The following is a 54,085-nucleotide window of genomic DNA, read 5'->3' as shown; positions in this document are numbered from 1 at the left end:
GGCCGCGCCCAGCACGCCATCGGCCTCTACACCCGGACCGCCATCGAGCTGGAGGACGCACGCCGCGAACTCCGGACCGCCACGGCCTCCATCCAGCGGGCCCGGAAGCTCGCCACCCAGTGGGCCATCCTCCGCACCCACGGCGGCGCGGCGACCGAGCTACGCGAAGCCCTTGACGGCCCGTCACAGCCCATCAACGCAGGCCAGACGGGCACCGAGCCCTACCGCTTCACCGACGCCGAGGGCGACTACCTGCACATCGGCATCCCCATGGCCCCGGCCAACGGTGGCCCGGCCGTCAGCTTCAACACCGGCCTCGAGCCCGTGCACGTCCCGGTCGAGGAGATCGAGCGCCTGATCGCGGCCGTGCAGCGGCTGTCCACCTCCCAGTAGGCGCATCCGGCTGGCCGCGCCGCAACCGCGGGCGGCTCGCACCACGCGACTGCTATCAGGTGCCGGCCCAGAGCACGGCTCCACCTATTTTCAGCCAGCCGGGCCCCACTGCGAGAGAGTCGGATCCAAAAAACCTCTGGACAGCAACGATCTGAACTGCCGCCCTAGCACCTAGGGTTGGCCGAATCATTACCCGATCACCCCTGCGTATGCTCATTGCAGCGAATCTCCGCCGCTCCAAACGGAGAGCCCCGCTGCTGCACCAAAGCTTTGACGGGCGTGGTGCAACAGGGGGCTCACCTGTAGGCGTGGCGGTCTCGTGTCCTAGAGAGAACGAGGATTCATGGAGCATGAATGCCCACACCTGAGAACGAAGGTACCTCCTCGTCAAGTTTTACGTGTCACGCGGAGGACCAGCAGCAGCCGGGAGACGAGCCCGGCCCCCTCCTTACGGTGCACGCCGCCCTGGTGGTTGTCGCCGCTGCGTTGATTGCTGCCACGGTGGGAGGGTTGACGTACCTCAGCGCTGGCAACACGGCCGGGGCTGTGTTGGCCGGCCTGGTGGCAGGAGCGACCAGCACGCCCGTGCTTCACAAGATCATCGGTCGCTGACGCAGATCACGGAGGATAGATCCGACGAGGGCCCCGGCGCGCGCCGGGGCCCTCATGGCGTTCAGTCGCTAGGCAACCGCTGGACCAGGCGCCCAAAGGACATAGTGGCTCGCCCTGAGCGCCCGCCCGCCGTCCCACCGGACGGTGGTGGCCCCTCCTGGCGTCCTACTCCCATTTCTCTGGTGTGGCTGTTGCCTTCGGCTCAGCGCCGCCGCGTACTCGGCGAGCCCCCTGCTCCGTTGGATCCGTGCCACACCGTCACCGTCCACGGAGCAGCCGATGAGCCAGCCAGCCGCACCCGTCCCCGCCCGCGCCCGCGCGCACATCAAGGACCTGATCGAAGAGGCAAAGCACCAGGCCGAGACCGCACCCGAGCCCGCCCATATGTTCTTCTCCGGCATGCTCTCCGGGCTCGCGGCCTCCGTAGAGATCCTCGACGGCGGCACGGCCGAGAAGTCGCTGGAGTTGATGGCGCAGCGCCTGGCGGCCGCGATCGGGCAGGCGTACATCGACGGCAAGCTCCCGCCCCACCCGCCCGCAGGCCCGGCCGACGCGAAGGCGGCAGCCACCCCGCCCGTCGTGAAGGCTCCCGCGACCTGGCAGGCCGCGGACCACGTCGGCCACGGCGGCCCGTGCGAGGAACAGCCGGACGGCAGCTGCCCCGGGCCAGGCCGCAGCACGCCCACCGACCCGTCATGACGGGCGCCACCTGGCAGTTCGCGACGCTCGGTGATGACGGCGAGTGGCACGAGGTACCCGGCATCACCGAGGTCCGCTTCGACCAGGAGCAGCCGGATGACGACCCGCGAGACGTGGCGTACCGCCGGCACGACGCCTTCGACGCCATGGTCTACGCCCGCGACCTCGCTGGCGCCGTGCAAGCAGTCGCGCTCCATCTCGGCCGCCTCCGGAAGACGTGTGCTCGGGCCGAGGCATCCCTGCGGCCGCGCTGCGACCGGCCCGCCTGGCAATCCCCGTACGGACCAGCACGAAGGACGCACTGACCATGGCAGACCGCTCCGCAGTCGCCAGCCCGCGCCCCCTCCTGGTCGTCCTGGCCCTCAACTACGACGAGTTCCGCCGCTGGTGCCGCGAGAGCGGCCTCTCCACCGAGGACCGCGACGTCGTGTACACGAACGCCCCCGACCGACTGCACGGGATCTCCAACGCGAAGGTCATCCGCTGCCCTCGCTGGCACCAGCACCACCGCGCCGGGGACTTCGACCGGCAAGCCCGACGCATCGAGCAAAGGAGCCGCTGACCATGGGATTCGGCAGCGCAGGACTCACGTTCTTCGACCCCGTCGCCCGCGCCCTCATCGAGGCCGGCGCCTCGGACGAGGTGAAGGAGAAGACGCTCACCAAGCTGATCGCCGACCTCCAGGCGGAGGACTGGGACACCGAGCTCGACTCGCTCCAGTCGTTCCTCGACGACCCCGCGATCGTCAAGGCGTTCGCCAACAACGGCATCACCTGGGAGGACTGACCCCGTGACGATCGCAGTGGACTTCGACGGCGTGATCCACACCTACAGCCGCGGCTGGTGCGACGGCTCGATCTACGACCCGCCCATGCCCGGCGCCCTCGCCGGCCTCCGAGCCCTCATGGCCCAGGACTCCGTGTTCATTCACACCACCCGGGAGCCCGCCCAGGTCGCCCGTTGGATGAGCCTGCACGGCTTCATCTGCCGGACCGAGCACGACGGCCCATTCTGGAACCAGCGCGGCCAGCTGCTGGTCACAAACCGGAAGCTGGCCGCTACGGCGTACCTCGACGACCGAGCCGTGCGCTTCACCGACTGGAATCGGGCCCTCGCCAAGCTGCTACCGGACCGCGGCTGAACATGCGGAAGGGGCGCGCTCGCGACCTCCCCAGGCCAGCGCGCCCCCGGCAGCGATCACCGTACCGCCCACGCCCGACACAGGAGCAGCACCGTGACCACCGCCGACCACCTCCACACCGTCATCAACCACTGGCCCGACCTCCAGCAAGCCCTCGGCACCAGCCAGGCCGACACCTGGCCCCCCGTCATGGGCATCGCCCGCCTCGCCGAACACCTCGGCGCCGACGACGACCGCCAGGCCCTCCGCGCCCTCGAACGCTCCCCGGACCAGATCGGCACCACCGCCGCGCCCCTCCGCATCGCCGTCCTCGACGTCATGACGGCCGTCGACGGGCAGCTGGTCGACATCGCCGACCAGCTTGCCTCAGCGATCCAGCGCCCCCGCATGACCATGGAGGTCCGGTCGGCCGGCCCCGGTGACGACATCAGCCTCCAGCTGAAGACGCTGATCCTGAAGGACCAGGTCGACGCGCGCCGCTGGTCGTGGACGGATCCCCGGCTGCGTACGGCGCCGTACGCCGCGGCTTGGCTCCTCGCCCGTCATGACGGGGCACCCGGGCCGTTCCGGAAGCTGACCGGCATGCAGCACGACCAGATCGCCGGCGCCGCCCGGCACGCGGCCGCGCAGGTGGAGCAGGCGTTGGAGATGGCGCGCCGGACGCAGGTCCTGGACCGGCCGTGCCCACACTGCCGCGGCGTGCTGCACATCGAGGGCGGCGACGGCCAGGTCCCCGCCGTCCGCTGCTGCGGCTGCGGACGGAAGTGGACCGGTGCTGTGCCGCTTTGATGACCTCGGACTGTCAGTACCCGCCGATACGCTCACAGACTGGAGTAGACCCAAACATCCGAGTCGCGATGGAGGAACGATGGCCCAACCCCAGACAGACGAAGTCGAGCCGGTCCGCGAACCAGTGCTCGTTGAGCCGATCTACGACTTCTACCTCTTGGTCCTGGCCAAGATGCTGGAAAAGGTGGATGACACCAGCAGCGTCGGAATCAGCTTCAACGTGAGTGGTGGCCTGGTCTACGGCCAACTGATCACCCGAGAGGTGTGGGAAAAGCTCTGGGTCAGCCAGGTCAGCGCGGCCAGCGACTTCGCCGGGGAAGTGCTTTCCGGGGTCGTGCAGGCCCGTGACGAGGACATCGACAATGACGAAAGCGTTCCCATCCGATTCGTCCACCTGAAGGACGCGACGTACGTGAGCGGTAGTACCCGTTACCGGCTGGGTCTCTGGAGGGCACCACTGGCCCAGATCTCGGGTTGGTCGAACGGTACGCCGAACGACTGAAGCTATAGCTCGCCGTAGGTTTGCGTGCCGACAGTAGCCGCCCGTCGAGAGAACTCGCGGGCGGCTTCGTCATACTGGCGCGCTCCCTGGCATCGAGCTCGGCGTCGACGTGGCGTGAGCCCGCCGTCGGGCACGCCACGATGCCCGGATCGGCCAAGACGGCCCACTTTTGATACGCGCAGCCGCTATGCCCCTTCCGCCCGCGGCCTGTTCTGACCTGACCCCTTGTAGCCGCGCAACAGGTCTTGCACCGTGCTGGGCGTCACCCCCAGGCGCCTCGCGATCCCGCGAACCGACTCGCCATCAGCCTTCATCTGATGAGCCAAGTCGGCGCGCTCCGCAGCCCACCGGGCTGCTCGTTCTTTTGTCGCCGCCGTGACCTGGGCCTGCGCACGCGATCGCGCCTCCGGGTCGGCGATGCGTTCAACGGCGTCGAGAGCGTCGAACACTCGCTGTACCTCCTGGTCGTCTGCCACGCCCGCGCCTTCCTGAATACGGCGGGCCTTTCCCCAGAGGCTGTATGGTGACCACACATCTGGTGTATGGTCACCATACAGGCCCGAGCGAGAGCCCGCGCCACTACGCACAAAGGCCCCCGTCCCGCTGAGTTGGCGCTCCGGGTCGGGGGCTGGACCCACCCACAACCTTCACGAAGGAGCAGGTCCGAATGCAGGTTACCGACCAGCCCCGCCAGACGCACGAGCCGCGTGCGTGGAGCGACGACGACAACAAGCCCGTCATCCCGCGGTTCCCCCTCCCGCGCAAGCCCCAGGCCAGCATCTGATGGCCCGCCGCATGGCCGTCATCGGCATCACCCGCCACACCCCGGGCCGTACGACGACGCTGACCGTCACCGCGGCCGGCGTCACCGGCCGCATCACCCCCACCGCCTCCAACCCGCCGGTGCGCCACGACCGCACCAGCGACACCTCCGGCGGTGCCCGATGAACGAGCAGCCCACCAGGGCCCTGCCGCCCGTCTCCGCGATCTTCCATGCCCTGGCCGACTACCTCGACCTCCAGCCCAGCCGCCCCGCCGACATCAGCCGGATCCGTGTCCGGGCCCGCATGTTCGGCCTCACCACCGACTGGATCAGCCTCCTGCCCACCCCGGGCGACACCCACCAGTCCGCGTACGCCCACCGGCTCCGTGCCATCGCCAGCCCGGAGGTCAGCCGATGAGCGAGCCGACCCCCGTCACCGAGGACGCGAACGTCACCGCCGCGCAGCTCCAGCAGCGCGCCACTGACGACTACGCCGCCGCACAGGCCCGCCGCGAACAGCTCTCCCACGAGGACCGCATCCACGGCCAGCAGATCGGCGGTCGCCGGTGAGCTTCCTCGACCGTCTCCTCGGCGACGACCACAAGCGCGCCGCCCGGTACGAGGGCCGCGAGTCCGCCAGCGACGAGGCTGCGCGCCTACGTCGTGAGCGTCACCGCGCCCGCGTCCTCCGCGACGGCGACGCCGCTGGCCGCAGCTTCCCCCGCCGCCACTTCCCCCGTGACGGGAGGAGCTGATGGAACGGCTGCTCTACGGCCTCAGCGTCATCGCAGGATTCGCCGCCCTCGCGTTCGCCATCTACCGCGGTACTGCCTGACCTGCCACCCACCGGCCGACCCCCGCGATATCCCCCAGCGGGGGTCGGCCTCCCCATTTGCCTCACCAGGAGCACCTGTGGAAACCCCGTCCACCAGCCCCCGCCGCGGCCTCGGCGGCCCCGTCCGCGGCGCCTGGGCCATCGTCCTCGTGATGATGCTCGCCGCCGCCGCATGGTCCATCAGCGCCAAGCTCACCGCCTGGGGCATGGACTCCGACCTCGCCCTCGGCCTGTCCCTGATGTTCGACCTCGCTGGCCTCCTCTGCGCCACGTACGCCCGCCGCGCCATCGAGCGCGGCACCCCGGCCGGCCTCGCCCGGGCCGCCGTCCTCGCCTTCGTCGCCGTGTCCGGACTGCTGAACTGGTCGCACGGCCGGGAAGTCGGCGGGACCGTCGGCGGCATCGGCCTCGCCAGCATCAGCCTTGCCGTCGAGCTGCTCTTTGAACTGCACCGCCGCGACGTCCGCGACGAACAGCGCGTCGCCCGCGGCCTGGTCGCCGAGCGAATGCCGTACATCCCCGTCCTCGCCTGGGTCATGTTCCCGGGCCAGGCTTGGAAGACCCTGCGGAACGCCGTCCGTACCCGCCTGGACGGCCTGGACTCCACGGCGCCCGTCATGACGGCCGTGACCAGCGTCGACAGGGTGACCGAGCCGCCCGTGACGCCCCCCGTCACGCCGCCCACCCCGCCGAAGATGCCCGTACCCGCGGCCCCGCCCGCGCCCGCGCTGCCCGCTGCTCGCGCACCGCAGCCGGTCGTTCCGGCGGGGGCCCATGTCCTCCCGATCGTCCAGGCCCCGGCCGCCCCGCAGGCACCCGCGCCGATCCAGTACAGCGACCCCCGCTGCGCCGTGATCCGCGCGCTGTACGACACCGTCCCGCCGTCCCGCCCGGGCACCGCGGCCATGCGCCGCGCCCTGGTCGCCGCTGGCTACGAGGCTCCATCCGACGGCGCGATCCGCGGCACCCTCCGCACCGAGGTCGAGGCCCGCGAGCCGCACCTCGCGCAGCTGCCGCCCGCGCCCTTCGCCATCGGCGCCTAGGCCGCACCCGTGACCGGCCTGCTCTGCACGACCCGCGCCCTGAGCGCCGCCTCCCGGACCGCCTGATGGGTGCGCAGCCGCCGCCCGGCGGTGACGAGCTGCGTACTCGCCACTACCTCCGCCGCCACGGGGTGCGCCCCGTCGGCCACCAGGAGACCTCAATGCCCAGCCAGCCGTCGAAGAAGCCGATCCTCCCAACTCGCATCATTCCCGCGGGTGCGCCGCTCCCGCCCGGCACTCCGGCGCCGGGTGCGGTCCCGCCCTGGCGGACACCGCCGCCGCCTCCGGCCCCGCCGGCCAGCCCTCCCGCACCCCTACCCCCGCCGCCCCCGGCCGTTGTGGTCGTCCGCCACACCCACGAGGTCCTGGTCATCACCCCGGACCCCGAGCCGGAGCCCCGCCCGCCTCTCTGGGCGCGGCTGTGGGACGCGCTGGTCACCTGGCGGAACCTCGTCGCGATTCTCCTCGCCCTGCTGCCCTGGGCGGGCGGGCGCAGCCCCGTCGGAGTCTGGGCCCACACCCTCCACCAGGCACGTACGGAGGCCGGCATCCCCGCCGCCTACGTCATCGCCGCCGTGGCCCTGACCGCAGCCTGGGCGCTCGACAAGCGGACCGGGCGCGCCGTACCGCGGTTCCTCCTCGTCACCGCCGCGCTGGGCTCCGTCGGTGCCCTCGGCTGGCTCGACGCGATCACCCTCATGACCGGAGTCCACCACCCGTGAACGGCACCACCACCCTCACCCTCGGCGGCCTCCTCGCCGCCCTCCTCGTCCTCGTCGCAAACCTCCGCCCCTGGTGGACCGGCGGCAGGGAGATGAACAAACTCGCCGCGTTCGGGAAAGGCTTCGGCGCCGCAGCCTGCGCCGCAGCCTGCCCCGGCGGCCTCCTCGGCTGGGCCCACACCCACACCGGCGGCCTCGCCAACGGAGTCGGAGAACGAGGCGGGTCCGCCGCAACCGGCACCCAGCCGACCAGCAGCCTGACCAGCGGGCAGCTCACCGGGCTGTCCATGACGGGCGCCGTCGTGGTCGTCGTCGCCGTCTACCTCGTCGTCCTCGCCTACAAAGCCGCCAGTAAGCCCGACAAGCGGCGCATCGCCGGAGGGTTCTTCGTCGGCGGCACCTTCCTCCTCACCGCTGGTGTCGCCGGAGCCCTCGCCTGGCTGCCCGGCGCCCTCAACGCCGCTGGTGACGGGGTCGTCGCTGCCGTGCAGGGATCGGGGCTGCTGTGAACCGCCTCGCCCGCATCGCCGGGCGTCTCGCCGACGGCAGCGCCGTGACCGCCCGCCGTCTCGGGGCGCGCCTGACCGCCTGGGTCGCGCGAGGCCGACGCGACGACCTCACCGGCTGGCGCGCCGCCCTCGGCTGCTGGGCCCGCCTCATCGCCCTCATCCTCGGCCTGTACCTGCTGTGGCGCCTCGTCCGAGCCGTCCCCGCCCTCATGTGGCCGATCACCGGCGCCTGGACCATCGCCGCCTGGCGCGCCGGGAAACCCACCCCCGAGGCCGAGAGACAGCCCGCCGAAGAGACCCCCGTGGAACCGACCGAAACGGTCCCCGGAGAGGCCATGCGGGCCCTCCTCCTCGACCTCATGGGGACCGGCTCCGCCGTGCACCTCTCCACCGTCCTGGACCACCTCCAGCAGCAGCCCGACACCGCGGCCCTCACCGCGTCCTGGGAGATCTCAGATCTGCGCTCCCAGCTGGGGGCCCTGAGCATCCCCGTCCACCCCAAGGTGAAGGCCGCCGGGCGGGGTCCGACGAGGGGCGTCCGACGGGAAGACCTGGCCCCTTCCCCGGCTGTCGCCGAGGAGACGTCTACCGCCCCGTCTACCGCCGTCTGACCTGCACGTCTACCGCTCCATCTGCCGCCATCTACCACCTGATCTACCCGCCATCTACCGCACGGAGGAGCACCCGGCATGGACAAGAAGCAGGCCGTCAAAGAGGCCGCCCGCGAACTCCTGGCACACGGTGGGCCGGCCTGCCGGACCGACCCGCACACCGCGCTCGACGCGATGCGCACGGCCCTGGCCGCCGGGGCCACGCAGGACGACATCGCCGCCGAGATGCGCCGCCAGCGCAGCGCCTGACCCACCCCAGCCCCGGGGCGGCCAGCAGCCGCCAAGCATCCCGACCGCCCCGGTCCCATCCCACCGAGGAGACAGGAACAGACAGCATGGCACCCAACACCAATGGCCCCGAGACCCGAGCGCTGCGCTCGCTCGTCAGTGAGCTGCCCGACCGCGTGGAGACGTGGACCTCGGAGCAGCGCCAGCAGTTCGCCGCCCAATCGGACCGGTCGATGCACGAGCAAGCCGGCACCTCCCAGCCGGACTAACCGACCTGTCCCAGCCACACGCCAACCGGCGGGACGCAACACGATCGAGTGAATCCCGCCGATTGGCAGCAACCGCACGCCGTCTCTGCAAGTCACACGTCTCGCATTCAACGAAGAGCGCTCCGGGGAGACCATGACCGATCACACGCCACCGCCCATGCCCGACTCCCCGCCGTCGCCTGCGGCCGCGTCGAAGAAGCCGCGCACCAACCTCGTCATCATCGGCTCGGCAGTCGCCGTCATCGCCGCAATCATCGGCACGGGTGTGGTGGTCGTGCAGTCCAACGGCGACGACAGCAAGCCGGCCGCGGCCGCCAGGTCGAGCGCCCCGGACAAGGACGTCGTAACCGCCACCACAGCAGACCCCACGCCGACATACGACGAGGTCACCGCCAACAGCTTCACGATCAAGCTACGCACCACCAAGCGGCAGTGCTTCGGTTCAGCGGGCTGCAACATGACGGTCGAACCGGATCTGACCTACCTCGGCGACAGCGAGGGCATCGATCCGGACGCCGTGTACGAGATCACTTACGAGATCCACGGCGATGAGTCCGGCCCGGTCATCGAGACGGGCGAGCTGACGAACAAGACGAGCCTGAACTACACGCCGTCTCTGATCAGCACCACCTCGGCGAGCACGAAGGTGTCCGTGGAGATCACTGACGTCACTCCCCAGGGGCAATAAGGCCGTATGACGGCAGTCTCAAGGACAGTTGAGCAGGCAATACCGGGCCCCGCAGCGAACGTCTCTCGCTGCGCGGCTTTCCTGCGCCATCCTGTCCCCATGCCGACCGTCATCCGGGCCACCGGGGAAGCCAAGGACATGACCCTCGACGAGCTTGCCCAGTTCGTCGAGGACGCGCGCAAGGCCGGCGTCCCCGGCGACCGCAACGTCCGCGCCGAGGTGTCGTACAGCGGGAAGATCAAGGAAGTTGAGATCGCCCTCAGCGAGGACGACGAGTGACCGCCCGGGTCCTCCACATACCGCTCGGCGGACCTGCCTCGTTGTACCGGCAGCGAGCCAACTTGAACTGATCTTGGAGCGAGCTTGAGCACGGAACTGGTCAAGTGGATCAGAGAACAGCTCGACGAGGACGAGCGGATCGCACGCGGTTGCAGCGGTACGGACTGGTGGGAGCACCCGAAGAACTGGGTGAGCGCTCCGCAGCTGAACCGCGTCGCCCTGGCGGTGCATGACGGCGATCGTGCTCACATCCTCCGTCATGATCCGGCGCGGGTCCTGCGCGACATCGACGCCGACCGTGCTCTGATCGCCGAGTACCTCGCCGCGCAGGAAACCGTAGACGCGACCGCACACCCCGACATGTACGACGTTGGCCGCGCCCAAGGGTTGGAGGAAGCCGTCCGGTACCGGGCCCTGCGCTTCGACGCGCGCACCGGGTACCGCGAGGAGTGGCGGCCGTGACTCCTTCCATGGACGACCTTCGTGTGGCTGGCGTCGAGGCCCACGTTCGGCGCTTGGTCGCCGATTTCGAAGAGCAGGTGTGCCGCACGTGGCACGGCCGTCTCGCCTGGCGTTTGGCGCGCTGGTACGCGCGGCGGCCACGGTGGCGATCGTGAGGTGGTGCGGCCGCGCATCCGGGCTCGCCCGCCCTCGCGCGAACCAGACCACGATCGGCGTCCTGGAGCACAACCTCCTCGGCATCCCGCCCGAGCCCGGCACCGCGGCCGCGCTCGTCGTCGCCTTCCGCAGGGCTGGAACCTGCCTCACCCATCGTCCGCTCGACGTCACCACAGCATCCGACGCCCAGCGCATCGCGAGGTGCGCCTCCTGTGGCAACCGGATGCACCTTGGCGACGCTGGGGAATGGGTCGTCACTGCCGCGTCATGACGGGGAACAGGCTGTTTGACACAGCCGGGATGATGGGACAATGAGCGACCGTTTCAAGTACCGCGGCCCGGCCGTTATCGACGGCGTGCAGTTCACCGTCGTCCTGCTCCAGGAGGACGACGGCCCTGGCGAGAGCCTCCGTTCCTGGAACGGTATGTCGTCCTTCCTCGCAGGCAGTGCACCCCAGGGTTTCACCGGGAACCTCGGTGGCAACGGTCCCGTGAAGGTCGAACTCCCCGAAGGACGGACCGGCCTAGTGCTCGTCACGGACGTCCAGTTCGACGGCCGGGCTTGGACGGTGCGTCTCGAAGGTACTGGGCCAGCCCCCGCCTGACGGCACCAGCCGCGCTCACTTACCCGTCGTGACGGCCCTGACGTCCGTCACCACGCGTCGTTGCCAGAGACCTCTTGCAGATCAGCCTTCGTGTCGAGGGACCACCGGAGACCGTTGACGTCCGTGAAGTGGAGGACTGGGCGGTTGTTGTGGACGGATGCGGGCGGCCACTGCTGAGACACGAACAGCAGCGCCCGTCCCGCGCCCAGGAGTGACAGAGGCGCCATCGTCCGCTCACCCGGCGAGCTCGTGAGATCGAGCCGATGGGCATTCCACTCATAGACCTCGGCCGCCAAGTACACAGTGTTGAAACGGACTTCAACCTGGTGAATGGGTGCATCACTCTCGTTGATGACAGCGACCCGCCAGTGATCATGCGGTGTCGTCTCGTCCTCGTCATCGGTGCTGCCGCCGGCCTTCACATGGTTCATCCGTACGCGCCGTGCCTGTGCCCACCGTCGATCCTCGGCAGCAGCATGCAGCTCGACCCGCTCCATCTCCAGGTTCTGACGCTGCTCGTCCATGAACCGTGTCTGCTCGGCGATGAACTCCTGCTGCTCACCGATCTGTTCGCGCTGGCTCCTGATCGTCTGGTACGCGAACACTGCGGCCGCACCTGCAAACACCGACGCCACCCAAGTCGGCACGTCCCCCCACTGCAACGGGCCCACGTCCCACCCCTAACTGACGATCTGTTATGCCCTGAAAAACGCTGGGCCAGCCCCCTTGGTTCCTCCCGCCCGCGCTCGTCATGACGGGGGTTGACGGGCGTCACGTTCGAACGCAGCGTCACAGCTCCGCGACAGCCCCACGACGGCCACACCTGGACCGCGACGATGCCACTCGACAACCGATCCCCCGGGGGAACCATGGGCATCCGCCACACCATCGCCGCCGTCACCATCGCGGCCGCCGCGCTCACCGCCTGCACCAGCACCACCGAGCACAGCACGACCACCTCAAAGTCGAAGGCCACCGCGAGCGATCTCACCCAGAAGCAGAAGGACGACGCCCTCGCGGCTGCCGGCATCCCGAAGGAACCGACCGGAGCCGACCGGCAGCAGCTCCTCGACGCCCTTGCCACGGCCGCCCCGGACGTCGTCCGGTACGAGGACAAGGCGATCGATGCCGCGCGGAATCAGTGCTCAGCGATCAACGGGGGTGGCAGCAGGCTGGACTACTTCGCTGCCCAGAGGTTCTCGTACAAGGACGTGACAACGTCGGAGGCACAGGGCGCGAAGATCAACGCCGCACTCAAGTCGTCCGGCTTCTGCAAGGTGTGATCGTTTCCGTCGACGCCCGCCTGTTCAGTGTGACCTAGTTGCTTTCCGTGTCGCCGTGATCCATCCTGGGCGCAAGTCCGGCGTGCCCGGACGACAACACTGACTCAGCATTCGCGCCCCGCGCGCACCACAGGAGGCCCGCCACCGCGCGGGCCTCCGCCATGTCCAGGGGGGTGACGCCCATGGGCGCCGCCCGCCCCGTCACCGACAAAGACCGCCGGCGCGTCCGTGAACTGCACGCCGCAGGCAAGGGCCGCAACGAGATCGCCACCGAGCTGGGAAGGTCTGGCCGGACGATCAGCGAGATCGCCAAGGGTCTCGGGCTGTCCTTCTCCCGAGCCGCCGAAGTCCGGCAGGCCACCGAGATCCGGCAGGCCGACCTCGCCGACCGCCGTGCCGCCCTCGCACAACGCCTCCAGGACGTCGCCGAGCGCGAGCTGGAGAAGGTCAACCAGCCACACCTGTACTGGGACTGGGGCGGCAAGGAACACGACTTCGACACCTACGAGGCGTCCGAACCCACCCCGGCCGACAAGCGCGCCCTCCTGGGCGTCGTCGCCACCGCCATCGACCGCTCCCTGAAACTGGCTCCGGCCGAGCAGGACACCGAGGGCCTGGCCGCCGTCGACGCCTGGCTGAAGGGGATGATGGGCGGCTGAGGGGGATCCTGTGGTTCAGCCCCTCGTCGGCAAGCAGCTGCGCGCCACCGCCCTCGCGACCGCCCGCGGGAACCTCTGGGAAGGCGCGGTCCGATCCTCGAAGACCGTCAGCAGCATCCTGGTCTGGCTGAAGTACGTCCGTACCGGCCCGCCCGGCGCGCTCCTCATGGTCGGCAAGACCGAGCGCACCTTGAAGCGCAACATCATCGACCCCATCATCGAGATGGTCGGCGTGAAGCGCTGCAAGTACAAGGCCGGCGCGGGTGAGGTCATCATCTTCGGCCGGACCATCTATGTGGCCGGCGCAGCCGACGAGCGGGCTGCCGACAAAATCAAGGGCATGACCCTCGCAGGCGCGTACTGCGACGAGGTCACCACATTCCCCGAGTCGTTCTTCTCGATGCTCGGCACCCGCCTGTCCGTCGAGGGCGCCCAGTGGTTCGGGACGACCAACCCCGAGGGCCCGAACCACTGGCTGAAGAAGAAGTTCCTGGACCGCGCACGCCTGCACCTGCGACGGGACGGCACGGTCGTCGAGTCGAGCGACCCGAAGGCCCTGGACCTCCACCGGTTCAGCTTCAGCCTGGACGACAACCCGTACCTCCCGCCGGCCTACGTCGCCAACCTCAAGCTCGAGTACCAGGGCCTCTTCTACCGGCGGTTCGTCCTCGGCGAGTGGTGCCTGGCTGAAGGCGTCGTCTACGACATGTTCGACGAGGTGAAGCACGTCGTCGATGTGATCCCCGAGGTCCGGCACTGGATGTGCGTGGGCATCGACTACGGCACGATCAACCCGTTCGCCGCGCTGCTGGTCGGTGTGGGCACGGACGACCGGCTGTATGTGGCCTCCGAGTACCGGCACGATTCCCGGGCCGAGCGGCGGCAGCTGACGGACGCCCAGTACAGCGTCGCGGTGCGGGAGTGGCTGGGCACCTACCGGCACAAGGGCGTCGAGGGTGTCACGCCTCAATGGATCTTCGTCGACCCGAGCGCCGCCTCGTTCATGACGCAGCTCTGGTCCGACGGTGTGCAGGGCCTGGCGAAGGCCAACAACGAGGTGAAGGACGGCATCCGCTCGGTGAGCGTGGCGCTCGGCTCGAACCTCCTGCACGTCCACCGTTCCTGCGCTGACCTCCTCGCCGAGCTGCCGTCGTACGCCTGGGACGAGAAGGCCGCGAAGGTCGGAGAAGACGCACCGATGAAGGTCGACGACCACAGCGTCGACGCACTGCGGTACGCCCTGCACTCCACGGCACACGAGTGGCGGCACCTGGTCCGCGCGAACCTGGAGGTGGCAGCGTGAACGCCTGGTGGTCATGGGTCCTCACCGCAGTCGGCGTGACCGGTCTCCATTTCGCCGGACGCCGCCGCGCACTCGGATGGGCCATCGGACTCGGCGCCCAAGTGCTTTGGATCGCCTACGCGCTGGCGACCAAGCAGTACGGATTCCTTGTCTCTGCGGGCGCCTACGGATGGGTGTACGCACGGAACTTTCGCGACTGGACGAAGCGCGACCATGACGCGGAGGTGTCCGATGCCGCTCCCTGAGAAGGGCGTCCGGTGGCCGCCGGTCCACCCCGCAATCCAAGCCGACATGGCCGACTGGAGCGCGTGGTTCTCGGCGAACCCTGACCGGCTGGCCTACCGGTACCAGAACCGGAACCGTGACAACTCCCGCTTCGGGACCCCGCAGAACCGGCCCAGCCAGTACCGCGGCGGCGTCGTCGGCACCATCGCCCGCTGGTTCTGGGGTGAGCCCACCCCGCTCGGCGAGAAGCGCGCCAACCTCCACATGCCGCTCGCCCGGGACATCGCCCGCACGAGCAGCGACCTCCTCTACTCCGAGCCGCCCACCCTGAAGGCCGAGAACCCGGCCACCCAGGAGCGCCTTGAAGCGCTCATGGACCTCGGAATGAAGCGCACCCTGATCGCGTCCGGCGAGACCGGATCCGCCCTCGGCGGCGCGTACCTGCGGATCGTCTGGGACGACGCGATCCGCCCAGGCCCGTGGATCAGCATGGTGCACGCCGACGGCGCCGCCCCGGTCTTCGCCCACGGCGACATCCTGCGCGCTGTCACCTTCTGGACCGTCCTCGCCTGCGACGAGCAGCGCGTCGTACGGCACCTGGAGCGGCACGAGCCCGGCGTGATCCTGCACGGTGTCTACGACGGCACCGAGAACCACCTGGGCAAGCCGCTGCCCCTCACGGAGTTCGAGGAGACAAAGGACTACCTTCCCGTCCGGCAGCTGCCTGTCGGCATGGAGAAGAAACTCGCCGTCTCGTACATCCCGAACACGATGTTCGCCCCGGACTGGCGGGACATCCCGGGCGCTGCCGGCCTCGGCGCCTCGGACTACCAGGGGGCGGAGACGTTCCTGTCGGCGATCGACGAGACGTACACCTCGTGGATGCGGGACATCCGCCTCGCCAAGAGCCGGATCATCGTCCCCGCGGGTTACCTCTCCTCCAACGGGCCCGGCCTGGGCGCCGTGTGGGAGGACCGCGACGTGTACGCCCCGATGAACGTACCGCCCACCAGCGATCACCAGATCACCCTGAACCAGTTCCTGATCCGGCACGAGGAGCATCGCGCCACGATCGAGGACCTCGTGGGCAAGGTCATCCGGAACGCTGGCTACTCGGGCGGCACGTTCGGCGACGACTCCGCCGGCCAGGCCGTCACCGCGACGGAGATCAAGGCCCGCACCGCCCGGTCCATGACCACCCGGGCCCGGAAGGCCGAACTCGCCGCGACCGGCATCGCGGACATCGTCGAGGTCCTCCTCGCACTCGAGGCCTCTGGCATGTTCCCTGGGGTGTCTGCGGTCGAGGTCGAGCGGCCGGACGTCGACTTCCAGGACAGCGTCCAGGACGACATCAAGACGCTGGCCGAGACCGCCGCTCTACTCCAGCAGGCCGAGGCCATGTCGACTGAGGCGAAGGTCGCGTTCTTGCACCCGGACTGGAGCGAGACCGAGCAGAGCGAGGAGGTCGACCGGATCCTCAAGGAGACCGGCCGGCTGGTCGAAGACCCGTTGACCCTCGGCGCAGACCGGCCGCCCTTCGACGAACAGCCCCCGGGCACCGGTCAGCAGAGCGACAGCGCTGCGGCCGGGGACGGCGCGGCTTCGGAGTAACGGGAGGCCCCGATGCCGGTCAGCCCGGCCATGGCCGAGGATCTGGCGGCCGCCGTCTCCACGCTGTACGAGCAGGCGGAGTTGGCTCTGGTCGAGAAGGTCACACAGGCGCTCGCCGAAGGACTCGACTCGCCCCTGTGGGCGGACCTGAAGCTCGCCGCCATCGGTAACCTGCGCACCGCGATCGAGGAGATCATCGCCGTACTCCAGGTCGACTCTGCTGGCGCGATCCACCAGGCGCTCGCCGAGGCGTACGGCCGCGGGCAGCAGGCTGCTGTCGCTGAACTCGGCGCGCTCGCGACCGGGCCAGGGCTGGCCGCTGCCGAGGCGCTGCCCACTGCGGCCGCCGTGGACCGGCTGGCGGCCGCCCTGGTCCAGGAGACCGGGCCTGTTCACTTGCGGATCCTGCGCGCTGGCCTGGACGTCTACCGGGGTGTAGTGGCGCAGGCTACATCGGCGCCGCTGCTGGGCGCGACGACCCGGCGCGAGGCCGCAGGGCGTGCGCTACAGCGCTTTGCGGACCGCGGGGTGACAGGCTTCGTGGACCGGTCCGGCAGGGCCTGGAACATGGCCAGCTACGTCGAGATGGCCACCCGCAGCGCGCTCGGACGTGCGGCTGTGCAGGCCCACACGGATCGCCTGGCGGCTGCTGGCGTGGACCTGGTCATCGTCTCCGACGCGCCTGAGGAATGCGAGCGCTGCCGCCCTTGGGAGGGAAAGGTGCTGCGGCGTGACGGTCCCTCGGGCGCGGACGTGGTCGAGGTCGAGCACGCCACGGAGGACGAGCGTATGGTCCGTGTCCGCGTGGCCGGCAGCTTCCCGGAGGCGCGGGCGGCTGGCCTGATGCACCCGAACTGTCGCCACTCGGTCGCGATCTACCTGCCTGGGGTGACTCAGCCGCGACCGAAACCCCCGTCGCGGGGCACGTACGAGCAGTCGCAGGAGCAGCGGTACTACGAGCGGCAGGTCCGCAAGTGGAAGCGCAAACAGGCGGCGGCGGAAGGCGTTCAGGACGCCACGGCTGCACGCGCCCGGGTGCGGGACTACCAGAAGCGGATCCGTGAGCTGACCGCCGAGACCGGGCTTCCTCGAAAGAGTCACCGCGAGCAGATCGACGCGCCAGCGCAACCGGCAAGCGGTGATCGCCCCGCACAGTCGGCCAGACGCGCTGTGCGCTGAAACAGGCTTCCGTCCGCCTGGAGCGGCCGGACTACGCCAGCCCGCCAGGTGCGGACCGGCGGCACCCCTTCGGGACCGCCAGGTGCGGCCCGGATCTCTGATGCCCGCCGGGTGCGGGCGACCACTGCCCTTGGAGGGCGTATGCAGAGGAACACCCTGCCCCGACACCGACTCTCCGGAGGCGGCTGGGCGCACCCGTACAGCCACGGCCCTTTCTCCCCGTTCCTGTACGCGGACGGAGGGGACGGCGGCGGCTCCGGATCCGAAGGCGGCGACACCGGAGGGACCGGTGAAGGCGACCAGGGCGCGGGAGGCGAGGGCGGAACCGGCGACGGGGGCAACTCCGGCGGCGGTGACGGCGGCCAGGGCGCAGGCGACGGCGCTGGGAAGAGTGGCGGCCAGGGCGAGGACGACGGAGCCAAGATCAAGCGGCTGGAGCGTGAGCTGCACGCCGCCCGCTCAGAGGCCGGGAAGTCCCGCAACGACGCGAAGAAGCAGGCCGCCGACGACGCGGTGAAGGCCCTGACGCAGCAGCTCGGCAAGGCGCTCGGCTTCGTGAAGGACGACACGCCGCCAGACCCGAAGGCCCTGGCCGAGGCGATCACAGCGAAGGACGACACGATCGCCGAGCGGGAGTCGACGATCCAGGGCCTGAACGTCGAGCTGTCCGTGTGGGCCCGGGCGGACAAGCTGTCCGCGAAGGCCGGCGCGCTCCTCGACTCGCGCGGCTTCGTCAAGGCGATCTCCGCCCTCGACCCCTCCGAGAAGGGCTTCACGACCGCCCTCGACCAGGCGATCAAGGACGCGGTCAAGGAGAACCCCGCGTTCGCGGCCACCCCACCCGCCGGCAAGTCCGGTGGGGACCTCTCCGGCGGCACCGGCGAAGGCGCTGCCAAGAAGCGATCCGGCTCCCTCACTGGGGCGGTCGGCTCGCACTACCAGACCTGACCTCAGAGGAGGACCCCGTGCCCGTGACCCTTGCGCAGGCGCAGACCAACACCCAGGCGGACGTGGACTTCGCCGTCATCGACAACCTCCGCCGCTACAGCTGGCTGCTGGACCAGATCGTGTTCGACGACACGGTCACCCCGGGCACCGGTGGCGGCACCCTCACCTATGGCTTCACCAGGCTCACTTCCGCGCGATCGGCTTCCTTCCGCGCGCTGAACAGCGAGTACTCCACCGCGCAGGCGCAGCGGCAGCGGTTCAGCGTGGACCTCAAGCCCCTCGGCGGCTCCTTCGCCGTGGACCGGGTCCTGGCCCGCCTCGGACAGGCACAGACCAACGAGATCACCTTCCAGATGCAGCAGCTCCTGACCGCGACTCGCACGCGGTTCCAGGACGAGCTGATCAACGGTGACACCGCGGTCGACGACAACGGGTTCGACGGCCTGGACAAGGCGCTCACGGGCACGGCCACCGAGTACCTGCCGGTGAACGAGGGCGTCACGGCCGGATACCTCGACTGGACCCGCGGCACGATCGACACCCAGGCCGAGGCCATGGCGCAGCTCGACGTCGTCGACGACTTCCTGTCGCGCATCGTCCCGTCCCACACCGGGGGCGGCGACCAGGGCATGCCGGGCGCGCTCCCGCCGGGTGTGAAGGCCATCCTCGGCAACACCAAGAGCATCACCCGCCTGCGGGCGCTCGCCCGCTGGGCCGGCATCTACGCCCAGAGCAAGGACGACCTCGGCCGCCAGATCGAGTACTACGGCCCGTGGGTCCTCCAGGACCTCGGTGACAACGCGCTCGGCTCGGCACCGATCATCCCGATCGAGACCCGCGACGCCGACGGCGCGGGCGGCGGCGGCAACATCACGAACCTGACCGACATCTACGCGGCCAGCTTCGGCCTGGACACGCTGCACGGCGCGTCCGTCGCGGGCGTCCCGCTGGTGCAGACGTGGATGCCCGACTTCAGCCAGTCCGGCGCGGTCAAGTCGGGTGAGATCGAGATGGGCCCGGCCGCCATGGTGCTCCGCAACACCAAGGGCTGCGGCGTCCTGCGGAACCTGAAGGTGGCCTGATCATGAACGCCTTCAGCGTGACCGCCCCCGTGGCGGGCTTCAGCGGCGAGAGTGCCAGCGTCGTCTTCAAGGACGGCGCCGGTCGCGTCGACGACAGCACGAAGGAGGGCCGGGCGGCGATCGAATACTTCCGCCGCCGCGGCTACGCCCTCGTCCCCGAGGACGACGGGCCGCAGGAGTCCGAGGACAGCACCACGCCGTCCGCGCCGTTCGACCCGTCCGAGCACTCCGCGGAGGGCGTGCTCGCCTACCTCGACACGACCACCGACGCGGACGAGATCGCCCGTGTCCTCGCCGCCGAGCAGGCAGGCAAGGCCCGTAAGACCGTCCTCGCCCGCGGCGAGCAGCAGCAGGAGGCACAGAAGTGACCGTCCACGGCGCATACCGCGGGATCCCCCGCGACGACCTCGGATACCTCAACAGCGCGGGCAGGCCGGACGTGTTCCACCGGGCCAACCTCCCGCGCGTCGGCCTGGACGACGTCGCCGCGCTCGCCACGGGCGTGATGACGTCGGTGGACCTGTGGCTGAACGAGGGCGACCTCGTCACCAACCTCACGTTCGTCTCCGCAGGTACGGCGGCCGGCACCCCGACCAACTGGTGGTTCGCGCTGTACGACCCGACCGGCGCGCTGATGGCGCAGACGGCGGACCAGACCAGCACGGCGTGGGCGGCGGACACGGTCAAGACGCTGGCACTGGCCACGGCGCAGCGGATCACCCGCTCGGGCAAGTACAAGGCGGCGATCAACGTCACGGCGACGACTCCGCCGACGCTCGTCGGCACGGTCGGCGCGAAGCCCGTCCTGTCCGGCGAGGCGAACCTGTCACAGACGTCCGGCAGCGGCCTGACCACCACGGCCCCGGCGACGATCGCGACCCCGGCGTTCAAGCGCCAGGTCCCGCTCGTCATCGCGACCTGATCGGAGGTACGGACAGATGCCTCTCTCTGGAGCGATGCTCGCCGTGTCCGCCTATGCGGAGCTGAGCACGGCACTGGACCTCGGTACGGGCAAGGCGCCGCAGTCGCTGTCCCGCCAGATGTCCCTCAAGAACGGCACGGCGGCAGGCCAGGCCGACAGGGTGTTCTCCGACCGCCGGACGCTCGCCGCGTCGGCTACCGAGGACCTCGACCTGGCGGGCGTACTCCTCGACGCCTTCGGCAGCGCGATCACCTTCGCCCGGATCAAGGGCCTGGTGATCGCGGCGGCGGCCGGGAACACGAACAACGTGGTGGTTGGGGCTGCTGCGTCGAATCCGTGGGCCACGCTGCTCAGTTCCACGGGCACCGTGACTCTGCGGCCAGGCGCGTTCCTCGCGGTCGGTACCGGAACTGCGGACGCCACCGGCTACGCGGTCACCGCAGCGACGGCGGATCTCCTGAAGATCGCCAACAGCGCTGGGTCGACGTCGGTGACCTACGACATCCACATCATCGGCGCGTCCGCGTAGCTGCCGCGCTCAAGGGGTGCGGGAGGCCCTGGCGGTGGGCCTCCCGCACCCCTTCCGCCCATTGAGCAAAGGGGGGCTGATCGTGCCTGCAACCGGCTATGTGAGCCCGACAGGGGACGCGCGCAAGGTCAACCGGTCCGGGGACACGATGACCGGGGACCTGGTGCTCGCCGACTCCACGCCGGACACCGCCGCGTCGGCCGCCTCGAAGGAGTACACGGACACGACGGCCGTCTCGAGCGCGGCGGGCGCGGTGACGGTGCACGTGGGTGCGACAGATCCGCATGGGGACCGGGCAGCGGCAGTCGGGGCGTTGGCTGGCCATGTCGGGGCCACCGACCCGCACGGCGACCGGGCAGCCGCTACGACGGCGCTGGATGGCCATGTCGGGGCCACTGACCCACACGGGGACCGGACAGCCGCAACCACGGCCCTGACCGCGCACGCTGGCGGGAGCGATCCGCACGGGGATCGCGCTTACGCCGACGACAAGTTCGCCACCAAGCTGGATCTCACGGCTCTGGGCGGCACCGTCAACAGCCTCTCCAGCGCAGTCAGTAACCTGGACGGGTTCGTCAGCGACTGCCTCACCCGAGTCCAGAACATCGAACAGGGCACCGCCTACCTCAACGGCGGCCACTACGTCGGCCCCGTCGACATCACCGGCTTCAGCCTCACCATCAACGATGGCAATCTGCTCATCGTCTCCAGCGGCACCGCCATCAACCGGCTTGCCCGCGGCGGCGACGGCTTCTACGCGGCCTACGTCCTCGCGAACGGACCGAACGAAGCCGATGAGCGGTGGGCGTTCCAGATGGCCCCAGGTTCCGATGACGTTCGCCTCGTCGACGCGGCGAACGGCGTGCAGGTGCTGCGATTCGCCTCGGGCGCCACGGCGCGAGTCGGGTTTCTGGGCGCCGCACCCGTCGCCCGACAGTCCGTGACTGGCTCTCGCAGCGACGGCAGCGCACTCGCCTCCCTCCTGACCGCTCTGGCCGCCCTCGGCCTCATCACGGACGGGTCGACCCTATGACCTCCGTCATCGCAGGGCAGCCCATCGCCCTCCTGGCCCAGTGGTACGAGTACGAGGGCGGCCCGCTCGTCGACCTCGATGCCACACCCACAATCGGCATCACCCGGGTCGCTGGCGGGACGGTCGTCCTGGCCCCGACGACTACCGGTGTCTCCCACCCGGGGACCGGCTCGTACGGCTACGGCTGGACGCCCGCCGTCGACCTCGCCCCCGGCCTGTACCTGGCTTTGTGGAGCGGCGCGAAGGCCGGGAGCCCAGTCACTGCGACCGAGTCCCTCACCGTCACCGCGCCAACGACGGGCCGCGTGTACGCGACGGTCCCGGAGTACGAGGCGTACCCAGGGGGCACGTCGCCCGCGCCGTCGACCACGGGGACCCGCCTGGTGCAGGCGTCGCGCATGCTGGACCGGCAGGTGCTTCGGTACTGCGTGTACGACGTCGACACGGCCTCCGGGACGCCGACCCACCCGCTGGTGATCGCCGCGCTCCGGGACGCGGTGTGTGCGCAGGTCGCATGGTGGGAACAGGTCGGCGACCCGTCCGGCGCCGATGCGGTCGGCTGGGAGTCGGTCTCCATCGGCTCCGTGAACCTCGGCCGCTCGGTGACCGCGGTGTCCGGCGAGGACGCCCCGGCCCGGCAGATCGCCCCGGCCGCCTGGGACGCGCTCCTCAGTCTTGACCTGACACCGGGCGTCTTCCGCATGGGCGCGGTGGTCTCGTGCTGATCCCGCGCTTCCTGATGCGGCACCAGATCACTGTCGAACCGTACCTCGGCAACACCAGCAAGGGCCCCAAGTACGGGGCCCCGGTGACGGTCCGGTGCTTCGTGGACGAGCAGACCCGCGGTGTCCGTACGCCGGACGGCGAGCAGGTCACCTCGACCTCGACGGCCTTCGCCGACCCGGGCACGCAGGCACCGGCTTTCTCCCGCGTCACGCTCCCCTCCGGCCGGGTCACCAAGGTCATCCAGACCAAGGACCGCGACGGCGGCGGCCTGCCCGTCCCCAACCACGTGGAGATCCAGCTCGAATAGAGGGAGGCCGTCATGGCGCAGTCCTTCCGGCTCACCTGGCGCGGGCCCGCCGTCGTCGCCGAGCTGCGCCGCGGCGCCGCGCGCGGCCTGTACATCGCAGCCGAGCACGTCCTCGGCGAGTCCAAGAACGTCGTCCCGCTGGACGAGAGTCCGCTCATGCACTCCGGCACCGCGAGTGTGGACGAGGGCTCGCTCACCGCGATGGTGTCCTACGACACCCCGTACGCGGTCATCCAGCACGAGCGGCTCGACTTTCGCCACGCACCCGGGCGGACGGCCAAGTACCTGGAGGGCCCGGTCAACCGGAACGGCCCGACCGTGCAGGCGCTGATCGCCGCACAGATGCGGCGGTCGCTGCGGTGAGCGGCTACACCGGCAGCCTGCTGGACGGGATCGCTGGCCTCCTACAAGAAGCCGGCATCGGCATCTTCCGGCCAGACGACGTCATCGCGGACCCGGACGCCGGGATCTTCCGCGGCGTGATGCCCGACAGCCCGAACCGGGCACTCGGCCTGACCGCGTACCCGGTCACCGACGACGACACGGAGAACGCGGTAACCGGGGTGCAGATCCGCATGCGCGCGGGACGGGACCCGGACGCGATCGACGACATGGCCGACGCCGTCTGGGGCGCGCTGCACGGCCGCCGGCATTACGACTGCGGCGGCATCCATGTGGCGCTGTCGTGGCGGCAGTCGCAGGACTGGATCGGCCAGGACGCGCACGGGCGCATGGAGCTGGCCGCGAACTTCTACTTCCGGACCGTGCGGTCCGGGACCTATCTGATCGACTAGGAAGGGCCTCGTCATGACCACTCCCGTGACCGCACTCGCCCGCAGGTGGGCGCTCCAGATCGACATGTCCGCCGCGAAGGACGGCTCGGACTGGCAGACCGTGATCGGGGTGACGGAGTTCAACCCGGCGGCGGAGCCCAACATCGAGGACAGCAGCGACTACGACGGCGGCGGCTGGGCGGGCAACACCAAGACTGGCCAGTCCTGGGAGCTGGGCGTCACGATCAACCGGCGCATCAACGACCAGACGAAGGTGTACCACGTCACGCATGAGGCCTTCAGGGCCGCCGCGTACGCCTTCGGATCGGCGTCCCAGGTTCATGTCCGCTACTACGACCGCGACGGGCTGCCCGAGGCGTACGAGGGCACCGCGCTGGTGACGTGGGCGCCGTCCGGCGGCGAGTACACCGCCCTGGACCAGGTCGAGATGACGCTGACCGGCGACGGCCCGCTGCTGCTCATCACGAACCCGGTGGCCTGATGGCGAACAGCACCGCGTTCGAGGCCCTCGACGACTTCCTCTCTGACGGCCTCCTCCTGCCCGTCAAGTGCGCGGACGGGGTCACGCGGGAGTACCACATTCCCGACCCGTCCGCCGAGGCCGGTATCAAGATCGAGCGGATCACCAGCCTGGCCGCACGGCTGGCGGCCGGCGGGGCGGCACCGGAGGGTCCGGTCCTCGACGACCGCGAGGAGCTGGACCTGTACCGGCTCTGCCTGGGCGACGCGTACGAGAAGCTCCGCGCCGAGACGTCGTGGAGCATGTTCAAGCACGTCAGCCTCACGGTGATGTTCTGGATCACCACCGACGAGGACACCGCCCTCGCGTACTGGCGCACCGGCGAGGCCCCGGGAAAAGCGGCGAGGAACCGGGCGGAGCGGCGGCGGCAACAGCGCGGCTCCTCGGCGTCGGCTGCGGCAAGCGGGACCCGGTCACTGGCCTCTACGAGTGGTACGAGGGCGGGATCCCGGCGCCGAAGCAGGGGCAGCGGAGGCCGGGGCCCCCAGCCGATCTGAACTGGCGCACGCTCCTCGCCCAGTGGGCGCTCATCGAGGCCGACCTCCACGAGGCGTACGGCATCGACGTGGAGGACGGCATCCTCCAGCGCCGCACGTGGCGCTGGCTCCAACTCCGCATCCTCGGCCTCCTCTCCACGGAGAGCAGGCTTCAGCGGCATTTCAACCCTCCTGAGGAACCTCGCACCAGCACCCGACGGAGGTGAGCCGTGGCCCTGACCGTCGGCGAGCTGAACGCGATCTTCACCATCGACGACCGCGCGGTGGACCCCGCGCTCCGCCGCGCCGAGCAGGCGCTGCGCCAGGCGGGCAGCAGCATGGGCGACGACGCCGAGCGGGCGGGCCAGCAGGCCGGGACCGCGCTCGGCGGCGGCTTCGTCCGCGGCGCTGACGACCAGTGGCGGAACATGCGCGGCGAGCTGGTCGACGCCGTCACGGCCGCCGCGCTGGAGGCGGAGCGCGAGGCCCGCATGGGCGGGCAGCGTGCTGGGGCGGCGCTCGGCGACGGGCTCGCGGACGGCGCCTCGGATGGGGCGGACGGGGCCGTCGCGGCGACCGAGTCCAAGCTCGACAGGCTGAAGACCGCCGCACTCGGTATCGGTGTCGCCGCCGGCGCGGTGCTCATGGACGCGTTCGGCCAGGCGATGGAGCAGTCCCAGATCACGGGACGGCTCGGCGCGCAGCTCGGCGCCACGGGCCCAGAGGCACAGCGGTACGGGCACATCGCTGGCCAGATGTACGCGTCGGCTGTCACCGAGGACTTCCAGGGCGCGGCGGACGCAATCTCGGTGACGATGCGGTCCGGACTGCTCCCGACGGGGGCGACCGAGGCGCAGATCCAGAGCATCTCAACCAAGGTCTCCGACCTCGCGGCCACCTTCGAGCTGGACCTCGGACAGGCCGCGAACGCCGCCGGTCAGATGATCAAGACGGGGCTGGCCAAGGACGGCACACAGGCGCTCGACGTCATGACTCGCGGCCTCCAGGTGATGGGGCCGAGGGCCGACGACTTGGCCGACACGTTCAACGAATACAGCACCATTTTCCGGCAGATGGGTCTCGACGCAACCACGACGACGGGCCTCCTTTCACAGGGAATGAAAGCGGGCGCACGCGATACCGATGTGGTCGCCGACGCGCTGAAAGAATTCACGCTCATCACGCAGGGCGGCGGCAAAGAGGTCGACGCCGCGTTCAAGAAGATCCACCTCTCTGGAAAGCAGATGCAGGCTGCTTTCATTAAGGGCGGCCCGGAAGCGAAGAAGGGGCTCGACAAGGTCTTTGACGGCCTCCGGAAGATCAAGGATCCGGCCACACGCAACGCCGTCGCCCTGACTCTCTTCGCCACGAAGAGCGAGGACACGCAGAAGGCTTTGATGGCGCTCGACCCGTCGTCGGCAGCGTCTGCGCTCGGGCAGGTCGGCGGGGCAGCCGACAAGATGGGCAACAGCCTCCGCGACGGCGCCGGGGTGAAGGTCGAGCAGTTCAAGCGGAAGGCCATGCAGGGCCTTATCGATTTCCTCGGAACCAGCGTGATTCCGAAGTTGTCGACCGTCTTCAATTTCGTTCAGGAGCATTCGGGGGCATTCAAGGTCGCGGCGGTCGGAGTGCTAGCACTCGGCGCGGCTTTCTCTGTCGCAGCGATCGGCGTATGGGCGATGAACAGCGCCATGCTCGCGAACCCGATGTTCTGGATTATCGCGGGAATCGCTGTCGCTGTCGTCGGCCTGGTGATGCTGGTCGTCACCTACTGGGACCAGATCAAATCGGCCACGCTGGCGGCCTGGGGCTGGGTGGTCGACAAACTGGTCTGGGCCAAGGACATGATGGTTCAGGCTTTCCTGAACTTCACCCTGATCGGCCTGATCATCAAGCACTGGTCGGCCATCAAGTCGGGCACGGTCTCCGCCTGGAACAGCCTGGTCGGCTGGGTGAAGGGCGTCCCCGGGATGCTCTACAACGCCTTCCTGAACTTCACCCTGATCGGCTTGGTCATCAAGCACTGGTCGACCATCAAGAAGGTCACGGTGTCGAAGGCGCTGGAGATGGTCGCCTGGGTCCGCGGCCTGCCAGGGCGCATCTCGGCCGCAATGGGCTCCATGGGCTCCCTCCTCGTCCAGAAGGGCCGCAACGTCGTACAGGGCCTGTGGAACGGCATCTCCGGCATGGGCGGCTGGATCCGCTCGAAGCTGATGGGCTGGGCGAAGAGCGCGATCCCGGGACCGATCGCGAAGGCCCTGGGCATCAACAGCCCGTCCAAGGTGACCAAGGCTCAGGGCCGGTGGATCGCCCGCGGCCTGGTCGACGGTCTCACCGGGTCCTCGAAGCAGGTCAAGGCGGCCGCCACGAAGCTGGCGGACATCGTCGCCGACAGCATGCGCCCGGGCCGGGCGCGCTCGAGCGCGCTGAAGAGGATCAGCCAGGACAGCAAGAAGCTGATCAAGCTGGCGGATCAACGCGAGAGGGTTGCCGCGCGGCTGAAGGCGACGCAGAAGCGGCTGTCCGACCTCACGAGCGCACGGAGCAAGCTCGCCGCGGACGTGAAGAAGGGGGTGCTGGACAGCGCCGACATCACGAAGCAGGACTCGGGCGGCTGGCCGCAGACCGCGGAGACGATCCTCGCCGGGCTGAAGCAGGACACCGCCGCGGCCCAGCAGTTCGCGAAGAACCTCGCCACGCTCCGCAAGAAGGGCGTGCGTGCGGACCTGATCGCGCAGATCGCGCAGGCCGGAGTCGAGCAGGGCTCCTCTGCGGCTGCCGCCCTGGCGAACGCGAACTCGAGCCAGGTGAAGCAGATCAACTCGCAGCAGAAGGCGCTCGTCGCTGCGGCCGGCCAGGCCGGGGCGACCGCGGGCGATGCCATGTACGGCGCGGGCATCCACGCGGCGCAGGGCTTGATCAAGGGGCTCTCGTCGCAGCAGAAGCAGATCGAGAAGCAGATGTTGCAGATCGCCAAGGGCATGTCCAAGGCGATTCGTGCGGCGCTGGGGATCAAGAGCCCGTCGAGGGTCATGGCGCGCGTGGGCGCGTACACGGCCGAGGGCCTGCGTCGGGGCATCGAGTCCGGCCGAACGGCGGTCAACAGGTCGATGGCGTCGCTGGTGGAGACTCCGGCGCCGGGCTCGTGGGACAGCGCGTCCGGGCGTGCGCGCGCGGCTGCGGCGCAGCGGGTTGTGCTGGAGCTGCGGTCCTCGGGGAGTGCCGAGGACGACTACCTGATCGGCCGTGTGCGACGCGGCATCCGGAAGAAGGGCGGCGGCGACGTCGACCTCGTCCTGGCGGGAAGGAGGTTAAGCTGATGGCCTTCCCGGAAGATCCGCTGGGCTCGCGCGTCGAGTTCCAGATCGGTGGGGTGTGGACGGACGTCACGCCGTACGTGCAGACGGAGAGCCTCATCACGCACTCCTGCGGCCGTACAGGTGAGGGCCAGGGGGTCGATCCGGCCTCCTGCGCCGTCGTCCTCAAGAGCCCCGATGGCCTCTTCGCCCGGCGCAACCCGCGGAGCCCGTACTACGGACTCTTGACACGGAACACTCCGATGCGGGTGTCCGTCGTCAGCGGCCAGCAGCGGCTCTGGCTGCCGGACGGGGTGGGGTCGCGTGTGTCCACACCGAGTGTGACCGCGCTCAATGTGGCGGGCGGTCTCGACGTACGCATCGAGGTCGCCCTGACCAACTGGGGCGTGTTCGACTTCGTCGAGCTGTGCGGCAAGTGGATCAGCAACGCGACACAGCGGAGCTGGATTCTCTACCTCGACAACACCGGGTGCCTGGTTCTTCGGCTCACTCTGGACGGCACCAACGCCCAGACGGCCACTTCAACGGTTCCGATCCCGGTGCCTTCATCGGGGCGCATCGCCCTGCGCAGCACCTGGAACAACTCGACGGGCGTGGTGACGCATTACACCGCGCCGTCAATCGCGGGCCCGTGGACGCAGTTGGGCGCGACGATCACGCTCACCGGCGGGACTCTGTTCGCAAACTCAACGGCCCTCCAAATCGGGGACGTCGACCAGACAGTCGGCGTCGTCCCGTCGGCTGGCAACGTCTACGCCTTCCAGCTGCGCGACGGCATCAACGGCACGGTCGTGGCGAGCGCCGACTTCACCGCCCAGGCCATCGGCACCACCTCCTTTGTGGACGCTGCCGGCCGCACGTGGACGCTGGCGGGGGGTGCAGAGATCACGAACCGGCAGATCCTGTTCTCCGGCGAGTATTCGGACTGGCCCACGGTGGCCAGCCGCGGCGGCCACCTGATCAAGGTCTCCGGGGAGGGCGCCGGCATCCTGCGGCGTCTCAACCAGGGAAAGAAGTCCCTGGCCAGCACTCTGCGGCGACGAGTCCCGTCCTTCGCACCCGTCGCCTACTGGCCTATGGAGGAGGGCTCGGACGCCACCCAGGCGTACAGTCCCGTGACTGGCGTGAGGCCGCTGCGGGCGACGAACTTCAGTTGGGCGGCGGATGACACGCTGCCCGGGTCGTCGCCTCTGCCGGTGGTCCAGGTCGGTGGGTCCTTCGTGGCGCCCGTGCCAGCGATCGCCGCGGGCTCGTGGCAGGTCGAACTCGTCTACAACCTGGACACCATGCCCGCCGCCTTGACGACGCTGTTCGAGGTGCGGACGACCGGCACTGCGCGCCGCGTGCGCGCACGCGTGACCACGAACAACGTGACCATCGACGGCCTGGACGCCGACGACGGAACGGTCTTCACCGGGTTCACCGCTGCACCGCAATTCACTGGCGCGTGGACCCGTCTCCAGATCAGGGCGTCCCAGTCCGGGGGCTCCGTGACGTACAGCGCGCGGTGGATCGTCATCGGCGGGACCGGCTTCGTCTCGGCGCAGACCATCACTGCCGTACCGGGCTACGTCATCGATGTCCGCTCCAGCTTCGGCACCGGGCTGGACGGCATGCGCTGGGGTCACCTGGCCGTCTTCAACCAGCTGACCGACACGCCCTTCAACGCTGCGGACCAAGCGTTCAACAGGGAGCCTGCGGCGGCTCGGCTGACGCGGCTGGGCTCCGAGGAGGGCGTGCCCGTCACGGTCAGTGGGTTCCAGGCTGACACGGCTCTGATGGGCCCGCAGCGGCCAGCCACGCTCCTGGAGCAACTGGAACAGGCCGAGGCGGCCGATGGAGGGCTGCTTGTCGAGGACCGGGTCCGGCTCGGTCTTCGCTACCGAACGCGGACGTCCATGTACAACCAGACGCCCGTGCTCACCCTGGCGTACGCGTCCAGAGGGCTCGGGCTGGCGGAGCCGGTCGACGACGACATGGACATCCGTAACGACGTCACGGTGGAACGGATCGGCGGCTCGGCGGGCCGGGCAGAGCTGACCACGGGAGCGCTGTCGGTACTGGATCCGCCGGACGGAATCGGCCGGTACGACGACAGCGTGCAGCTCAACCTCGCCAGCGATGACCAGACGGAGCCGATGGCCTGGTGGCTGGTGCACCTCGGCACCTGGGACGAAGCCCGATACCCGACCATCACCATCCGCCTGCACCGGGCGCCCTCCTTGATTCCGACCATCCTGGGCCTCAGCCTCGGTGACCTGATCCGGTTCACGGACCTACCGACCTACCTGCCGCCGGGTCCGCTGGATCTGATCGTGGTGGGGTACACCCAGCGGATCGGCACCCGCACATGGGAGATCGACCTCGTATGCGTGCCGGGCGGCCCGTGGGCGGTCGGTGTGGTCGGGGATACGGTGGCTGGCCGAGTCGACGCCAACCCGGGCGGGTCGACGCTCGTCACCGCGCTGACGGCCGTCACCACCGCGCTGACCGTGCACACGCCGGCCACCGGCCCGATGGCGCCCGCCCCTTGGATCACCTCCAGCGGCCCAGCGCCCACATACCCGTCCGAGTTCCCCGCCGATGTGCGGATCGCCGGAGAGGTGCTGACGGCGACGGCGATCCGCCCGTGGGGCTACGACTCGTTCGGGCGGTCGGTGGCAGCGGGCAGTTGGGGAACAGCCACGGATGGCCAGGCATGGACGCTGGCGGGTGGCTCGACGTCCGACCGCTCGGTGAACGGCTCCAGGGGCGTGGTCACGCTCGTCAGCTCGGCGACGACGGTCCGGTTCCAGACGCTGCCCGGAGTGGTCGCGGACTGCGAGGTCCGCTGCCGCATGTCGGCGTCCGCCGTAGCTACCGGGGCCGCGCTCACCCAGGCCGTCCTCCTTCGCTACGTGGACGCCTCGAACTACTACAGCGCCAGGCTCCACTTCGGGCTGACGGGCGCCATGCAGGTGTCCGTGACCCGTGCCGGGACGATCGTGGGCTCCGCCGTCTCGCTGGCGCCCACCTATGCCGCGAGCGATGAGTTCGAGGTGCGGGTGCGGCTGACCGGTCACCTGGTGCAGATGCGGGTGTGGCCGGTCGGTGCGCTGGAACCGTCGGTGTGGCACGTGGAGCAGACGGTGGTGACGTCGCCGATCGCGTCGGGGCTGGTGGGTACGGCGGTCGCCGCGGTGTCCGGCAACACGAACGTGTCGCCGCAGCTCCTGGTCGACGAGTTCGTCGTCCCGACCCCGCAGGTGTGGACGGTGGACCGGGCGGTCAACGGGGTGAGCAAGAGTCAGGCGGCCGGCGCGGAGGTCCGTGTTGCGCGGCCTGCCGTCGTGGCCCTGTAGAGGACGGAGAGCGGCATGACGTACGAGCCGTGGCAGCCCGGCATGATCATGACCCAGGCTCGGCTGGCAGCCATCAGCCCGGTGTGGACGGACTGGACACCGGTATGGACGACGTCGACCGGCGCGAATACACCGTCCCTCGGCAACGCGGTCGTCACGGCGAGGTACGCGCAGTCCGCGCTCACCGTGTACTGGCGCATGACGATCGTCTTCGGGACGACGACGAACTTCGGTGGTGGCGGCGGCTCGGACAACTGGAGGTTCTCCGCCCCGGTCACCGCAGCGGCGGTCACGGACGTCGTCGGCGGCGGCGAGGCACAGGATACGAGCGTCGCCGGAAGTGCCGGCCGAGTGCCGCTACGGCCGCGCCTGACAACCACCACCACGATCGAACTCGAGGTTTCTGGCGGCCGCGTGGACTCGGTCGCGGTGACCTCGGCTGGTCTGGTAGATGCAGTCAGCCCGTGGACCTGGGCGAATAGCGACATCATCCGGGCCTGGGGCCACTACGAAGCGGCTGCCTAATCGGAGGAACCACCAATGGATTATCCGTACGTGTCCGTCAACGCGATCGACGTCACCAACGTCGAATCGCGTATGTCGGTGGAACTGCACTTCGGGGGTGAATCCCTGCCCGGAGTAACCCAGGAGGACGTAGTGAACGCGGTGAAGGCCCTGTTCGCGCAGCAGCCGAACGTCACCGTCAATGCGCTGCGGTTCGAGGTGACCGCCTCGCCTGTCTGACCCTCTCCTGGTCCGTTCCGCCCCGTGCCACCTGGCGCGGGGCTTTCTCTTTGCCCTGGAGGCGACATGGCCGCAGAGATCCACCCCGCCACCGCGCGGATGCTCGAGAACTTCCGCTACGACCACCTGCCCGCGCGCCTCCAGGAGGTGAGCAAGCCCTTCCACGACCTGGCGCACCAGCTCACCGGGACGCTGTCCGGCCCGGAGGTGACGAAGGCCCTCGACAGCCTCTGGGAGGCGAAGAACTGGGCCGTCGTGGCCGCGTCCAGTGCCTCCCGGGCAGGCGCGTGATGGCGTCGCCACTGACAGCTGACCGGTTCCTCGCCGCGCTGACGGCGGAGGGTGTCCGCGTCATTGAGGTCGGCAACTGGCGGGACCACAACCGCGACCGGAAGGGCCCGTGGGGCCCGGTACACGGGGTGATGATCCACCACACCGTGACCAAGGGCACCCCGGCCACCGTCGCGATCTGCCGCAACGGCTACGGCGAGCTGCCCGGGCCGCTGTGTCACGGCGTCATCGCTAAGGACGGCACCGTGCACCTCGTCGGCTACGGTCGCGCCAACCACGCCGGGGCTGGCGACGACGACGTCCTCCAGGCGGTCATCGCCGAGCGGCCGCTACCTACAGCGAACGAGGCGAACACCGACGGCAACCCGCACTTCTACGGCTTCGAGTGCGAGAACCTCGGCGACGGCCAGGACCCCTGGCCCGCCGCGCAGGTCGAAGCGATCGTCCGGACGGCGGCGGCCCTGTGCCGGGCGCACGGCTGGGGCAAGGACGGCCCGACCTCCGTCATCGGCCACCTGGAGTGGCAGCCCGGCAAGCCGGACCCCAGGGGGCCCGGGATCACCATGCTGGCCGTCCGTCGGCGGGTGACCGAGCGGCTCGCGCACGCGGCCAGCTGGTCGCCGTCGACACCCACGACCGAACAGCGGCTGACCGCCCTGGAGCGGCGCGTCACCGCGCTGGAAGAGAAGGGGGCCTGACCATGGCCAAGGAATCCACGAAGCGGACTGCACGCACCGTCCTCCAGTCGGCGCTCGGATTCGCCGTCGCCCTGCCCGCCATCGTCGACGCCTCCGGCATCCCGGCGGCACTGCCGTGGGTCGCGGGCGGCCTGGCCGTCGCCGGCGGATTCGCCCGGGTGATGGCCCTCCCGAGCGTGCAGGCGCTGCTCCCGGGCTGGCTCCGCACGGACGACGTCGGGAGGCGCTGGTGACGTCCTCGGAGTCCGCGGCGGTCGCCGTCGAGCTGGAGCGGCTGCGCGGCACGGTGGAGGCCGGGTTCGCCCGCGTCGACGGGTCGCTCGCTCTGCTGGTCCAGCGCGGCGACCAGACGGACAAGGCCCTGGACGACCACGAGAAGCGGCTGGACGCGCTCGAGCGGAACCGGTGGCCGGTCCAGGCCGTCACGGCGCTGACGGCCGTGGGCGCCCTGGTAGTGACGATGTGGCAGGCCCTCGGAAAGTGATCTCGGGAAGTGACCTCAGCCCCCTTCCGCCTGCGGGCGGGAGGGGGCTCTTCGTCATGCTCCGATGGCGGCGACTGCCCGGGAGACGTCTGCCAGGTTGTACAGAACGACGTCGGCGCCGGCGGTGCGCAGATCCTCGGCCGAGGTGCGGCCTGTCGCGACAGCCACCACCCGCACGCCGGTCTCACGACCGCCCGCCACGTCGGCGGGGGTGTCTCCCAAGAACACGGCGTCTGCCGGAGCTACGACTGCGCGCTTCAGGGCTGCACGGAGTAGCTCAGGACGTCCTTCACCGTCCTCGCCGTACGCGCCGTTCTCCAGGTCCAGGTAGCTGTCGAGTCCGAACACTGCGAGTTTCACCTCTGCGGCCGCGCGCACGTTGCCCGTCACCACGGACTGGCGCACGCCCTGCTCAGCGAGAGCTGATAGCACGGCCGCAGTCCCGGGCAGGGCGTGTCCACGCTCGCGCAGCTCGGCAGCATGACGGACATGTACGGTCCCGAGCGCTTGGGCGAAAGAGGTGAACAGGTCGTCTGTGTAGGGGACATCGTGGAGCCGTGCCGTCTCGCGCAGGATCACGCGCTCCGTCGACCCGGTGACGTCCGCCTGCTCGAGCAGCGTCACGCCAGTGACCTGGTGAAACGCCTCGGCCCACAGCTCACGGCCGAGGCCGCGGGTAGCCATCAGCGTGTGGTCGATGTCCCACAGAACCAGCTCCGGCACCAGCGTTCCTCTCTCCGCAAACTGCACCACCCTGCGTAGCGGGAAGCCTACGCTCGGGAGCAGGCAAGTGAGGAGTGGGCATGGTTGCAGCAGACCTCCCGATCGGGGACCGGATCCGGCACCATCGTGGCGGCCGTCGGCAGGACGCGGTCGCCGGACTGGTCGGGATCTCACCCGATTACCTGTCGCAGATCGAGCGCGGCCTCAAAATCCCCTCGCTGCCGATCCTCTACGCCCTCGCCCAGGAGCTGGGCGTCCCCGCAGCCGCTCTCCTCTCCGAGCAGGAGCCCGCCGAGGAGGCTGCGGTGGAAACGGCGGAGGCTGCGGTGGGTCGGGCCCTGCTCGGGTACGGGCCCGCCCGCAGCGCTGAGCCGGTCGCCGCGGCTGTGCTGAGAGACCGGGTGGAGGCAGCGTGGCAGAGCTGGCAGACGGCGGGCGACCGCTTCACCCAGGCGGCCTCGGCACTGCCTGATCTCGTCGCGGACACCGAGCACACCGTGCGGGCCGCCCGCGCCGGGACCGACGTGGCCGAACGGCGGGCTGTTCTCCGGGCGGCGGCCGACCTGTATTGCCTGCTCCGGTCGTACCTGCGGCGCACCGGCCGTGTGGACCTCGCGACGCTCGCCGCGGACCGGGCGATGCGGGCGGCTGAGGACGCCGACGACCCGCTGCGGATCGCGACCGCCCAGTGGAATCTGGGGCACGTCCTCCTCGCTGCCGGGCAGCCGGGTGAGGCGGAGGAGCTGGCACTGCGGGCGGCCGAGCGGGTGGCTGTGACGCGGATGCCGGAGGCAGAGCGGGCGGCGATGGGCGGCGCCCTCCAACTGGTCGCGGTGGTGGGTGCGGCCCGGCGGCGCCGGTGGTGGGAGGCGCGGGAGCGGCTGCGGGAGCATGCGGCACCGGCGGCCCGCCAGGTGCGGGACGGCAGCAACGTCGGGTGGACGGTGTTCGGGCCGACGAACGTGGGGTTGCACGCGTTGTCGATCGAGATGGAGGCGGGCGAGACCGGGGAGGCGCTGCATACGGCGGACGCGATCGACACGTCGTCGCTGCCGTCGCTGGAGCGCGAGTTCACGTTCGGCCTGGAGGTGGCCGCCTGCCATAGCCAGCGGCGGGATGACGCGGCCACGCTGCTCGCCCTGCTCGGGCTGGAAGCCATCGCGCCGGAGGACCTGGCGCGCACCCCGCTGGCACGGCAGCTGGTGCTGACCGTGATCCGGCGCGCGCGGGCGATGCACGCGCGGCAGGCTGAGCAGTTGGCGGAGCGGATCGGCCTGGTCTAGAACGAGCCTGTGGCCCACCCGAGCTGACAGTTCGGGTGAGACTGCTGGGGCCTGTCTACGGTCATCGGTGTGAGACGGATCACTGTGGCCGTGGAGGCGTGAGCGATGGACCAGACCGTGCGGATCGGTGTCCCTACCCATGAGGTGCTCGCTGGTTTGCCGATTCCGGCCCGGCTGTCCGACTCGCAGCAGCAGGGTCATGTGTGCGTGTGGGGTGGGGAGGCGCTCACGTCGGAGACGGCGGTGGACCTAGGCTCTCGCAAGGTCGACGGCGGCGGCATGATCTTCCCCCGCAGCTGTCGTGTCTGCCTCGGTCACGCCGCTTTGAACGCCCTGTGGGTTCACGCGTCCGGGCCGGGGGCCTGCCCGGAGTGCCAGGTGTCCCCGGACTGCACCACGGGCCGGGCGCTGAACCGCCTCATCCGGCAGACCCACCGATGAGGTGCGACCGCTGCGGCGGGCCGATCCAGAGCGACGAGACGTACGACACCTTCATCCCCGACAGCGGGTCCGCTGCGGCTCCAGCAACGGTTCTGCACCGAAGGCCGTGTGAGCGTCTGCTCTCCCAGACGGCCCCAGCCGAACGGATCCGCTACCGGTTTACACGCCGGTAGCGATTGGAGCGCGGCCGCCCCCGGGCGTTCCCCCGGACGGGGGCGGCCGCTTGCACTCGGGGGCGCTGTGATGTGCGTCCGGCGCACCCGTGATGCGCTCGCCTATTCGGTTGAGCGCAACCGCCCCGTCCTCCTGCATCGGAGGGCGGGGCGGTTCACTATGTGTGGGAGGTGTCCCCTGCCGACTGATTCGGCAGGGGACACCCTTCCGGTCGGGGGCCTCCCGAGCTCTCCGACCGGGTCTGCATGGGGGCTGTGCGTCAGACGGAATGGTCGCGTCCGCCTCCCCTTTTACTTGCACTGTACCCACAGCGGTGATCGATCTACAGGGAGTAGACGGTGTGTCTGCAAAACCCTGAGCCGAGCGGTATGGAGCCGTCGGCCGCCGTGGGGTGCTGGCTGAACCGGATCGGCGCTCGCGGCCCCGCGAGATGTTACGGGGTAGTAGCGGGGTACCAAGATCAAGGCATGTAGAAGGCCGGTAGATTCTGGTGATCTACCGGCCTTCTGACCTGGCACTATGCCTCTGTGGGGCTAATAGGATTTGAACCTATGGCCTCATCCTTATCAGGGATGCGCTCTAACCAACTGAGCTATAGCCCCGCCGCGCTCTGCGGTGTATGTCCCGCGCGCTGACTCCTGAAGGTTAGCGCACGACCGGGGCAGTCCCAAAATCGATAGACGGAGGGGCCTCAGCCGATGTTTGAGGGGGTGCTCACTCGTCTTCGGCGAGGGTGAGCTCGATGCCTCCGACGAAGCCGGCGGACAGGTTGTAGATGAACGCGCCGAGGGTCGCCAGCGCGGTCGCGAGGACCACGTCGATGACCGCGATGATCGCCGTGAACATCAGGACGTGCGGGAGGGACAGGAAGGACTGGAGGTCGAAGCCGTTCGACTCGTTCGACCCGGTGGCCTCCGAGATCGTGCCGCCGACCGTGGAGAACACGCCCATCGCGTCCATGACCATCCACAGCACCGCGGACGCGACGATCGTGCAGATGCCCAGCGCGATGGAGAGCAGGAAACTCACCTTCATCACCGACCACGGGTCGGCCTTGGCCACCCTCAGCCGCGCCTTGCGCGTGCGGGGCGCGGTGCGCGCGCCGGTGCGGGGGCGGCGGACCGCACCCGCCGGGGGCTGCTGGGTCGGGTACGCCTGCGGCGGGTGGTACGGCGCGGCCTTCTGGTGCGGCCGGTCGGCGGGAGGCAGGGGGGAGGCCTGCTCGGCGCCGGCGGACGTCTGGCCGGCCGGGTACTGCTGCCGGGCCTGAGCACCCCGGCCGTCCGCCGCCGCTCCTCCCTGGGTGCTCTGCGGGTCCGGCGCCGGATCCGCCTTGACCGGTCTCAGCTGGGTCGTGTGGGGATCGTGCGCCGGCGCGGCGGAGCCACGGCCGCCGCCGTCAGGACCGGTACCCGTGGTGGTACCGGACGAACCGGCGCCCGTGGCTCCGCTCACGATGACTCTCTCCTCGCGCTACTCGGCCGAGGGCGCCTCACCCTCGTCCGTGCCGGTGGCCGGGGACTGGCCGGCGGTCTCGTCGTCGGCGATGACACCGCCGTCGACCTCCTCCGCCTCGCGCCCCTCCTCGGCGTTACGTGCGATACCGACCACGGCATCGCGCTTGCCCAGGTTGATCAGCTGGACGCCCATGGTGTCACGGCCCGTCTCCCTGACCTCATTGACTCGCGTACGAATCACACCGCCGCCGAGCGTGATGGCGAGGATCTCGTCGGTCTCCTCGACAATCAGCGCACCGACGAGGGAGCCGCGGTCCTCGACGATCTTGGCAGCCTTGATACCGAGGCCGCCGCGCCCCTGGACGCGGTACTCGTCGACGGCGGTCCGCTTCGCGTACCCGCCGTCGGTGGCGGTGAACACGAACGTACCGGGTCGGACGACATTCATCGAGAGCAGCTCGTCCTCGCCGCGGAAACTCATGCCCTTGACGCCCGAGGTGGCCCGGCCCATGGGCCGCAGGCTCTCGTCGGAGGCGGTGAACCTGATCGACTGCGCCTTCTTGCTGATGAGCAGCAGATCGTCGTCCGCCGAGACCAGGTTCGCGCCGATCAGCTCGTCGTCGGAGCCGTCCTCCTGCTCGCGCAGGTTGATCGCGATGACACCGCCCGCGCGCGGGGAGTCGTAGTCCTTCAGCGGCGTCTTCTTGACCAGGCCCGCCTTGGTGGCGAGGACCAGGTACGGCGCCGCCTCGTAGTCGCGGATCGCGAGGATCGCGGCGATCGCCTCGTCCGGCTGGAAGGCCAGCAGGTTCGCCACGTGCTGCCCCCGCGCGTCCCGCCCGGCGTCCGGGAGCTCGTAGGCCTTCGCCCGGTAGACGCGGCCCTTGTTGGTGAAGAACAGCAGCCAGTGGTGCGTGGTCGAGACGAAGAAGTGGTCGACGATGTCGTCCTCCTTCAGCTTCGTGCCGCGCACCCCCTTGCCGCCGCGCTTCTGGGCACGGTAGTCGTCGGTCTTGGTGCGCTTCACGTAACCGCTGCGGGAGACGGTCACCACGATGTCCTCTTCGGCGATCAGGTCCTCGATGGACATGTCACCGTCGTAGGGCACCAGCATGGTCTTGCGGTCGTCGCCGTACTTCTCGACGATCGCCGCCAGTTCCTCGCTGACGATGCCGCGCTGGCGGACCGGGGAGGCGAGGATCTCCTTGTACTCGGTGATCTTCGCCTGCAGTTCGTCGTGCTCCTGGACGATCTTCTGCCGTTCCAGGGCGGCGAGCCGGCGCAGCTGCATCTCGAGGATGGCGTTGGCCTGGATCTCGTCGATCTCCAGAAGGCCCATCAGGCCGGTACGCGCGATCTCGACGGTGTCACTGCGCCGGATCAGGGCGATGACCTCGTCGATGGCGTCCAGGGCCTTCAGCAGGCCGCGCAGGATGTGCGCCCGCTCCTCGGCCTTGCGCAACCGGAAGCGCGTACGGCGGACGACGACCTCGATCTGGTGCGTCACCCAGTGGCGGATGAACGCGTCCAGGGAGAGCGTGCGCGGGACGCCGTCGACCAGGGCCAGCATGTTGGCGCCGAAGTTGGTCTGCAGGTCGGTGTGCTTGTACAGGTTGTTCAGGACCACCTTGGCGACCGCGTCGCGCTTGAGCACGATGACCAGGCGCTGGCCGGTACGGCTCGACGTCTCGTCGCGGACGTCCGCGATGCCGCCGATCCTGCCGTCCTTCACCAGGTCGGCGATCTTCTGCGCGAGGTTGTCGGGGTTCACCTGGTACGGCAGCTCCGTCACCACCAGGCACTGGCGGTTCTGGATCTCCTCGACCTCGACCACCGCGCGCATGGTGATCGAGCCGCGGCCGGTGCGGTACGCCTCCTCGATGCCCTTGCGGCCGACGACGAGCGCGCCGGTCGGGAAGTCGGGGCCCTTGATCCGCTCGACGAGGGCGTCCAGCAGGTCCTCGTGCGAGGCCTCCGGGTTCTCCAGGTACCACTGGGCACCGGCCGCGACCTCGCGCAGGTTGTGCGGCGGGATGTTGGTCGCCATGCCGACCGCGATACCGGCCGAGCCGTTGATCAGCAGGTTCGGGAAGCGGGACGGCAGGACGGTCGGCTCCTGGGAGCGGCCGTCGTAGTTGTCCGTGAAGTCGACGGTCTCCTCGTCGATGTCGCGGACCATCTCCATCGACAGCGGCGCCATCTTGCACTCGGTGTAGCGCATGGCCGCGGCCGGGTCGTTGCCCGGGGAGCCGAAGTTGCCGTTGGAGTCGACGAGCGGCATGCGCATCGCCCACGGCTGCGCGAGACGGACCAGGGCGTCGTAGATGGAACTGTCGCCGTGCGGGTGGTAGTTGCCCATGACGTCGCCGACCACGCGGGCGCACTTGTAGAAGCCGCGCTCGGGGCGGTAACCGCCGTCGTACATGGCGTACAGCACGCGCCGGTGGACGGGCTTGAGACCGTCCCGGACGTCGGGCAGCGCGCGGGACACGATGACGGACATCGCGTAGTCCAGGTACGACCGCTGCATCTCCGTCTCGAGCCCGACGGGCTCGATGCGCTGGGCGGTCTCCACGCTCTCGGCGGGCGTGGTGGGAATGTTCTCGTCGGCCATTGCCGGTGGGGATCCTTCCTGGTGCGGTCAGCTGAGGCGGCCGACTCAGATGTCGAGGAAACGGACGTCCTTGGCGTTGCGCTGGATGAACTGGCGGCGTGCCTCGACGTCCTCGCCCATCAGCACCGAGAACAGGTCGTCGGCCTGGGCGGCGTCGTCGAGGGTGACCTGGCCCAGGACGCGGTGGTCGACGTCCATCGTGGTGACGCGCAGCTCCTCCGCGTTCATCTCGCCGAGGCCCTTGAAGCGCTGGATGGAGTCCTCGCGCACCCGCTTGCCGCGCTGGCGGCCCAGCTCCAGCAGGGCGTCGCGCTCGCGGTCGGAGTAGGCGTACTCGATGTCCTCACGGCCCCACTTGATCTTGTAGAGCGGCGGCCGGGACAGGAAGACGTGGCCGGCCTCGACCAGGGGCCGCATGAAGCGGAACAGGAAGGTCAGCAGCAGTGTGTTGATGTGCTGGCCGTCGACGTCGGCGTCCGCCATCAAGATGATCTTGTGATAGCGGAGCCGGGAGATGTCGAAGTCCTCGTGCACACCGGTGCCGAAGGCGGAGATCAGCGCCTGGATCTCCTGGTTCTGCAGGATCTTGTCGATCCTGGCCTTCTCGACGTTGAGGATCTTGCCGCGGATCGGGAGGATCGCCTGGTACTGCGGATTGCGGCCCGACTTGGCCGAACCGCCGGCGGAGTCGCCCTCGACGATGAAGATCTCGCACTTGATCGGGTCGTTCGACTGGCAGTCGGCCAGCTTGCCCGGCAGCGACGCGCTCTCCAGCAGACCCTTGCGACGGGTCAGGTCACGCGCCTTACGGGCCGCGACGCGCGCGGTGGCCGCCTGGATGGACTTGCGGATGATGTCCGCGGCCTCGTTCGGATTGCGGTCCAGCCAGTCGTTGAGGTGCTCGTAGACCGCCTTCTGGACGAAGGTCTTGGCCTCCGTGTTGCCCAGCTTGGTCTTGGTCTGGCCCTCGAACTGCGGCTCGCTCAGCTTCACCGAGATGATCGCCGTCAGGCCCTCACGGATGTCGTCGCCCGTGAGGTTGTCGTCCTTCTCGCGCAGCAGCTTCTTGTCGCGCGCGTACTTGTTGATCAGCGAGGTCAGCGCCGCCCGGAAGCCCTCTTCGTGGGTGCCACCCTCGTGGGTGTGGATGATGTTGGCGAAGGAGTACACGCCCTCGCTGTAGCCGCTGTTCCACTGCATCGCGACCTCGAGGGACAGGCTCTTGTCCTTGTCCTCGGCGTCGAGCGCGATCACCGTGGGGTGCACCGCCTCTCCCTTGCGGGAGTTGAGGTACTTCACGAAGTCGACGATGCCGCCCTCGTAGTGGTACGTGATCGACTTGACCTCGGCCTTGACGTCGGCACCCGCCTCGTCCGCCCCGGTCACCGCCTTCGCCGACTCGCGCTCGTCGGTGAGCTTGATCGTCAGGCCCTTGTTGAGGAACGCCATCTCCTGGAAACGCCGCGAGAGCGTCTCGAAGGAGTACTCGGTCGTCTCGAAGATCTCCGGGTCCGCCCAGAACGTGACCGTCGTACAGGTGGCGTCCGTGGCCTCGTGGCGCGCCAGGGGCGCCGTCGGAACGCCCATCTTGTAGTCCTGCGTCCAGCGGTAGCCGTCCCGGCTGATGTCGACCGACACCTTGTTGGACAGGGCGTTCACCACGGAGACGCCGACGCCGTGCAGACCGCCGGAGACCGCGTACCCGCCGCCGCCGAACTTGCCGCCCGCGTGCAGCACGGTCAGCACGATCTCCACAGCCGGTTTCTTCTCCACCGGGTGCATGCCCACCGGGATACCGCGGCCGTTGTCGTACACGCTGACCCCGCCGTCGGGCAGGATCGTCACGTCGATGGTGTCGGCGTAACCGGCCAGCGCCTCGTCGACCGCGTTGTCCACGACCTCATAGACGAGGTGGTGCAGACCCCTCTCACCGGTCGAGCCGATGTACATGCCGGGTCGCTTGCGTACCGCGTCCAGACCCTCGAGGACGGTGATGGCGCTGGCGTCGTACGAGGCGGTGACCTCACCGTTCGACGAGGTCACCGCGCCGTGCTCGCCGGCGTCGGTGGACGGGATGTTCTCGTTGGGGTTGCCGGAATCGGCCACGAAGCGCCCTTTCTGGCACAGCACGAGCCGGGCTCCCGGGGTCCCCCTTGGGGAAGGGGCGTCACCGGAGCGGCTGCGGCATGTTGCGTTGGTAAGCCTGGATCAGCGGTGTGCTCAGCGTTTTTCAGCGTTGCTCAGCTTTTCCCGGACGGTCCCCACGGTTGGGGCGGGATTGCCTTCCAGTCTACCGGTAGCACTGACACTGATGGGGGTTTGCCGGTACCTGAGTCCCCATATGCCGCCCTCAACCGGGCTCGGCCGACTCCCGATATGCGGAAGGGGTCTCCAAGAGGCTCACGGAGGCACTCAGCGCTTCGAGCCGTCAACCCTTGGCTACTCAAGGGTCAGATCGGGATCAGACTGGAAATCGCACCCTCGTACGGACGCGAAACGCCTTCGGACGGGCATGCCGAAGGAACAGTCCGCACACCGATGATGTGACAGACCTCACCCGTATGTGTCACCCGGGCCGGTGCTCCCCGGCGCCCGCAGCGGGCCGTACCGACGCGGCTGGCCGCCCGGCCCGTTCACCTTGATCCGCCGCACCGTGCCGTGCCCCAGGTCCTCGTTCAGCCGCGCCAGCAGCTGCGGGGCCCGTAGCCGGATCTCCGTCGCCCACGCCGTCGAATCACAGCGCACCACCAGCTCGTGCGCCTCCTCGTCGAACCGCTCCGGCACACAGTGCAGCGCGATCGCGTCCCCCACGAGCTGCGGCCACCGCCCCATCACCCCGCCCACCGCGGCCGGCGCCTCCCAGCCGCGCTCGGCCAGCAGCCGGTTGATGGCCGCTCCCAGCGCCATCGGGTCCCGCCCGTCCGCCCGCGCGCTGGAACGCAGCCCGCCACGCCGCACCTGCCTGCGCTGCTGCACCGCGTCCCCTCGCGCGCGTGCCGCCTCCTTGGCCGCCTTCAGCGCCACCCGCGCGAGGTCGACACCCGACGGCTGAGCGGCCCCGCCCGGCTTCCGCTCCGGAGACACGTCACCGCTGCTCATGCCCGCTCCACCGTCCCGTCCGCCACAGCGAACCGCGCACCCTCCAGGACCCCCGGCACGTCGTCGTCGACCGCCGCCGTCACCAGCACCTGCTCACCCGGCACCACCAGCTCCGCGAGGCGCTCCCGGCGGCGCGCGTCCAGCTCCGCGAACACGTCGTCCAGGATCAGCACCGGCTCGTTCCCCTCCGCCCGCAGCAGGTCGTACGACGCCAGACGCAGCGCCAGCGCGTACGACCACGACTCGCCGTGCGACGCGTACCCCTTCGCGGGCAGCTCACCGAGCCGCAGCACCAGGTCGTCACGGTGCGGACCCACCAGGGTGACGCCCCGCTCGATCTCCTGCTTGCGCACCTCGGCCAGCGCCGCCGCCAGCTGGACGAACAGATCCTCCCGGGTGTGCGCCTCACCCGGCGCCGACGAGCGGTACTCCAGGGCGACCGGACCGCCGCCCGGCGCCAGCTGCTCGTACGCCTTGTCCGCCAGCGGCTGCAGTGCGGCGACCAGGTCCAACCGCCGGGCCAGCAGCTCGGCGCCCACGCGCGCGAGATGCTGGTCCCAGACGTCCAGCGTGGACAGGTCCATCGAGCGCCCGCCGTGCCTGCGCGCCAGCGCCGCCGTCTTCAGCAGCGTGTTGCGCTGCTTGAGGACCCGCTCGTAGTCGGAGCGGACCCCCGCCATCCGCGGCGACCGGGCGGTGATCAGCTCGTCCAGGAACCGGCGGCGCTCCCCGGGGTCCCCCTTGACCAGGGCCAGGTCCTCCGGCGCGAACAGCACCGTGCGCACGATGCCCAGCACGTCCCGGGGCCGCCCCTGCGAGGAACGGTTGATCCGGGCCCGGTTGGCGCGGCCCGGGTTGAGCTCCAGCTCGACCAGCTGCTGCCGCTCGCCCTGCCGGACCTGCGCCCGGATCACCGCCCGCTCGGCGCCCAGGCGGACCAGGGGGGCGTCCGAGGCGACGCGGTGGCTGCCGAGAGTGGCGAGATAGCCGACGGCCTCGACGAGATTCGTCTTGCCCTGGCCGTTGGGGCCGACGAAGGCGGTGACTCCCGCCTCCAGCGGCACCTCGGCCCGGGCGTACGAGCGGAAGTCGGCCAGCGACAGATGCGTGACGTGCATGGTCGGTTGCGCCGCCTCCCCCGGGGGATGTGGATCGTACCGGTGGGCCGCTGGGCGACCCTGTGGACCGGTCGGGTGGATCAGGGATGTGGATCAGAAGTGAAGATCAGTTGTTCTCCACGGGATGGCCGCCGAACTGGTTGCGCAGCGCGGCGATCATCTTCATCTGCGGGGAGTCGTCCTGCCGCGAGGCGAACCGCGCGAACAGCGACGCGGTGATCGCGGGCAGCGGCACCGCGTGGTCGAGGGCCGCCTCCACGGTCCAGCGGCCCTCGCCGGAGTCGTGTGCGTAGCCCTTCAGCCCCTGCAGGTGCTCGTCCGTGTCCAGGGCGTTCACCGCGAGGTCCAGCAGCCAGGAACGGATGACCGTGCCGTCCTGCCAGGAACGGAACACCTCGCGTACGTTCTCCACCGAGTCCGCCTTCTCCAGCAGCTCCCAGCCCTCGGCGTAGGCCTGCATCATCGCGTACTCGATGCCGTTGTGGACCATCTTCGCGAAGTGGCCCGCACCGACCTTCCCGGCGTGCACGGCGCCGAGGTCGCCCGCGGGCTTCAGCGCCTCGAAGACGGGTGCCGCCTTGGCGACGTGCTCCGGGTCGCCGCCGTACATCAGCGCGTAGCCGTTCTCCAGGCCCCAGACGCCGCCGGAGACACCGCAGTCGACGAAGCCGATGCCCTTGGCCGCCAGCTGCCCGGCGTGCTTCTCGTCGTCGGTCCAGCGGGAGTTCCCCCCGTCCACGACGACGTCACCGGGCTCCAGCAGCTCTGCCAGCCGGTCGACGGTGGACTGGGTGGGGCCGCCGGCCGGGACCATGATCCAGACCACGCGGGGGCCCGTCAGCTTGCCCACCAGCTCTTCCAGGCTGTGCACATCGGAGAGGTCCGCGTTGCGGTCGTATCCGAAGACGGTGTGGCCCGCGCGGCGGATCCGCTCGCGCATGTTGCCGCCCATCTTGCCGAGGCCGACGAGACCGAGCTCCATCAGATGTTCCTTCGCTCACGTGTGCGTCCGGGCACGGTCTTCGTACCCCTGTCCGAGCCTAAACCCGGCCACTTGCGCACATCTGTGGGCATGACCGCTCAGTCGTCGGCATGCCCACAGCCGCGCCCGCTGCGGCGGAACCGGCTGCCCGGCTGAACCCGGAGGGGGTCAGCCGCTCAGCCGCACCGGCATGATCAGGTACTTGTACGCGTCGTCCGCCTCCGCGTCCACGGCGGGCCGCCCGCTCAGCAACGCGGGCTTGGTGGACGTCGTGAACGACAGCTGGGCCACCGGGGAGTCGATCGCGCTCAGGCCGTCCAGCAGGAACGTCGGGTTGAAGGCGATCGACACGTCGTCGCCCTCCAGCTGCGCGTCCACCCGTTCCACAGCCTGTGCGTCGTCACTGGAACCGGCTTCCAGGGTCAGCACGCCCTTCTCGAAGCTGAGCCGCACCGGGGTGTTCCGCTCGGCCACCAGCGCCACGCGCTTGACGGCCTCGACGAAGGGCGCCGTCTCGATCACGGCGATCGAGTTGAACTCGGTCGGGAACAGCGTGCGGTACTTGGGGAGGTCGCCCTCCAGCAGTCGGGTCGTCGTACGCCGGCCGGCCCCCTCGAAACCGATCAGGCCCTCGCCCGCGCCCGAGCCGGACAGCGCCAGGATCACCTGGTCGCCGCTGGTGAGCGCCTTGGCGGTGTCCAGGAGCGTCTTGGCGGGCACCAGGGCGACCGCGGAGGCGTCCGGGTTCTCCGGCTTCCACAGGAACTCACGGACCGCGAAGCGGTAGCGGTCGGTGGACGCCAGGGTGACCCGGTCGCCCTCGATCTCGATGCGCACACCGGTGAGCACCGGCAGCGTGTCGTCGCGGCCCGCGGCGATGGCGACCTGGGAGACGGCGGAGGCGAAGACCTCGCCGGGCACCGTGCCCGTCGCGTTCGGCATCTGCGGCAGCGACGGGTACTCCTCCACCGGGAGGGTGTGCAGGGTGAAGCGCGAAGAACCGCACACCACCGTGGCCCGTACACCGTCTGTGGAAATCTCGACCGGCCGGTTGGGCAGGGCGCGGCAGATGTCGGCGAGCAGCCGGCCGGAGACGAGGACCGTGCCCTCCTCGTCCACCTCCGTCTCCACCGACACACGGGCCGAGACCTCGTAGTCGAAGCTGGACAGGCTCAGCTGCCCGTCCTCGGCCCTCAGGAGCAGGCCGGCGAGCACAGGCGCCGGCGGACGGGCCGGGAGGCTGCGTGCCGCCCACGCCACTGCCTCCGCGAGTACGTCGCGTTCCACCCGGATCTTCACCTAAGCCGCCTCCTGCTGTTGCCGGCGCTTCTCGCCCTGCTTCGTCTTCGTCGTCTGGCTCGGTGTCGTCGGTCCCTGTGACGGGAAGGACACCGGGGACCAGTCTGACGCACGGCACTGACAGTAGGTGCCTATCGGGGTCAAGTCATGACGAGCCGCGGTCGGCGGCCGAGCGGTGAGTTGTGCACAGCCCCCGCTTCGAATCGGTCTCCCAGCACTCTCTAGTCGGTACTAGTAGTAGGGGCTGTGGATTGCGTGGATAACTCGGTTTCCGCAGCTCAGACCGCAAATTTTGTCCACCGGTCCTGTGGGTGGGACAGGTGGAAAAGTCGGGGTCGCTGTGGAGAACACCGAGTTCTGCACACCCCGTTCACAGGCTGGGGTGAGTTACCCCCAGGTGCGTCCCCAGCTTTACCCGTGTTGCCCACAGGCCAATCCAGGCTCCTCGTGTGACGCCTTTCACTCGACGCGGTGAGAGGGGCCGGAGGGTTGCCGAACAGTGGACAGGGATGTGGAGAAGTCACGATCTGCTGGGGACAAGATGCCGGAGCCTGTGGGTTGCCGGTGGACAACACGGATGGCGGTATGCGGACGGGTTCACTGTCCACAGGCTGTGGACAGTGCGTGTCCACCGATCCACAGCCATGTGAGCTGCTCTGATACTGCATCAACTGCCCGGCCTGTGGAAGGAATCTGGACAACTTACCGGTCCCCAGGGTGTGGACGGGTTTTGGTCGCCGAATCTGTGGAGGACACCCGTAACCTGCCCGGGATTCGAACAGCGGGGGTGGCGGATCGTCCGTCGGGCCGCGGCGCTCGGGAAGCCGACCGGCTCCGTATCCCGCGGAGCGGTCGCGCGGAGCCGTCTGGCGGGTCCGTCCTGGCGGCCGTCCCGCCGGACCCCTGAGGACGGGCTTGCGGGCCGTTCCGGCCGACCCGCACAGGCCCCCGTACTGGCCGCGGCTGCTGCCGGCTCCGTGGGCCCGGCAGGGCCCTGCGGAGCCCTTCTCCGGTGCCGGGCCGCCCCCTCGTCGAGCGCCGTGTGGGCCCCCAACGGCTGAGGGCGCCCCGGGAGGTCCTCCCGGGGCGCCCTCAGGGCGCGACGCGTCGGTGCGGTGGCCGGCAGGCCGTGCCGCTGCCGTCAGCCGTTCTTGATGCGGTTGGTCAGCTCGGTGACCTGGTTGTAGATGGAGCGGCGCTCGGCCATCAGCGCGCGGATCTTGCGGTCGGCGTGCATGACGGTCGTATGGTCGCGGTTGCCGAACTGCGCGCCGATCTTGGGCAGTGACAGATCCGTGAGTTCCCGGCACAGGTACATGGCGATCTGGCGGGCGGTGACCAGCGCGCGGCCGCGCGAGGTGCCGCACAGGTCCTCCACCGTCAGCCCGAAGTAGGCCGCGGTCGCCGCCATGATCGCGGGCGCCGTGATCTCCGGCGCGGCGTTCTCGCCGCCCGGGATCAGGTCCTTGAGGACGATCTCGGTGAGGCCGAGGTCGACCGGCTGCCGGTTGAGCGAGGCGAAGGCGGTGACCCGGATCAGCGCGCCCTCCAGTTCACGGATGTTGCGCGAGATGCGGGAGGCGATGAACTCCAGCACCTCCGGCGGGGCGTTGAGCTGCTCCTGCACCGCCTTCTTGCGCAGGATCGCGATGCGCGTCTCCAGCTCGGGCGGCTGGACGTCGGTGATCAGGCCCCACTCGAAGCGGTTCCGCAGCCGGTCCTCCAGGGTCACCAGCTGCTTGGGCGGCCGGTCGGACGACAGGACGATCTGCTTGTTCGCGTTGTGGAGCGTGTTGAAGGTGTGGAAGAACTCTTCCTGGGTCGATTCCTTGTCCGCGAGGAACTGGATGTCGTCGACGAGCAGGATGTCCATCTCGCGGTAGCGCTTGCGGAAGCTGTCGCCCTTGCCGTCGCGGATGGAGTTGATGAACTCGTTGGTGAACTCCTCGGAGCTCACGTACCGCACCCGTGTGCCGGGGTAGAGACCGCGCGCGTAGTGGCCGATGGCGTGCAGCAGGTGGGTCTTGCCGAGGCCCGACTCCCCGTAGATGAACAGGGGGTTGTAGGCCTTCGCCGGTGCCTCGGCGACCGCGACGGCGGCGGCGTGCGCGAAGCGGTTGGACGCGCCGATGACGAACGTGTCGAAGAGGTATTTGGGGTTCAGCCGCGCGGTCGGCTCGCCGGGGCCGGACGCGGGCGCGGGCTGCGCGGCCAGCGGCCCGGTGGCGCCGGTGGCCGACAGGCCGCCGCCCGGACCGCCGCCGGAGTTCCCGCCGGGGCCACCGCGGTGACCGTGTCCGGCGCCGGACGGGGACTCGGGACGGTCCCGGCGGACGGCGTCGCGCTGGTCGTACTCCGGGCGGGACGTCTCGTAGTCGGAGCGCTGCTGGTCGTAGGGCGGGCGGTCCAGGTCCTGCGAGCGGTAGTCGGAGGCCGGTACGCCGTACGGGTCCCGGGACGGGGCGCCGTAGGGGTCCCGGTCTCGGGAGCGGTCGCCGTAGGCGTCCCGTGAGGGCGAGGCGTACGGGTCGCGTTCGGGGAAACCGAGCCGCTGCTGCTGCCAGCCGTAGTCGTCCTGTCCCGGGCGCGGCCAGCCACCGGGCTCCGGGCGCTGGTACTCGGAGGGATACGCGGGGCGGGCGGTGGGCAGCTGGTCACCTGCCGGGCCGCGGTGGCGGCCGTAGCCGTCGTAGGGGGTGCGGTCGGGGCCGGAAGGGGGTTCGGGCTCCTCGTAGCGCTGCTGGGTCTGGGGCGCCGGCGGGACGGGGGGCTCGCCCACGGAGTCGTCCACGGTGATCGCGATACGGATCGGGCGCCCGCACTCGCGGGTCAGGGTCTCACTGACCACGGGTGCGAGGCGGCCCTCCAGGACGCCTTTGGCGAATTCGTTCGGTACCGCGAGCAGCGCTGTGTCGGCGACCAGGGCCAGGGGCTGGCAGCGGCGGATCCAGTGTTCGTCCTTGGTCTCGACGCCCTGGCCGCGGCCCTCACCGAGGAGTTGCTCGAGTACGCGTGGCCACACTGCGGCAAGATCGGCAGGTACGTCAGCCACAGGGCACGCTCTCTCACAGGTCCCACCGGGTGTGGTCGCGGGACGGGTCGGGACGAAGATCGGTCGGCAGTACGGGCGGGTGCGGACCCACCGCGGTCGGCGGGGACCGGAGCCCGCCGGGTGAGCGGGAACGGACCCGCTGTGGCGCAGGGGAACGAATCGGAGTCCAGCCAAGGTAGTCAGGGCGGCGGGTGCGGTTCAAGTTGTTGTCCCCAGGCTGTGGACAGTGTCTCTCCGTGACCCTTGGTTTGACCGGACGGCGCGGCCCCGCGTACCGTAACCAGGTCGAGTTGTCGATGGCTGCTGCCGCCTGCCTCCGATGGGCACGGATCACGTCAGGTGATCGAAAAGCGGTGCACTCGGGCGTTACTGCGAGCTACTCGTGGGCGCACGGTGACAGCCAGACCGGCACCCGCAACCACCCGATTCTTACTGGAGCCCCCGAGTGAGCAAGCGCACCTTCCAGCCGAACAACCGTCGTCGCGCGAAGACCCACGGCTTCCGGCTGCGTATGCGCACCCGTGCCGGCCGCGCGATTCTCGCGTCCCGCCGCAGCAAGGGTCGCGCTCGTCTGTCCGCCTGATCCCGATCAGGTCATGACGTCGTGCTGCCTACCGAGAACCGGCTGAGGCGGCGCGAGGACTTCGCGACCGCGGTACGGCGAGGGCGCCGGGCAGGCCGTCCGTTCCTCGTCGTCCATTTTCGTAGCGGTGCCACGGACCCGCACGCGCCCGGGGAGAGCGCTCCCCCGACGCGTGCGGGTTTCGTCGTGAGCAAGGCCGTGGGCGGTGCGGTCGTCCGCAACGCGGTGAAGCGTAGGCTTCGCCATCTGATGCGCGACCGGATCGCCCTGTTTCCCCCCGGTAGCCTGGTAGTGGTTCGTGCGCTGCCCGGTGCGGGCGACGCCGACCACACTCAATTGGCCCGAGACCTGGATGCCGCCCTGGAGCGGCTGCTGGGAGGGGGCATCCGATGAAGTACCCGCTGCTGGCTCTGATCAAGATCTACCAGTGGACCATCAGTCCGCTGCTCGGACCGGTGTGCAAGTACTACCCGTCGTGTTCTCACTACGGTTACACGGCCATCGACCGGCACGGTGCGATCAAGGGCACGGCGCTCACCGCCTGGCGCATCCTGCGGTGCAATCCGTGGTCGCTCGGTGGTGTGGACCATGTGCCGCCGCGCAAGCGCCCGCGGTGGCACGAATTGCTGCGTGACGCCTGGCGTGCGCGCAGGGGCGGGACCTCCGCCGCTGAACCGGCCATCGTCGGGAACACTCCTTCGAGTCCGGCCGCAGAGACCCCGTCCCATGCCCAAGGAGCATGATCAGTGGACACGATTGCCAGCCTCTTCAGCTTCATCACGACACCCGTCTCCTGGGTGATCGTCCAGTTCCACACGGTGTACGGGGCGATCTTCGGCCCGGACACAGGCTGGGCCTGGGGCCTGTCCATCGTGTCTCTGGTGATCCTCATCCGGATCTGCCTGATCCCGCTCTTCGTGAAGCAGATCAAGGCGACCCGGGCCATGCAGACGCTGCAGCCCGAGATGAAGAAGATCCAGGAGCGCTACAAGAACGACAAGCAGCGCCAGTCCGAAGAGATGATGAAGCTGTACAAGGAGGCGGGCACCAACCCGCTCTCCTCGTGCCTTCCCATCCTGGCGCAGTCCCCGATCTTCTTCGCCCTGTACCACGTGCTCCGTGGCATCGCGACGGGCACGACGATCGGTGTCATCAACCAGGACCTGCTGAACAGCGCCCGTAAGGCGCACATCTTCGGCGCCCCGCTGGCCGCGAAGTTCATGGACAGCGAGGAGAAGGTCAAGGCGCTCGGCGCCACGCTGACCGATGTCCGGGTCGTCACCCTGATCATGATCATCATGATGTCGGCGTCCCAGTTCTACACGCAGCGCCAGCTGATGACGAAGAACGTCGACACGACGGTGAAGACGCCGTTCATGCAGCAGCAGAAGATGCTGATGTACGTCTTCCCGGTCATGTTCGCCGTCTTCGGTATCAACTTCCCGGTCGGTGTCCTTGTCTACTGGCTGACCACCAACGTGTGGACCATGGGCCAGCAGATGTACGTCATCCAGAACAACCCGACGCCCGGTTCCAAGGCTCAGGCCTCGTACCTGGAGCGACTGACCAAGCATGTGACGAACCACGGGAAGACCCGCAGCCGTCACGAGCGCGCGATCGTCAAGGCGATCGTTGCCAAGGGCCGGGACCGCAACGAGTTCGAGCGCAAGTTCGTCAACAGCCTGACCAAGGCGGGCCTCGCGGCCCAGGCCGACGGCACCGTGGTGACGAGCGACAGCCTCGCCGCCGTCGAGACCGAGGACGGCACGATCACCACTGCCGGACAGGCCAGGCGCCAGCAGCCCAAGCGGCAGACCAAGGCCCAGCGCCAGTCCGGTACGAAGGCGGCGGACGGCACCTCGTCGTCCACGTCCCTCGAGAAGTCGGCCGCGTCTCCTGAGGAACTGTCCACTTCTCCTGAGAAGTCGGATGAGCCGCAGGACACCCCGCCCGCCATGGAGAAAGCCGCCCCGAAGCCCGGAAGCGGCACCCGTAGCAGGGCTCAGTCCGGCCAGCGCAAGGGCGGCTCCCAGCGGCCCAAGTCCCCGACCAAGAAGTAAGAAGGAGCCCATCCCGTGACGGAAGGCACCACCTCCGCCGCTGCCGAAGGCGCGGACGCCCTGACCCGCCTCGAGCAGGAGGGTGAGATCGCGGCGGACTACCTCGAGGGCCTGCTGGACATCGCCGACCTCGACGGTGACATCGACATGGACGTCGAGGCCGACCGCGCCTCCGTCTCGATCATCAGCGACGCAGGCACCCGTGATCTGCAGAAGCTGGTGGGCCGGGACGGCGAGGTCCTGGAGGCGCTTCAGGAGCTCACGCGGCTGGCCGTGCACCGGGAGACCGGTGACCGCAGCCGGCTGATGCTGGACATCGCGGGCTACCGGGCCAAGAAGCGCGCCGAGCTCTCCGAGCTGGGTGCCAAGGCTGCCACAGAGGTGAAGAACACCGGCGAGGCGGTCAAGCTCAAGCCGATGACCCCGTTCGAGCGCAAGGTCGTGCACGACGCGGTCAAGGCCGCGGGGCTGCGCAGCGAGTCGGAGGGCGAGGAGCCGGAGCGCTTCGTCGTCGTGCTTCCCGCCTGAGCGGTTCCCACGCTCCACCGGCCCCGTCTGTCGAGCAGACGGGGCCGATTTTTGTCAGCCTGATGGTTCTGATGGCCGGCGCCCGGTGCGTCGGTGCGGTACGGAAGGACGGTCCCCGTGACGGAGGCAGCGGAGCTTCCCCCTGCGCCCGAGCAGGCGCACGAGGTGTTCGGCGAGCGCTACGCCGATGCGGTCCGCTACGCGGAGCTGCTCGCCGAGGCGGGTGTGCGGCGTGGTCTGATCGGCCCCAGGGAGGTACCCCGGCTGTGGGCGCGGCACCTGCTGAACTGCGCGGTGCTCTCGGAGGTGGTGCCCGAGGGCGTCACCGTGTGCGACGTCGGTTCGGGCGCCGGTCTGCCCGGTATCCCGCTGGCGCTGGTCCGGCCGGATCTGAAGATCACGTTGCTCGAACCGCTGCTGCGGCGCACCAATTTCCTCACGGAGGTCGTCGAACTGCTCGGCCTCGACCATGTCACGGTGGTGCGGGGGCGCGCCGAGGAGGTCATGGGGAAACTCACACCGGTGCACGTGGTGACGGCCCGTGCGGTGGCCCCGCTGGACCGGCTGGCGGCCTGGGGGATTCCCCTGCTGCGTCCCTACGGCGAGATGCTGGCGCTCAAGGGTGACACCGCCGAGGAGGAGCTGAAGAGCGCCGCCGCGGCGCTGACCAAGCTCGGTGCGGTGGAGACGTCCATCCTGCATGTGGGTGAGGGGATCGTGGATCCGTTGTCCACGGTGGTGCGGGTCGAGGTCGGGGAGAGCCCCGGCGGCGTGCGGTTCGCGGCCAAACGCGCCAAGGCTGCCCGGACGGGGAGGGCGCGCCGACGCCGTTGACGGCCACGGCCTCGCGTCCGGCTTGGTCCCGCCTCGGGGATGGGACCTCTTGTCGTCCTT

The 54,085-nt window shown here is 69.6% G+C and carries 68 protein-coding genes, 1 tRNA gene and 1 pseudogene (1 of these 70 cut by a window edge); 57 read left to right on the top strand and 13 right to left on the bottom strand.

Annotated features, from left to right (window positions below):
- The 8 genes from ABZ862_RS06610 to ABZ862_RS06575 all read left to right on the top strand — a co-directional run.
- Window positions 1-393, top strand: the final stretch of a protein-coding gene (locus tag ABZ862_RS06610; protein ID WP_360953341.1) for a hypothetical protein. Its footprint begins 603 nt before the window's first position; the window shows 393 of its 996 coding nt (coding positions 604-996); the start codon falls outside the window, past its left edge; the stop codon is at window positions 391-393.
- 891 nt (window positions 394-1,284) lie between these two features.
- Window positions 1,285-1,704, top strand: a complete 420-nt coding sequence (locus tag ABZ862_RS06605) for a hypothetical protein (RefSeq protein WP_360953338.1) — start codon at window positions 1,285-1,287, stop codon at window positions 1,702-1,704.
- Complete coding sequence (locus tag ABZ862_RS06600; RefSeq protein WP_360953335.1) at window positions 1,701-2,009, top strand: hypothetical protein; 309 nt, start codon at window positions 1,701-1,703, stop codon at window positions 2,007-2,009. The genes ABZ862_RS06605 and ABZ862_RS06600 overlap by 4 nt, the downstream gene beginning before the upstream one ends.
- A gap of 2 nt (window positions 2,010-2,011) precedes the next feature.
- On the top strand, window positions 2,012-2,266 hold the full coding sequence (locus ABZ862_RS06595) for a hypothetical protein (protein ID WP_360953333.1): 255 nt from the start codon (window positions 2,012-2,014) through the stop codon (window positions 2,264-2,266).
- Between the two features lie 2 nt (window positions 2,267-2,268).
- On the top strand, window positions 2,269-2,490 hold the full coding sequence (locus tag ABZ862_RS06590) for a hypothetical protein (protein WP_360953330.1): 222 nt from the start codon (window positions 2,269-2,271) through the stop codon (window positions 2,488-2,490).
- Between the two features lie 4 nt (window positions 2,491-2,494).
- A complete protein-coding gene (locus ABZ862_RS06585) occupies window positions 2,495-2,845 on the top strand; it encodes a hypothetical protein (RefSeq protein ID WP_360953327.1) in 351 nt (116 codons plus the stop codon).
- 93 nt (window positions 2,846-2,938) lie between these two features.
- On the top strand, window positions 2,939-3,634 hold the full coding sequence (locus tag ABZ862_RS06580; protein ID WP_360953324.1) for a hypothetical protein: 696 nt from the start codon (window positions 2,939-2,941) through the stop codon (window positions 3,632-3,634).
- 79 nt (window positions 3,635-3,713) lie between these two features.
- On the top strand, window positions 3,714-4,136 hold the full coding sequence (locus ABZ862_RS06575) for a hypothetical protein (protein ID WP_360953321.1): 423 nt from the start codon (window positions 3,714-3,716) through the stop codon (window positions 4,134-4,136).
- Window positions 4,137-4,321: 185 nt separating this feature from the next.
- Here ABZ862_RS06575 and ABZ862_RS06570 read toward each other — a convergent pair whose 3' ends face one another.
- Window positions 4,322-4,450: a helix-turn-helix domain-containing protein gene (locus ABZ862_RS06570; RefSeq protein WP_360954476.1), complete on the bottom strand. Its 129-nt coding sequence runs from the start codon at window positions 4,448-4,450 to the stop codon at window positions 4,322-4,324.
- 3 nt (window positions 4,451-4,453) lie between these two features.
- On the opposite strand from ABZ862_RS06570, the gene ABZ862_RS06565 reads away from it, so the two are divergent.
- From ABZ862_RS06565 to ABZ862_RS06545, 5 genes are all read left to right on the top strand, one after another.
- Entirely contained in the window at window positions 4,454-4,663 is a 210-nt protein-coding gene (locus tag ABZ862_RS06565) for a hypothetical protein (protein ID WP_360954562.1), read from the top strand.
- A gap of 268 nt (window positions 4,664-4,931) precedes the next feature.
- On the top strand, window positions 4,932-5,084 hold the full coding sequence (locus ABZ862_RS06560) for a hypothetical protein (RefSeq protein WP_360953318.1): 153 nt from the start codon (window positions 4,932-4,934) through the stop codon (window positions 5,082-5,084).
- Window positions 5,081-5,317, top strand: a complete 237-nt coding sequence (locus tag ABZ862_RS06555; protein ID WP_360953315.1) for a hypothetical protein — start codon at window positions 5,081-5,083, stop codon at window positions 5,315-5,317. The genes ABZ862_RS06560 and ABZ862_RS06555 overlap by 4 nt, the downstream gene beginning before the upstream one ends.
- Window positions 5,314-5,469 carry a hypothetical protein gene (locus tag ABZ862_RS06550; RefSeq protein WP_360953312.1) on the top strand — a complete coding sequence of 52 codons (156 nt, stop codon included), beginning with the start codon at window positions 5,314-5,316 and terminating at the stop codon, window positions 5,467-5,469. Before ABZ862_RS06555 ends, ABZ862_RS06550 begins: the two co-directional genes overlap by 4 nt.
- A gap of 342 nt (window positions 5,470-5,811) precedes the next feature.
- On the top strand, window positions 5,812-6,777 hold the full coding sequence (locus tag ABZ862_RS06545) for a DUF2637 domain-containing protein (protein ID WP_360953309.1): 966 nt from the start codon (window positions 5,812-5,814) through the stop codon (window positions 6,775-6,777).
- Here ABZ862_RS06545 and ABZ862_RS06540 read toward each other — a convergent pair.
- Window positions 6,774-6,926, bottom strand: a complete 153-nt coding sequence (locus ABZ862_RS06540) for a hypothetical protein (RefSeq protein WP_360953306.1) — start codon at window positions 6,924-6,926, stop codon at window positions 6,774-6,776. The two genes, ABZ862_RS06545 and ABZ862_RS06540, sit on opposite strands and share 4 nt — an antisense overlap.
- Before the next feature lie 189 nt (window positions 6,927-7,115).
- Between ABZ862_RS06540 and ABZ862_RS06535 the strand changes: the two genes are divergently transcribed.
- The 10 genes from ABZ862_RS06535 (at window position 7,116) to ABZ862_RS06490 (ending at window position 11,306) form a co-directional block, all read left to right on the top strand.
- Window positions 7,116-7,499: a hypothetical protein gene (locus ABZ862_RS06535; RefSeq protein ID WP_360953303.1), complete on the top strand. Its 384-nt coding sequence runs from the start codon at window positions 7,116-7,118 to the stop codon at window positions 7,497-7,499.
- Window positions 7,496-8,008 carry a hypothetical protein gene (locus ABZ862_RS06530; protein ID WP_360953300.1) on the top strand — a complete coding sequence of 171 codons (513 nt, stop codon included), beginning with the start codon at window positions 7,496-7,498 and terminating at the stop codon, window positions 8,006-8,008. Before ABZ862_RS06535 ends, ABZ862_RS06530 begins: the two co-directional genes overlap by 4 nt.
- Entirely contained in the window at window positions 8,005-8,619 is a 615-nt protein-coding gene (locus tag ABZ862_RS06525) for a hypothetical protein (protein ID WP_360953297.1), read from the top strand. Before ABZ862_RS06530 ends, ABZ862_RS06525 begins: the two co-directional genes overlap by 4 nt.
- Window positions 8,620-8,697: 78 nt before the next feature.
- Window positions 8,698-8,868, top strand: a complete 171-nt coding sequence (locus ABZ862_RS06520) for a hypothetical protein (RefSeq protein ID WP_360953294.1) — start codon at window positions 8,698-8,700, stop codon at window positions 8,866-8,868.
- An 86-nt stretch (window positions 8,869-8,954) separates the two neighbouring features.
- Window positions 8,955-9,116: a hypothetical protein gene (locus ABZ862_RS06515; RefSeq protein WP_360953291.1), complete on the top strand. Its 162-nt coding sequence runs from the start codon at window positions 8,955-8,957 to the stop codon at window positions 9,114-9,116.
- 133 nt (window positions 9,117-9,249) lie between these two features.
- The gene (locus ABZ862_RS06510; protein WP_360953288.1) at window positions 9,250-9,804 is read left to right on the top strand and encodes a hypothetical protein; all 555 of its coding nucleotides are present in this window, start codon (window positions 9,250-9,252) and stop codon (window positions 9,802-9,804) included.
- Window positions 9,805-9,903: 99 nt separating this feature from the next.
- A complete protein-coding gene (locus ABZ862_RS06505; RefSeq protein ID WP_360953285.1) occupies window positions 9,904-10,083 on the top strand; it encodes a hypothetical protein in 180 nt (59 codons plus the stop codon).
- Between the two features lie 84 nt (window positions 10,084-10,167).
- Window positions 10,168-10,545 (top strand): DUF6221 family protein, encoded by a 378-nt coding sequence (locus ABZ862_RS06500; RefSeq protein ID WP_360953282.1) that lies wholly within the window; start codon window positions 10,168-10,170, stop codon window positions 10,543-10,545.
- A gap of 151 nt (window positions 10,546-10,696) precedes the next feature.
- Entirely contained in the window at window positions 10,697-10,972 is a 276-nt protein-coding gene (locus tag ABZ862_RS06495; RefSeq protein WP_360953279.1) for a hypothetical protein, read from the top strand.
- A 40-nt stretch (window positions 10,973-11,012) separates the two neighbouring features.
- Complete coding sequence (locus tag ABZ862_RS06490) at window positions 11,013-11,306, top strand: hypothetical protein (protein WP_360953276.1); 294 nt, start codon at window positions 11,013-11,015, stop codon at window positions 11,304-11,306.
- Window positions 11,307-11,353: 47 nt separating this feature from the next.
- On the opposite strand, the gene ABZ862_RS06485 is transcribed toward ABZ862_RS06490, so the two are convergent.
- Window positions 11,354-11,911, bottom strand: coding sequence for a hypothetical protein (locus tag ABZ862_RS06485; protein WP_360953273.1), 558 nt, complete (start codon window positions 11,909-11,911; stop codon window positions 11,354-11,356).
- A 264-nt stretch (window positions 11,912-12,175) separates the two neighbouring features.
- Here ABZ862_RS06485 and ABZ862_RS06480 point away from each other — a divergent pair, with 264 nt between their 5' ends.
- The 26 genes and pseudogenes from ABZ862_RS06480 to ABZ862_RS06355 all read left to right on the top strand — a co-directional run bounded on the left by ABZ862_RS06480 (window position 12,176) and on the right by ABZ862_RS06355 (window position 33,778).
- On the top strand, window positions 12,176-12,589 hold the full coding sequence (locus ABZ862_RS06480) for a hypothetical protein (protein ID WP_360953270.1): 414 nt from the start codon (window positions 12,176-12,178) through the stop codon (window positions 12,587-12,589).
- A gap of 182 nt (window positions 12,590-12,771) precedes the next feature.
- Entirely contained in the window at window positions 12,772-13,248 is a 477-nt protein-coding gene (locus ABZ862_RS06475) for a helix-turn-helix domain-containing protein (protein ID WP_360953267.1), read from the top strand.
- A gap of 10 nt (window positions 13,249-13,258) precedes the next feature.
- Window positions 13,259-14,551 carry a PBSX family phage terminase large subunit gene (locus ABZ862_RS06470; RefSeq protein WP_360953264.1) on the top strand — a complete coding sequence of 431 codons (1,293 nt, stop codon included), beginning with the start codon at window positions 13,259-13,261 and terminating at the stop codon, window positions 14,549-14,551.
- Entirely contained in the window at window positions 14,548-14,796 is a 249-nt protein-coding gene (locus tag ABZ862_RS06465) for a hypothetical protein (RefSeq protein WP_360953261.1), read from the top strand. Before ABZ862_RS06470 ends, ABZ862_RS06465 begins: the two co-directional genes overlap by 4 nt.
- 46 nt (window positions 14,797-14,842) lie before the next feature.
- Window positions 14,843-16,387, top strand: coding sequence for a phage portal protein (locus ABZ862_RS06460; protein ID WP_360953258.1), 1,545 nt, complete (start codon window positions 14,843-14,845; stop codon window positions 16,385-16,387).
- Between the two features lie 12 nt (window positions 16,388-16,399).
- Window positions 16,400-17,566 carry a phage minor capsid protein gene (locus ABZ862_RS06455; protein ID WP_360953255.1) on the top strand — a complete coding sequence of 389 codons (1,167 nt, stop codon included), beginning with the start codon at window positions 16,400-16,402 and terminating at the stop codon, window positions 17,564-17,566.
- A gap of 141 nt (window positions 17,567-17,707) precedes the next feature.
- A complete protein-coding gene (locus ABZ862_RS06450) occupies window positions 17,708-18,514 on the top strand; it encodes a hypothetical protein (protein ID WP_360953252.1) in 807 nt (268 codons plus the stop codon).
- A gap of 17 nt (window positions 18,515-18,531) precedes the next feature.
- Window positions 18,532-19,596: a major capsid protein gene (locus tag ABZ862_RS06445; RefSeq protein ID WP_360953249.1), complete on the top strand. Its 1,065-nt coding sequence runs from the start codon at window positions 18,532-18,534 to the stop codon at window positions 19,594-19,596.
- Window positions 19,597-19,598: 2 nt separating this feature from the next.
- Window positions 19,599-19,964: a hypothetical protein gene (locus ABZ862_RS06440; protein WP_360953246.1), complete on the top strand. Its 366-nt coding sequence runs from the start codon at window positions 19,599-19,601 to the stop codon at window positions 19,962-19,964.
- Window positions 19,961-20,518, top strand: coding sequence for a hypothetical protein (locus ABZ862_RS06435; protein ID WP_360953243.1), 558 nt, complete (start codon window positions 19,961-19,963; stop codon window positions 20,516-20,518). Before ABZ862_RS06440 ends, ABZ862_RS06435 begins: the two co-directional genes overlap by 4 nt.
- 16 nt (window positions 20,519-20,534) lie before the next feature.
- On the top strand, window positions 20,535-21,047 hold the full coding sequence (locus ABZ862_RS06430) for a hypothetical protein (RefSeq protein WP_360953240.1): 513 nt from the start codon (window positions 20,535-20,537) through the stop codon (window positions 21,045-21,047).
- A gap of 82 nt (window positions 21,048-21,129) precedes the next feature.
- The gene (locus ABZ862_RS06425) at window positions 21,130-22,080 is read left to right on the top strand and encodes a hypothetical protein (RefSeq protein ID WP_360953237.1); all 951 of its coding nucleotides are present in this window, start codon (window positions 21,130-21,132) and stop codon (window positions 22,078-22,080) included.
- Entirely contained in the window at window positions 22,077-22,805 is a 729-nt protein-coding gene (locus ABZ862_RS06420; protein WP_360953234.1) for a hypothetical protein, read from the top strand. The genes ABZ862_RS06425 and ABZ862_RS06420 overlap by 4 nt, the downstream gene beginning before the upstream one ends.
- The gene (locus ABZ862_RS06415; protein ID WP_360953231.1) at window positions 22,799-23,113 is read left to right on the top strand and encodes a hypothetical protein; all 315 of its coding nucleotides are present in this window, start codon (window positions 22,799-22,801) and stop codon (window positions 23,111-23,113) included. Before ABZ862_RS06420 ends, ABZ862_RS06415 begins: the two co-directional genes overlap by 7 nt.
- 12 nt (window positions 23,114-23,125) lie before the next feature.
- The gene (locus ABZ862_RS06410) at window positions 23,126-23,476 is read left to right on the top strand and encodes a hypothetical protein (protein ID WP_360953228.1); all 351 of its coding nucleotides are present in this window, start codon (window positions 23,126-23,128) and stop codon (window positions 23,474-23,476) included.
- On the top strand, window positions 23,473-23,907 hold the full coding sequence (locus ABZ862_RS06405) for a minor capsid protein (protein ID WP_360953225.1): 435 nt from the start codon (window positions 23,473-23,475) through the stop codon (window positions 23,905-23,907). Before ABZ862_RS06410 ends, ABZ862_RS06405 begins: the two co-directional genes overlap by 4 nt.
- Before the next feature lie 13 nt (window positions 23,908-23,920).
- A complete protein-coding gene (locus ABZ862_RS06400) occupies window positions 23,921-24,388 on the top strand; it encodes a hypothetical protein (RefSeq protein ID WP_360953222.1) in 468 nt (155 codons plus the stop codon).
- Window positions 24,388-24,924, top strand: a complete 537-nt coding sequence (locus ABZ862_RS06395; protein WP_360953219.1) for a hypothetical protein — start codon at window positions 24,388-24,390, stop codon at window positions 24,922-24,924. Before ABZ862_RS06400 ends, ABZ862_RS06395 begins: the two co-directional genes overlap by 1 nt.
- Window positions 24,925-25,133: 209 nt before the next feature.
- A complete protein-coding gene (locus tag ABZ862_RS06390; protein WP_360953216.1) occupies window positions 25,134-28,223 on the top strand; it encodes a phage tail tape measure protein in 3,090 nt (1,029 codons plus the stop codon).
- A 332-nt stretch (window positions 28,224-28,555) separates the two neighbouring features.
- Entirely contained in the window at window positions 28,556-31,561 is a 3,006-nt protein-coding gene (locus ABZ862_RS06385; RefSeq protein WP_360953213.1) for a hypothetical protein, read from the top strand.
- A gap of 15 nt (window positions 31,562-31,576) precedes the next feature.
- A complete protein-coding gene (locus ABZ862_RS06380) occupies window positions 31,577-32,086 on the top strand; it encodes a hypothetical protein (RefSeq protein ID WP_360953210.1) in 510 nt (169 codons plus the stop codon).
- Window positions 32,087-32,101: 15 nt separating this feature from the next.
- Window positions 32,102-32,305 carry a hypothetical protein gene (locus ABZ862_RS06375; protein ID WP_360953207.1) on the top strand — a complete coding sequence of 68 codons (204 nt, stop codon included), beginning with the start codon at window positions 32,102-32,104 and terminating at the stop codon, window positions 32,303-32,305.
- Between the two features lie 66 nt (window positions 32,306-32,371).
- Window positions 32,372-32,596 carry a hypothetical protein gene (locus ABZ862_RS06370; protein WP_360953204.1) on the top strand — a complete coding sequence of 75 codons (225 nt, stop codon included), beginning with the start codon at window positions 32,372-32,374 and terminating at the stop codon, window positions 32,594-32,596.
- Window positions 32,596-33,195: pseudogene (locus ABZ862_RS06365) on the top strand (N-acetylmuramoyl-L-alanine amidase); the annotation flags it as partial. The gene ABZ862_RS06370 and the pseudogene ABZ862_RS06365, both read left to right, overlap by 1 nt.
- A gap of 101 nt (window positions 33,196-33,296) precedes the next feature.
- On the top strand, window positions 33,297-33,527 hold the full coding sequence (locus tag ABZ862_RS06360) for a hypothetical protein (RefSeq protein ID WP_360953201.1): 231 nt from the start codon (window positions 33,297-33,299) through the stop codon (window positions 33,525-33,527).
- Entirely contained in the window at window positions 33,524-33,778 is a 255-nt protein-coding gene (locus ABZ862_RS06355) for a hypothetical protein (protein ID WP_360953198.1), read from the top strand. Before ABZ862_RS06360 ends, ABZ862_RS06355 begins: the two co-directional genes overlap by 4 nt.
- Before the next feature lie 54 nt (window positions 33,779-33,832).
- On the opposite strand, the gene ABZ862_RS06350 is transcribed toward ABZ862_RS06355, so the two are convergent.
- On the bottom strand, window positions 33,833-34,501 hold the full coding sequence (locus ABZ862_RS06350; RefSeq protein WP_360953195.1) for an HAD family hydrolase: 669 nt from the start codon (window positions 34,499-34,501) through the stop codon (window positions 33,833-33,835).
- An 80-nt stretch (window positions 34,502-34,581) separates the two neighbouring features.
- Here ABZ862_RS06350 and ABZ862_RS06345 point away from each other — a divergent pair, with 80 nt between their 5' ends.
- Both ABZ862_RS06345 and ABZ862_RS06340 read left to right on the top strand, forming a co-directional pair.
- Complete coding sequence (locus ABZ862_RS06345) at window positions 34,582-35,784, top strand: helix-turn-helix transcriptional regulator (RefSeq protein ID WP_360953192.1); 1,203 nt, start codon at window positions 34,582-34,584, stop codon at window positions 35,782-35,784.
- Between the two features lie 105 nt (window positions 35,785-35,889).
- Entirely contained in the window at window positions 35,890-36,225 is a 336-nt protein-coding gene (locus ABZ862_RS06340; protein WP_360953189.1) for a hypothetical protein, read from the top strand.
- 702 nt (window positions 36,226-36,927) lie between these two features.
- Here the strand turns inward: ABZ862_RS06340 and ABZ862_RS06335 are convergent.
- From ABZ862_RS06335 to dnaA, 9 genes are all read right to left on the bottom strand, one after another.
- Window positions 36,928-37,001: transfer RNA gene (locus tag ABZ862_RS06335), tRNA-Ile, on the bottom strand.
- A gap of 112 nt (window positions 37,002-37,113) precedes the next feature.
- The gene (locus ABZ862_RS06330; protein ID WP_360953186.1) at window positions 37,114-37,854 is read right to left on the bottom strand and encodes a DUF3566 domain-containing protein; all 741 of its coding nucleotides are present in this window, start codon (window positions 37,852-37,854) and stop codon (window positions 37,114-37,116) included.
- Between the two features lie 18 nt (window positions 37,855-37,872).
- Window positions 37,873-40,470 (bottom strand): DNA gyrase subunit A, encoded by a 2,598-nt coding sequence (gyrA, locus tag ABZ862_RS06325; protein WP_360953183.1) that lies wholly within the window; start codon window positions 40,468-40,470, stop codon window positions 37,873-37,875.
- 45 nt (window positions 40,471-40,515) lie between these two features.
- The gene (gyrB, locus tag ABZ862_RS06320; RefSeq protein WP_360953180.1) at window positions 40,516-42,600 is read right to left on the bottom strand and encodes a DNA topoisomerase (ATP-hydrolyzing) subunit B; all 2,085 of its coding nucleotides are present in this window, start codon (window positions 42,598-42,600) and stop codon (window positions 40,516-40,518) included.
- A 423-nt stretch (window positions 42,601-43,023) separates the two neighbouring features.
- Window positions 43,024-43,569, bottom strand: a complete 546-nt coding sequence (locus tag ABZ862_RS06315; RefSeq protein ID WP_360953177.1) for a DciA family protein — start codon at window positions 43,567-43,569, stop codon at window positions 43,024-43,026.
- Window positions 43,566-44,687 (bottom strand): DNA replication/repair protein RecF, encoded by a 1,122-nt coding sequence (gene recF, locus ABZ862_RS06310; RefSeq protein WP_360953174.1) that lies wholly within the window; start codon window positions 44,685-44,687, stop codon window positions 43,566-43,568. Before recF ends, ABZ862_RS06315 begins: the two co-directional genes overlap by 4 nt.
- A gap of 106 nt (window positions 44,688-44,793) precedes the next feature.
- Window positions 44,794-45,669, bottom strand: coding sequence for a phosphogluconate dehydrogenase (NAD(+)-dependent, decarboxylating) (gnd, locus tag ABZ862_RS06305; protein ID WP_360953171.1), 876 nt, complete (start codon window positions 45,667-45,669; stop codon window positions 44,794-44,796).
- Between the two features lie 168 nt (window positions 45,670-45,837).
- On the bottom strand, window positions 45,838-46,968 hold the full coding sequence (dnaN, locus tag ABZ862_RS06300; protein ID WP_360953168.1) for a DNA polymerase III subunit beta: 1,131 nt from the start codon (window positions 46,966-46,968) through the stop codon (window positions 45,838-45,840).
- A 1,141-nt stretch (window positions 46,969-48,109) separates the two neighbouring features.
- The gene (gene dnaA, locus ABZ862_RS06295; RefSeq protein WP_360953165.1) at window positions 48,110-50,020 is read right to left on the bottom strand and encodes a chromosomal replication initiator protein DnaA; all 1,911 of its coding nucleotides are present in this window, start codon (window positions 50,018-50,020) and stop codon (window positions 48,110-48,112) included.
- A gap of 445 nt (window positions 50,021-50,465) precedes the next feature.
- Between dnaA and rpmH the strand changes: the two genes are divergently transcribed.
- From rpmH to rsmG, 6 genes are all read left to right on the top strand, one after another.
- Window positions 50,466-50,603 carry a 50S ribosomal protein L34 gene (gene rpmH / locus ABZ862_RS06290; protein WP_003956500.1) on the top strand — a complete coding sequence of 46 codons (138 nt, stop codon included), beginning with the start codon at window positions 50,466-50,468 and terminating at the stop codon, window positions 50,601-50,603.
- Window positions 50,604-50,624: 21 nt separating this feature from the next.
- Window positions 50,625-50,996, top strand: a complete 372-nt coding sequence (rnpA, locus tag ABZ862_RS06285) for a ribonuclease P protein component (protein WP_360953161.1) — start codon at window positions 50,625-50,627, stop codon at window positions 50,994-50,996.
- Window positions 50,993-51,346, top strand: a complete 354-nt coding sequence (yidD, locus tag ABZ862_RS06280) for a membrane protein insertion efficiency factor YidD (protein ID WP_360953158.1) — start codon at window positions 50,993-50,995, stop codon at window positions 51,344-51,346. The genes rnpA and yidD overlap by 4 nt, the downstream gene beginning before the upstream one ends.
- Window positions 51,347-51,349: 3 nt before the next feature.
- The gene (gene yidC / locus ABZ862_RS06275; RefSeq protein ID WP_360953155.1) at window positions 51,350-52,663 is read left to right on the top strand and encodes a membrane protein insertase YidC; all 1,314 of its coding nucleotides are present in this window, start codon (window positions 51,350-51,352) and stop codon (window positions 52,661-52,663) included.
- Between the two features lie 15 nt (window positions 52,664-52,678).
- Window positions 52,679-53,191: a R3H domain-containing nucleic acid-binding protein gene (locus ABZ862_RS06270; protein WP_360953152.1), complete on the top strand. Its 513-nt coding sequence runs from the start codon at window positions 52,679-52,681 to the stop codon at window positions 53,189-53,191.
- A 117-nt stretch (window positions 53,192-53,308) separates the two neighbouring features.
- Entirely contained in the window at window positions 53,309-54,025 is a 717-nt protein-coding gene (rsmG, locus tag ABZ862_RS06265) for a 16S rRNA (guanine(527)-N(7))-methyltransferase RsmG (RefSeq protein ID WP_360953150.1), read from the top strand.
- Window positions 54,026-54,085 lie beyond the last annotated feature (60 nt).

Origin of the sequence: Streptomyces sp. NPDC047000 (genome assembly GCF_040644295.1) — a bacterium.
Lineage (GTDB): Bacteria > Actinomycetota > Actinomycetes > Streptomycetales > Streptomycetaceae > Streptomyces.
Note: the sequence above shows the minus strand (reverse complement) of the source record. Positions and strands in the feature narration are given on the sequence as shown.

What these genes read in the sequence shown, in the direction of transcription:
- ABZ862_RS06605 (WP_360953338.1), top strand. Translation starts at nt 1,285, where the DNA reads ATGAGCCAGCCAGCCGCACCCGTCCCCGCCCGCGCCCGCGCGCACATC.
- ABZ862_RS06600 (WP_360953335.1), top strand. Translation starts at nt 1,701, where the DNA reads ATGACGGGCGCCACCTGGCAGTTCGCGACGCTCGGTGATGACGGCGAG.
- ABZ862_RS06595 (WP_360953333.1), top strand. Translation starts at nt 2,012, where the DNA reads ATGGCAGACCGCTCCGCAGTCGCCAGCCCGCGCCCCCTCCTGGTCGTC.
- ABZ862_RS06590 (WP_360953330.1), top strand. Translation starts at nt 2,269, where the DNA reads ATGGGATTCGGCAGCGCAGGACTCACGTTCTTCGACCCCGTCGCCCGC.
- ABZ862_RS06575 (WP_360953321.1), top strand. Translation starts at nt 3,714, where the DNA reads ATGGCCCAACCCCAGACAGACGAAGTCGAGCCGGTCCGCGAACCAGTG.
- ABZ862_RS06570 (WP_360954476.1), bottom strand. Translation starts at nt 4,450, where the DNA reads ATGAAGGCTGATGGCGAGTCGGTTCGCGGGATCGCGAGGCGCCTGGGG.
- ABZ862_RS06565 (WP_360954562.1), top strand. Translation starts at nt 4,454, where the DNA reads ATGAGCCAAGTCGGCGCGCTCCGCAGCCCACCGGGCTGCTCGTTCTTT.
- ABZ862_RS06560 (WP_360953318.1), top strand. Translation starts at nt 4,932, where the DNA reads ATGGCCGTCATCGGCATCACCCGCCACACCCCGGGCCGTACGACGACG.
- ABZ862_RS06555 (WP_360953315.1), top strand. Translation starts at nt 5,081, where the DNA reads ATGAACGAGCAGCCCACCAGGGCCCTGCCGCCCGTCTCCGCGATCTTC.
- ABZ862_RS06550 (WP_360953312.1), top strand. Translation starts at nt 5,314, where the DNA reads ATGAGCGAGCCGACCCCCGTCACCGAGGACGCGAACGTCACCGCCGCG.
- ABZ862_RS06520 (WP_360953294.1), top strand. Translation starts at nt 8,698, where the DNA reads ATGGACAAGAAGCAGGCCGTCAAAGAGGCCGCCCGCGAACTCCTGGCA.
- ABZ862_RS06515 (WP_360953291.1), top strand. Translation starts at nt 8,955, where the DNA reads ATGGCACCCAACACCAATGGCCCCGAGACCCGAGCGCTGCGCTCGCTC.
- ABZ862_RS06510 (WP_360953288.1), top strand. Translation starts at nt 9,250, where the DNA reads ATGACCGATCACACGCCACCGCCCATGCCCGACTCCCCGCCGTCGCCT.
- ABZ862_RS06505 (WP_360953285.1), top strand. Translation starts at nt 9,904, where the DNA reads ATGCCGACCGTCATCCGGGCCACCGGGGAAGCCAAGGACATGACCCTC.
- ABZ862_RS06490 (WP_360953276.1), top strand. Translation starts at nt 11,013, where the DNA reads ATGAGCGACCGTTTCAAGTACCGCGGCCCGGCCGTTATCGACGGCGTG.
- ABZ862_RS06480 (WP_360953270.1), top strand. Translation starts at nt 12,176, where the DNA reads ATGGGCATCCGCCACACCATCGCCGCCGTCACCATCGCGGCCGCCGCG.
- ABZ862_RS06475 (WP_360953267.1), top strand. Translation starts at nt 12,772, where the DNA reads ATGGGCGCCGCCCGCCCCGTCACCGACAAAGACCGCCGGCGCGTCCGT.
- ABZ862_RS06460 (WP_360953258.1), top strand. Translation starts at nt 14,843, where the DNA reads ATGGCCGACTGGAGCGCGTGGTTCTCGGCGAACCCTGACCGGCTGGCC.
- ABZ862_RS06455 (WP_360953255.1), top strand. Translation starts at nt 16,400, where the DNA reads ATGCCGGTCAGCCCGGCCATGGCCGAGGATCTGGCGGCCGCCGTCTCC.
- ABZ862_RS06450 (WP_360953252.1), top strand. Translation starts at nt 17,708, where the DNA reads ATGCAGAGGAACACCCTGCCCCGACACCGACTCTCCGGAGGCGGCTGG.
- ABZ862_RS06440 (WP_360953246.1), top strand. Translation starts at nt 19,599, where the DNA reads ATGAACGCCTTCAGCGTGACCGCCCCCGTGGCGGGCTTCAGCGGCGAG.
- ABZ862_RS06430 (WP_360953240.1), top strand. Translation starts at nt 20,535, where the DNA reads ATGCCTCTCTCTGGAGCGATGCTCGCCGTGTCCGCCTATGCGGAGCTG.
- ABZ862_RS06420 (WP_360953234.1), top strand. Translation starts at nt 22,077, where the DNA reads ATGACCTCCGTCATCGCAGGGCAGCCCATCGCCCTCCTGGCCCAGTGG.
- ABZ862_RS06410 (WP_360953228.1), top strand. Translation starts at nt 23,126, where the DNA reads ATGGCGCAGTCCTTCCGGCTCACCTGGCGCGGGCCCGCCGTCGTCGCC.
- ABZ862_RS06400 (WP_360953222.1), top strand. Translation starts at nt 23,921, where the DNA reads ATGACCACTCCCGTGACCGCACTCGCCCGCAGGTGGGCGCTCCAGATC.
- ABZ862_RS06395 (WP_360953219.1), top strand. Translation starts at nt 24,388, where the DNA reads ATGGCGAACAGCACCGCGTTCGAGGCCCTCGACGACTTCCTCTCTGAC.
- ABZ862_RS06380 (WP_360953210.1), top strand. Translation starts at nt 31,577, where the DNA reads ATGACGTACGAGCCGTGGCAGCCCGGCATGATCATGACCCAGGCTCGG.
- ABZ862_RS06375 (WP_360953207.1), top strand. Translation starts at nt 32,102, where the DNA reads ATGGATTATCCGTACGTGTCCGTCAACGCGATCGACGTCACCAACGTC.
- ABZ862_RS06370 (WP_360953204.1), top strand. Translation starts at nt 32,372, where the DNA reads ATGGCCGCAGAGATCCACCCCGCCACCGCGCGGATGCTCGAGAACTTC.
- ABZ862_RS06360 (WP_360953201.1), top strand. Translation starts at nt 33,297, where the DNA reads ATGGCCAAGGAATCCACGAAGCGGACTGCACGCACCGTCCTCCAGTCG.
- ABZ862_RS06345 (WP_360953192.1), top strand. Translation starts at nt 34,582, where the DNA reads ATGGTTGCAGCAGACCTCCCGATCGGGGACCGGATCCGGCACCATCGT.
- ABZ862_RS06340 (WP_360953189.1), top strand. Translation starts at nt 35,890, where the DNA reads ATGGACCAGACCGTGCGGATCGGTGTCCCTACCCATGAGGTGCTCGCT.
- gyrA (WP_360953183.1), bottom strand. Translation starts at nt 40,470, where the DNA reads ATGGCCGACGAGAACATTCCCACCACGCCCGCCGAGAGCGTGGAGACC.
- ABZ862_RS06315 (WP_360953177.1), bottom strand. Translation starts at nt 43,569, where the DNA reads ATGAGCAGCGGTGACGTGTCTCCGGAGCGGAAGCCGGGCGGGGCCGCT.
- recF (WP_360953174.1), bottom strand. Translation starts at nt 44,687, where the DNA reads ATGCACGTCACGCATCTGTCGCTGGCCGACTTCCGCTCGTACGCCCGG.
- gnd (WP_360953171.1), bottom strand. Translation starts at nt 45,669, where the DNA reads ATGGAGCTCGGTCTCGTCGGCCTCGGCAAGATGGGCGGCAACATGCGC.
- yidD (WP_360953158.1), top strand. Translation starts at nt 50,993, where the DNA reads ATGAAGTACCCGCTGCTGGCTCTGATCAAGATCTACCAGTGGACCATC.